At 64.0% G+C, this 56074-nt stretch carries 54 protein-coding genes and 2 tRNA genes (2 of these 56 running past the window's edge); 26 read left to right on the top strand and 30 right to left on the bottom strand.

Annotated features, from left to right (window positions below; translation table 11 throughout):
* The 7 genes from BLQ92_RS11640 to BLQ92_RS11610 form a co-directional block, all read right to left on the bottom strand.
* Positions 1-1268: the 5' portion of a DNA-binding protein gene (locus BLQ92_RS11640; RefSeq protein ID WP_090684851.1), read on the bottom strand. It extends 172 nt beyond the left edge of the window; 1268 of the gene's 1440 nt are visible here — the first part of the coding sequence; its start codon is at positions 1266-1268; the stop codon falls past the left edge of the window.
* Positions 1269-1374: 106 nt separating this feature from the next.
* Entirely contained in the window at positions 1375-2193 is an 819-nt protein-coding gene (locus tag BLQ92_RS11635) for a peptidase C39 (RefSeq protein ID WP_090684477.1), read from the bottom strand.
* A gap of 6 nt (positions 2194-2199) precedes the next feature.
* Positions 2200-2910: a C39 family peptidase gene (locus BLQ92_RS11630; protein ID WP_090684475.1), complete on the bottom strand. Its 711-nt coding sequence runs from the start codon at positions 2908-2910 to the stop codon at positions 2200-2202.
* A 66-nt stretch (positions 2911-2976) separates the two neighbouring features.
* Entirely contained in the window at positions 2977-4377 is a 1401-nt protein-coding gene (locus tag BLQ92_RS11625; RefSeq protein ID WP_090684473.1) for a hypothetical protein, read from the bottom strand.
* Between the two features lie 29 nt (positions 4378-4406).
* Complete coding sequence (locus tag BLQ92_RS11620; protein ID WP_244106182.1) at positions 4407-5006, bottom strand: hypothetical protein; 600 nt, start codon at positions 5004-5006, stop codon at positions 4407-4409.
* Between the two features lie 59 nt (positions 5007-5065).
* Positions 5066-5584, bottom strand: a complete 519-nt coding sequence (locus tag BLQ92_RS11615; protein ID WP_090684471.1) for a hypothetical protein — start codon at positions 5582-5584, stop codon at positions 5066-5068.
* Between the two features lie 94 nt (positions 5585-5678).
* The gene (locus tag BLQ92_RS11610; RefSeq protein WP_090684469.1) at positions 5679-6194 is read right to left on the bottom strand and encodes a hypothetical protein; all 516 of its coding nucleotides are present in this window, start codon (positions 6192-6194) and stop codon (positions 5679-5681) included.
* A gap of 536 nt (positions 6195-6730) precedes the next feature.
* Between BLQ92_RS11610 and BLQ92_RS11605 the strand changes: the two genes are divergently transcribed.
* Together BLQ92_RS11605 and BLQ92_RS11600 are read left to right on the top strand one after the other, a co-directional pair.
* Positions 6731-8122 (top strand): sigma-54 dependent transcriptional regulator, encoded by a 1392-nt coding sequence (locus BLQ92_RS11605; protein WP_090684467.1) that lies wholly within the window; start codon positions 6731-6733, stop codon positions 8120-8122.
* 182 nt (positions 8123-8304) lie between these two features.
* Positions 8305-9276 carry a thymidylate synthase gene (locus tag BLQ92_RS11600; RefSeq protein ID WP_090684465.1) on the top strand — a complete coding sequence of 324 codons (972 nt, stop codon included), beginning with the start codon at positions 8305-8307 and terminating at the stop codon, positions 9274-9276.
* Positions 9277-9496: 220 nt separating this feature from the next.
* Here BLQ92_RS11600 and BLQ92_RS11595 read toward each other — a convergent pair whose 3' ends face one another.
* Both BLQ92_RS11595 and BLQ92_RS11590 read right to left on the bottom strand, forming a co-directional pair.
* The gene (locus BLQ92_RS11595) at positions 9497-12094 is read right to left on the bottom strand and encodes a DUF6600 domain-containing protein (protein ID WP_090684463.1); all 2598 of its coding nucleotides are present in this window, start codon (positions 12092-12094) and stop codon (positions 9497-9499) included.
* A 169-nt stretch (positions 12095-12263) separates the two neighbouring features.
* On the bottom strand, positions 12264-12977 hold the full coding sequence (locus BLQ92_RS11590; RefSeq protein WP_090684849.1) for an ArsR/SmtB family transcription factor: 714 nt from the start codon (positions 12975-12977) through the stop codon (positions 12264-12266).
* 218 nt (positions 12978-13195) lie between these two features.
* On the opposite strand from BLQ92_RS11590, the gene BLQ92_RS39935 reads away from it, so the two are divergent.
* Complete coding sequence (locus BLQ92_RS39935; RefSeq protein ID WP_175772278.1) at positions 13196-13336, top strand: hypothetical protein; 141 nt, start codon at positions 13196-13198, stop codon at positions 13334-13336.
* 123 nt (positions 13337-13459) lie between these two features.
* Positions 13460-13966, top strand: a complete 507-nt coding sequence (locus tag BLQ92_RS11585) for an acyl-CoA thioesterase (RefSeq protein WP_090684461.1) — start codon at positions 13460-13462, stop codon at positions 13964-13966.
* Between the two features lie 57 nt (positions 13967-14023).
* Here BLQ92_RS11585 and fumC read toward each other — a convergent pair whose 3' ends face one another.
* From fumC to BLQ92_RS11560, 5 genes are all read right to left on the bottom strand, one after another.
* Positions 14024-15424 carry a class II fumarate hydratase gene (gene fumC / locus BLQ92_RS11580; protein ID WP_090684459.1) on the bottom strand — a complete coding sequence of 467 codons (1401 nt, stop codon included), beginning with the start codon at positions 15422-15424 and terminating at the stop codon, positions 14024-14026.
* Positions 15425-15521: 97 nt separating this feature from the next.
* A complete protein-coding gene (locus tag BLQ92_RS11575) occupies positions 15522-17114 on the bottom strand; it encodes a phospholipase D family protein (protein ID WP_425194919.1) in 1593 nt (530 codons plus the stop codon).
* Between the two features lie 447 nt (positions 17115-17561).
* Positions 17562-18521 (bottom strand): ketopantoate/pantoate/pantothenate transporter PanS, encoded by a 960-nt coding sequence (gene panS / locus BLQ92_RS11570; protein WP_090684455.1) that lies wholly within the window; start codon positions 18519-18521, stop codon positions 17562-17564.
* 460 nt (positions 18522-18981) lie between these two features.
* On the bottom strand, positions 18982-20382 hold the full coding sequence (locus BLQ92_RS11565) for an MATE family efflux transporter (RefSeq protein ID WP_090684453.1): 1401 nt from the start codon (positions 20380-20382) through the stop codon (positions 18982-18984).
* A gap of 194 nt (positions 20383-20576) precedes the next feature.
* Complete coding sequence (locus BLQ92_RS11560) at positions 20577-20795, bottom strand: RNA-binding S4 domain-containing protein (protein ID WP_074265967.1); 219 nt, start codon at positions 20793-20795, stop codon at positions 20577-20579.
* A 339-nt stretch (positions 20796-21134) separates the two neighbouring features.
* On the opposite strand from BLQ92_RS11560, the gene BLQ92_RS11555 reads away from it, so the two are divergent.
* Both BLQ92_RS11555 and BLQ92_RS11550 read left to right on the top strand, forming a co-directional pair.
* The gene (locus BLQ92_RS11555; RefSeq protein WP_090684451.1) at positions 21135-21587 is read left to right on the top strand and encodes a hypothetical protein; all 453 of its coding nucleotides are present in this window, start codon (positions 21135-21137) and stop codon (positions 21585-21587) included.
* A gap of 283 nt (positions 21588-21870) precedes the next feature.
* Entirely contained in the window at positions 21871-24003 is a 2133-nt protein-coding gene (locus tag BLQ92_RS11550; RefSeq protein WP_090684448.1) for an ATP-dependent helicase, read from the top strand.
* A 91-nt stretch (positions 24004-24094) separates the two neighbouring features.
* Here the strand turns inward: BLQ92_RS11550 and BLQ92_RS11545 are convergent, their stop codons facing one another.
* From BLQ92_RS11545 to fdxA, 8 genes are all read right to left on the bottom strand, one after another.
* On the bottom strand, positions 24095-24868 hold the full coding sequence (locus BLQ92_RS11545) for a DUF4088 family protein (RefSeq protein WP_090684446.1): 774 nt from the start codon (positions 24866-24868) through the stop codon (positions 24095-24097).
* 265 nt (positions 24869-25133) lie between these two features.
* On the bottom strand, positions 25134-25457 hold the full coding sequence (locus tag BLQ92_RS11540) for an AzlD domain-containing protein (RefSeq protein WP_090684445.1): 324 nt from the start codon (positions 25455-25457) through the stop codon (positions 25134-25136).
* On the bottom strand, positions 25454-26122 hold the full coding sequence (locus BLQ92_RS11535; protein WP_175772290.1) for an AzlC family ABC transporter permease: 669 nt from the start codon (positions 26120-26122) through the stop codon (positions 25454-25456). Before BLQ92_RS11535 ends, BLQ92_RS11540 begins: the two co-directional genes overlap by 4 nt.
* A 162-nt stretch (positions 26123-26284) precedes the next feature.
* Entirely contained in the window at positions 26285-27112 is an 828-nt protein-coding gene (locus BLQ92_RS11530; protein ID WP_090684440.1) for a helix-turn-helix transcriptional regulator, read from the bottom strand.
* Positions 27113-27204: 92 nt separating this feature from the next.
* Positions 27205-27684: a CreA family protein gene (locus BLQ92_RS11525; protein ID WP_090684438.1), complete on the bottom strand. Its 480-nt coding sequence runs from the start codon at positions 27682-27684 to the stop codon at positions 27205-27207.
* 174 nt (positions 27685-27858) lie between these two features.
* Positions 27859-27934: transfer RNA gene (locus tag BLQ92_RS11520), tRNA-Asn, on the bottom strand.
* 59 nt (positions 27935-27993) lie between these two features.
* Positions 27994-28069: transfer RNA gene (locus BLQ92_RS11515), tRNA-Asn, on the bottom strand.
* Between the two features lie 167 nt (positions 28070-28236).
* Positions 28237-28560 carry a ferredoxin FdxA gene (gene fdxA / locus BLQ92_RS11510; RefSeq protein WP_090684436.1) on the bottom strand — a complete coding sequence of 108 codons (324 nt, stop codon included), beginning with the start codon at positions 28558-28560 and terminating at the stop codon, positions 28237-28239.
* A gap of 262 nt (positions 28561-28822) precedes the next feature.
* On the opposite strand from fdxA, the gene pncB reads away from it, so the two are divergent.
* The 5 genes from pncB to BLQ92_RS11485 all read left to right on the top strand — a co-directional run bounded on the left by pncB (position 28823) and on the right by BLQ92_RS11485 (position 34760).
* Entirely contained in the window at positions 28823-30019 is a 1197-nt protein-coding gene (pncB, locus tag BLQ92_RS11505) for a nicotinate phosphoribosyltransferase (protein WP_090684434.1), read from the top strand.
* 151 nt (positions 30020-30170) lie between these two features.
* Positions 30171-30833, top strand: coding sequence for a LutC/YkgG family protein (locus BLQ92_RS11500; RefSeq protein WP_090684431.1), 663 nt, complete (start codon positions 30171-30173; stop codon positions 30831-30833).
* Between the two features lie 104 nt (positions 30834-30937).
* Positions 30938-32362 (top strand): sodium:proton antiporter, encoded by a 1425-nt coding sequence (locus BLQ92_RS11495; protein ID WP_090684429.1) that lies wholly within the window; start codon positions 30938-30940, stop codon positions 32360-32362.
* 62 nt (positions 32363-32424) lie between these two features.
* A complete protein-coding gene (locus tag BLQ92_RS11490; protein WP_090684427.1) occupies positions 32425-33414 on the top strand; it encodes a 2-hydroxyacid dehydrogenase in 990 nt (329 codons plus the stop codon).
* A complete protein-coding gene (locus BLQ92_RS11485; protein WP_090684848.1) occupies positions 33414-34760 on the top strand; it encodes a DNA recombination protein RmuC in 1347 nt (448 codons plus the stop codon). The genes BLQ92_RS11490 and BLQ92_RS11485 overlap by 1 nt, the downstream gene beginning before the upstream one ends.
* Positions 34761-34858: 98 nt before the next feature.
* Here BLQ92_RS11485 and BLQ92_RS11480 read toward each other — a convergent pair whose 3' ends face one another.
* The 6 genes from BLQ92_RS11480 to BLQ92_RS11455 form a co-directional block, all read right to left on the bottom strand.
* Positions 34859-35359, bottom strand: coding sequence for a GNAT family N-acetyltransferase (locus BLQ92_RS11480; RefSeq protein WP_090684425.1), 501 nt, complete (start codon positions 35357-35359; stop codon positions 34859-34861).
* Entirely contained in the window at positions 35359-35634 is a 276-nt protein-coding gene (locus BLQ92_RS11475; RefSeq protein ID WP_090684423.1) for a hypothetical protein, read from the bottom strand. Before BLQ92_RS11475 ends, BLQ92_RS11480 begins: the two co-directional genes overlap by 1 nt.
* 69 nt (positions 35635-35703) lie before the next feature.
* Positions 35704-37005: a molybdopterin molybdotransferase MoeA gene (gene moeA / locus BLQ92_RS11470; RefSeq protein WP_090684421.1), complete on the bottom strand. Its 1302-nt coding sequence runs from the start codon at positions 37003-37005 to the stop codon at positions 35704-35706.
* A gap of 114 nt (positions 37006-37119) precedes the next feature.
* The gene (gene mobA / locus BLQ92_RS11465; RefSeq protein WP_244106194.1) at positions 37120-37674 is read right to left on the bottom strand and encodes a molybdenum cofactor guanylyltransferase MobA; all 555 of its coding nucleotides are present in this window, start codon (positions 37672-37674) and stop codon (positions 37120-37122) included.
* A gap of 79 nt (positions 37675-37753) precedes the next feature.
* Positions 37754-38863, bottom strand: a complete 1110-nt coding sequence (gene moaA, locus BLQ92_RS11460) for a GTP 3',8-cyclase MoaA (protein ID WP_090684417.1) — start codon at positions 38861-38863, stop codon at positions 37754-37756.
* Between the two features lie 151 nt (positions 38864-39014).
* Positions 39015-42338, bottom strand: a complete 3324-nt coding sequence (locus tag BLQ92_RS11455) for an Rne/Rng family ribonuclease (protein ID WP_090684415.1) — start codon at positions 42336-42338, stop codon at positions 39015-39017.
* Positions 42339-43068: 730 nt separating this feature from the next.
* Between BLQ92_RS11455 and BLQ92_RS11450 the strand changes: the two genes are divergently transcribed.
* The 4 genes from BLQ92_RS11450 to BLQ92_RS11435 are packed head-to-tail and all read left to right on the top strand — an operon-like array spanning position 43069 to position 46158.
* On the top strand, positions 43069-44094 hold the full coding sequence (locus BLQ92_RS11450) for an RluA family pseudouridine synthase (RefSeq protein WP_090684847.1): 1026 nt from the start codon (positions 43069-43071) through the stop codon (positions 44092-44094).
* Complete coding sequence (locus tag BLQ92_RS11445) at positions 44087-44746, top strand: HAD-IA family hydrolase (protein ID WP_090684413.1); 660 nt, start codon at positions 44087-44089, stop codon at positions 44744-44746. The genes BLQ92_RS11450 and BLQ92_RS11445 overlap by 8 nt, the downstream gene beginning before the upstream one ends.
* Complete coding sequence (locus tag BLQ92_RS11440) at positions 44743-45135, top strand: Rieske (2Fe-2S) protein (protein ID WP_090684411.1); 393 nt, start codon at positions 44743-44745, stop codon at positions 45133-45135. Before BLQ92_RS11445 ends, BLQ92_RS11440 begins: the two co-directional genes overlap by 4 nt.
* Positions 45136-45153: 18 nt before the next feature.
* Positions 45154-46158 carry a S49 family peptidase gene (locus tag BLQ92_RS11435; RefSeq protein ID WP_090684409.1) on the top strand — a complete coding sequence of 335 codons (1005 nt, stop codon included), beginning with the start codon at positions 45154-45156 and terminating at the stop codon, positions 46156-46158.
* A 39-nt stretch (positions 46159-46197) separates the two neighbouring features.
* Here BLQ92_RS11435 and BLQ92_RS11430 read toward each other — a convergent pair whose 3' ends face one another.
* Together BLQ92_RS11430 and BLQ92_RS11425 are read right to left on the bottom strand one after the other, a co-directional pair.
* Entirely contained in the window at positions 46198-46917 is a 720-nt protein-coding gene (locus BLQ92_RS11430) for an SAM-dependent methyltransferase (protein WP_090684407.1), read from the bottom strand.
* Positions 46914-47531 (bottom strand): Maf-like protein, encoded by a 618-nt coding sequence (locus tag BLQ92_RS11425; protein WP_090684404.1) that lies wholly within the window; start codon positions 47529-47531, stop codon positions 46914-46916. The genes BLQ92_RS11430 and BLQ92_RS11425 overlap by 4 nt, the downstream gene beginning before the upstream one ends.
* A gap of 268 nt (positions 47532-47799) precedes the next feature.
* On the opposite strand from BLQ92_RS11425, the gene BLQ92_RS11420 reads away from it, so the two are divergent.
* The 11 genes from BLQ92_RS11420 to BLQ92_RS11365 all read left to right on the top strand — a co-directional run.
* Positions 47800-48444 (top strand): DUF177 domain-containing protein, encoded by a 645-nt coding sequence (locus tag BLQ92_RS11420; RefSeq protein ID WP_090684403.1) that lies wholly within the window; start codon positions 47800-47802, stop codon positions 48442-48444.
* Between the two features lie 99 nt (positions 48445-48543).
* On the top strand, positions 48544-48723 hold the full coding sequence (gene rpmF / locus BLQ92_RS11415) for a 50S ribosomal protein L32 (protein ID WP_074263835.1): 180 nt from the start codon (positions 48544-48546) through the stop codon (positions 48721-48723).
* A 172-nt stretch (positions 48724-48895) separates the two neighbouring features.
* Positions 48896-50011: a phosphate acyltransferase PlsX gene (gene plsX, locus BLQ92_RS11410; protein WP_090684401.1), complete on the top strand. Its 1116-nt coding sequence runs from the start codon at positions 48896-48898 to the stop codon at positions 50009-50011.
* Complete coding sequence (locus tag BLQ92_RS11405) at positions 50011-51000, top strand: beta-ketoacyl-ACP synthase III (protein ID WP_090684399.1); 990 nt, start codon at positions 50011-50013, stop codon at positions 50998-51000. Before plsX ends, BLQ92_RS11405 begins: the two co-directional genes overlap by 1 nt.
* Before the next feature lie 101 nt (positions 51001-51101).
* On the top strand, positions 51102-52034 hold the full coding sequence (gene fabD / locus BLQ92_RS11400; protein WP_090684397.1) for an ACP S-malonyltransferase: 933 nt from the start codon (positions 51102-51104) through the stop codon (positions 52032-52034).
* Positions 52035-52110: 76 nt separating this feature from the next.
* Positions 52111-52860, top strand: a complete 750-nt coding sequence (fabG, locus tag BLQ92_RS11395) for a 3-oxoacyl-ACP reductase FabG (RefSeq protein ID WP_090684395.1) — start codon at positions 52111-52113, stop codon at positions 52858-52860.
* Between the two features lie 151 nt (positions 52861-53011).
* Positions 53012-53251 (top strand): acyl carrier protein, encoded by a 240-nt coding sequence (gene acpP, locus BLQ92_RS11390; RefSeq protein ID WP_004197638.1) that lies wholly within the window; start codon positions 53012-53014, stop codon positions 53249-53251.
* 255 nt (positions 53252-53506) lie between these two features.
* Positions 53507-54745 carry a beta-ketoacyl-ACP synthase II gene (fabF, locus tag BLQ92_RS11380; RefSeq protein ID WP_090684390.1) on the top strand — a complete coding sequence of 413 codons (1239 nt, stop codon included), beginning with the start codon at positions 53507-53509 and terminating at the stop codon, positions 54743-54745.
* A 29-nt stretch (positions 54746-54774) separates the two neighbouring features.
* Positions 54775-55239 (top strand): hypothetical protein, encoded by a 465-nt coding sequence (locus BLQ92_RS11375; protein ID WP_244106195.1) that lies wholly within the window; start codon positions 54775-54777, stop codon positions 55237-55239.
* A gap of 101 nt (positions 55240-55340) precedes the next feature.
* A complete protein-coding gene (gene rpoE / locus BLQ92_RS11370; RefSeq protein WP_006051939.1) occupies positions 55341-55940 on the top strand; it encodes an RNA polymerase sigma factor RpoE in 600 nt (199 codons plus the stop codon).
* Positions 55941-56023: 83 nt separating this feature from the next.
* On the top strand, positions 56024-56074 hold the 5' portion of the coding sequence (locus BLQ92_RS11365; protein ID WP_090684388.1) for a sigma-E factor negative regulatory protein. 564 nt of this gene lie beyond the right edge of the window; only the first 51 of its 615 coding nucleotides appear in the window; its start codon is at positions 56024-56026; its stop codon lies off the right edge, out of view.

Raw genomic sequence — 56074 nt, 5'->3', positions numbered from 1 at the left:
GGCGCCTTCGTCTGGGACTCCGGCTCCAGTGCCATCGTGTAGGACACGCTGGCCGAGTCCTTGTCCGAGAACGCCAGCGCCGCGCCGCCGCCGAACTGCACGACGTCGCCGATCTTGACCGTCGCCGGTTCGGTCTGGCCGATAACCGACGAGATATCCGAGAACGAACGTGCAATGTTGTAGGTGTAGGACAGGCTGCCGAACAGCACGACCGGATCGTAGGTCTTCAGGACCGACAGGCCCGCCGTGACGTTCCAGAAGCCGGTGCCGGTGGGCAGCTTGTTGGGGGCGACGAGGTTGGTGTTGTCTGCGTCGACCTGCTGCAGCTTGATGCCGAACGGCGACGAACCGGTCGGTGTCTTGATGCGCAGACTGCCGACCAGGTCCGGCAGGCTATTGGTTTCCTTCAGGATTTCGTAGTACAGCCCGAAGTTGACGTCGCCGATATCGCTCGAATTCGCCGACGCGTCAGAGAGTGTGCTCGCTGCGCCGCCGGCGCCGCCAACGATGAAGTTGCTGTGGCGGTAGATATACGGCACGTCGACATCGACGCTCAGCCGGTCGCTGATGCCGTAGCGCGTGTCGAGGTCCGCCATCACCTGGTGCGACTTGGTCTCGCCCAGGTTGATGTTGCCGAGGAAAATCGCGTCGAGCGCGAGGAAGCCGGACAGTTGCAACTGGCGGCGATCGTAATACGTATCGCTGATGCCCCAGTCGAAGGTCAGCTTGTGGTCGAACAGCGGCGTGTGCTGCTGGCTCTGTACCACGGCATCCTCCGATTGCGTGCGCACCGGCTGCGCCGCTTTCTGGGTTTGCCCAACGGCGCCCGAACCATCGGTAGCCCCCGGCAGGCCGCCGGAGGTGCCGTTATCCGGCACCGGCGGGTTGACCGGCACGCCGGTCGCGGTGCCCGTGCCGCTCCCCGGTGCGGGCGTCCCAGGGTTGACCTGGGCGAGCGGCGGCAGCGGCACCGGCAGGCCGTCGGCGCCGGGCTGTTCGGCAACCGCGCCGTTGTCGGCCGGCGCGCCGTAGCCCGGCGCCCCCTTGCCGCGCTGCGACATTTCGAGGTTGGTGACTTGTTGTTCGAGCGAGTTGATCTGCTTCTGCTGCTCGTCGACCACGCGCATCAGCGTGTTCAGCCGGTCTTCGAGCGATTGATCCGCGAGCGCCTGTGCGGCAGCCCCCTGTGAAAGTGCAAACAGCATCACTGCAAGAGGGATGGCCGCTAACATCACGCGCGGTGTCCCGGTCGTTGAGAATCTGCTCATTTTGTGTTCCCCCGGCATTCTGACCGCGCTTCGCATGTCTCCTTATGCATTGCGCGGACGCTTCGATACTTCGTTTTCCTTCATTTTCAGCGAGTGGCGGCCCGCATCATCTCCTCACGGTGTTTTGCAGAGCTTGTAATACGCCTAGTTGGCGGAGCATCGAGGACGACATCTGTTGCGTCTGCAAATGCAGTTGCAACGCGTTGGCCACTTGCTGGTTGTTGCCTGCAATCTGTAATAGTTGGGCGATCGTGCCGGCTTGTTGTGAAGTACCCGGCATGATGGTTTGTGTAGCGAGGCCTGCGGGCGTTTGCAGCGAGATCGAAATGCCGCCGCTGCCGAAGCTGACTGCGGCCTTCACGGAACCATTCGCGTTGCTGGCGTTGGCGCTCGTCTGGTTGTTGTAGGCGCCGCCCGAGAGGCTGCTCGTCGGCGCATTGAAATCGATCACCGCCTCGTTGGTGCCGGCGTTGCCGTTACCGGCCACCTGGGTGATCTGGGACACGCCGTTGACGCTGGCGTTCTGGCCGCCTGTGGCGCTGGCGTTCGGGTTGGCGCCGCTGCCCCCCGAGGTGTTCGGGCCGACCACGGCGGCCGACGAACTGACTTGTACGCTCGCCTGGTTGAGCGTGTTGGTGACGATGGAAAGCGCGCCCTGGGCGACGGCGGTGGTGCCGTTGGGCAGGTTCCATTGCGACAGCAAATTCACGACCACGCCGGAAATGATGTCGCCGCCGACACCCTTGCCGCTTTGCGATGCGAGGACGCTGTCGTCAACCGGTTGCAGGTCGGCGGCGGCGTCTTCGAAGACGGATGCGGAGGCGCTCGGCATAGACGCGGTCGGCTCGGCAGCGCGCGCGACCGTGGCAAGGCTGCACGTTGCGAAACATAACGCGCAGCCGACGGTGAGAAAGTTTCGATCCATAATGAGTCAGAACAACTCTGCCTTGATCAAACCGTATTCAACAAAGGGAGTCGCTGCCGTACCGTTTTCCAGCGCACGTTCACGCAGCTTTAGCGCGAGCGACTCGTTGCCTTGCAAAAGCGGAGAATCCTCCAAGAATGGCTTGCCGACGACCGCGAACACGAGACCGTTCCACTTCTCGTCGAAGTCCTTTTCCATGATGATGCGATTGCCCAGCGCGGGGTCGGCCACGAAGATGCGGCCGTTTTCCGCATGCTTGACGATCACGAAGTGTTCGTAGCCGTCGCTGTTCATCAGCACGAGCACGGGAATCTGCAGGTGGTAGAGCGCTTCGGGCGCGACCCGGAAGCCGCGGCCGCGCAGGCCGAGCGTTTCGACGAACTTCTTCATGTCGAGCATCGAGAAGCCGTTTTTCACCACCACTTCCGGTGTCGAGAACACCATCATGCGGCGGATCATTTCGGTTTCGGGAATGTCGATGCCGTAGCCGTACTTCAGCAACGTGGCGAGTGCCGCGGACCCGCAGCTATAGTCGTAGCGTTGGGAAACGATGTGGTTGTAGCGAAGATCGCGGATCGAGTGCACTTGCATGTCGAAAGGCACACCCGCCGCGGCATTCATGTTGAGCGCACTCTGGGCATGCCCCGTCTGCGACAGGAAGAGCCCCGCCCCTAGCGCCAGCAAAAATCCAAGCGTTACCCTGCTCACCCCGAACATGGTATTCCCCCTGCGGAGACAGCCGGCCAGCCCGAGGGCTGGCCGGTGCCTTCCTGCGATGAAGCTTTACTTGCCGACCGACACGCTGGCGACTGCGAGGCCGTTGTGTTGGAGATTGCCTACCCCCGACGCGATGTTCACGCCGATGTTGCCGCTGGCGTTCGCGAGAGCGCCGGCGCCGAGCGATGACGACCCGGTGAATTCACCATTGACCCCTGCCGCTGCGGTCTGGCAGTTTTGGTCGCTGGCGATGACTTCGCCGCCGCTATTCGAGCCGCCGCGCATCCAGCCCGAATCGCCGCTGCTGCTTGTGGTCGTAGCCGAGGCAGCGAGGCTGTTGTTTTGCGCGTTGCCGACACCCGATGCGACGTTCACACCGATGTTGCCGGTAGCGCCTGCCAGTGCACCGTTACCGACGGCCGAGACGAAGTTGAAGTCACCCACTTTCGCAGAGCCGATGGAGGCCTGGGTCGAGTAGATCTGCGCCGAGCCGAATACCGGGCCCGCATCCATGTTCGACAGTGCTGCGTCGTTGGACTGTGCGTTGTCCACGCCGGTGGCGATGTTGACGCCGATGTTGCCGTTCGCGAGACCCAGTGCACCGTCGCCGATGGTGGCCGACATCGTCGTCGGCGTTTCGGTGTTGATGTGCTGCGTCACGCTGCCGGAGACGTTGACATAGCCTGCGCTGAGGTCGTTATGCGCGCTCCATCCCCATGCGTTGGCATCGCCGGAGACCTTGCTGCCCTCGTAGTAGCCCGAAGCGCTTTGTTCCCCTGCCTGTGCGAAGTAGCCGGACGAATGTTCTTGTCCCCATGCCGACTGGTGACCGGAAGACTGCTCGGCGAAGTAGCCGCCGTAGTTGTCCGAGGAGTGCGTGTTCAGCGCAGCGGCGAAGCCCGCGGCCACACCACCGAAGATCACGCCATGGCCGCCGCCGATGCCGGCGATGAAGCCGGCTGCCAGATAGCCGTTGGCGCTATTGTGGGTGTTGGAGTAGCCGCCGCCGGCGACCGACCCTTCAAAGCCTTGCTTGAATCCGCTGCTTTCGCCGAAGCTCTGGCCTTGTGCGTAAGCTGCAGCCGATTGCTCTTGCGAGCCTTCAGCAAACTGGCCCGCGGCGAACGACGAGTGAAGCGAGTAGTTCGAACCGCTGCCGCTGCCGTTGAACCAGCTGTTGGTGGCGTTGGTGGTGGTGGTTACCTTGCCGGAGACGTAGCTCTGCGGAGGCGTCTTCATGTCAACGCCGCTGATGTCCACGTTCTGTGTGTTGTTGACAGTGGCGCCCGAGCTGCTCGACACGTCGACTTTGCCGCGCAGCGTGATGAAGCCGAATTCGCCGATGTCGGTATAGACGTTGGTTGCCGTAAAGAGCTCAGCTGGGTCGCAACCGGCTGTGCATTCGGCGTAGGCCGAGCTGACTGCCATCGTCGAAAGAACAGCCGCTGCAATGATAGTGCGCTTCATGATGACGCTCCGATAAAGAGTGTGGCTCGTTAGAAAAAGGTGCCCGCCGGGGGACGGAGCACAAAACTGTTTGAACTGACATTGCCCGTGCCAGCGGTCTGGTTGATCTGGACGATCCCACTGACGTTCTTGAGCGCGTCCGGACCGATGGACACCTCGCGTGCGTCGTGGTTTTGACCAGAACCGCCTGGGCCGCTGTTTTTGGCGGTCGTAGCGGATAGCACCCCATCCGCTACGATCTCCCCTTCAACCGGAGCAGAACCGACCACGGCACTGTTCCGCTGAAGATTCCCTACACCCGCCGACTGATTCACTTCGATAAGGCCAGAGGTGTTTGAAAATGCGTTGCTATCGATGTCGCTGCGCGCAGCACTCGTCTTCGCGTTTGTCGACGCGCTTTGCGAAGTGCCGATCAGGTCGAGCGGCACTTGCCCGTTGGTAATCACGCCTTGATTGGCTTGTGCGTTGTCGAGGCCTGCCGCCTCGTTGATCGCGACGACCCCAACCGCGCCGTTGGCCACGCCGCTGCCGATCAGCGCCTGCACGTCGACTTGTGCAGGCGGCGTTTGAACCTGCGCCTGAGCCTGAACCGCGAGGCACGAGCAGCTGAGCAGGGCGAGCGCGATCAAGGGACGGCGAAGTTGCAGACGTGATGGCATGGTGTGAGTGGCCTGTGCGTTTGAGGTTGTCATTTGATCGCTCCCATCGCCGCGCCGAGCGGAGCGAGTGCGCCGTTTACCGATTGGGCGATCGAGCCGCCGATGCCGCCGGCGCCGCCGAGACCGGCGCCCGCGCCGACCGGGGCGCCGCTGCCGTTACCTGCCAGCAGATGCTCCAGGCCGCCCACCCCGTTGGAGCCCGTCAGCCCCGGCAGTGCGCCGCTGCCGGCGACACCGGCGGTGCCATGCGCGCCGTTCAGGTCGAGGTCGCTCGCCATCGCGCCGAGTGCCGTATCGAACGTCGCAGCGGGGAAGGTCTCGACCTGCACGGCGATCGGGTCCGCGCTTTTCGGCACCGGCACAAAGGCGTCACGCGGCGTGATGTCGGTCTCGATGATCAGGTTGCCCGGCTGGCTGACCTGCTGTGCTGCGGCCGGGAGAGCGGCGCCGGCGGCAAGCACGCTCAGCAGCGCACCGATCGCTACGGTGCGAGGACGGCGGGTGCCACAGGTGAGCTTGCGGCGCAGCATCTGGGTTGAGGCGTTCATGTCGGTTCCTTGATGGCGGACGGTCGGTGCGGCCCTTGGTTATCGCTAGTGATCGCTAGCGATCGTCAGCGGGCAGCGAGTGCGCGTCGTTCATCTAATTTCTCTGGTAGCTCGTCACGTTGCCCTGTGCTGAGCGGGCCACGTCGACCGGGACCGGCAGCGGCGACGGCGGGGCGATTTCGTCCCACAGCGTCACGCCGTTGCCACCGTTGCCGACCCCACGCATCAGTTGCGGCGTCGCGGCTACCATCAACATGCCGCTGAAGCCGCCGCGCTGCTGCGAGAGCACCTGGTCGTCGAGCGTCAGATCGCTGGCCGCCACCGTGTCGACCGCCGCGGCGTCGGCGGGAATGCTCAGCGCGTCGCCGGCGAGATCGCTGCGGGTGGCAGCGGGATTCGACGTGTCGGCTGCATCGCTGACCGCGGTATCCGGGGCCGTCACCGCTGCGGGCGTTGGGCTCGCGAGGGTGACGGATCCGGTATCGGGGGAAGGGGTGGTGACCGATTCCTGTGCGTTGACGCCAGGGGGCAGCGCAACCAGCAGCAACGCGGCGCATAGTGCGGCGAGCGGCTGGCAGTGGCGCGGATCGATGCGGAAAGCGAGTCGCATGGTGTGTCTCCTTGGTGCGAGACATTTAGCGAAACGTGTGCCATGAGGCGCAATCCGTTGATGCGACTGGGTGGGGGGAAGGCGGCGAAGAGCCGATATGTGAAAATGAGGGAAAAACGTTTCAGCCCTGAAACGAGTGGCAGGAAATACCGATAATTCGCAATTAGCGCCGGTACGCTAAACGTCAGGGTAGATACGTAGCCCACCACCCTGGAAACGTTTTATTCAGATTGCGCAGACTTGTGTAACGCCCGCCCAGCCTTGCTGGACGGCGAGGGGGCGATTAAATTCGCATATTTGTTTTCGAAGCGGCGCGCGTATAGTAAGCTCTCGAAAACAGAGTCACATTTAAAAAAAGCCCGACGTTGGGCCGTCTCAATCACACACGCCGCTTTTCGGGGATCAGCTGTCCGCACGGAATGGAATGGCCGTTCGGTTATTTGCTATGCGCGAATCCCGAACTGGGTCAACGTGTCTGAAACATGTTCAGGTGCGTGCCGTCATCCTTAACGTTCGTTGACGAGAGGATCTGAATAATGGAACCCGCAACGCGGCAACTGATTTACGTTTCGCGTGACCCTAGCGCGGAGCTGAACACCAGGTTCAACCAGCGTGGCTGGCACGTCGAAGTGGTCGGTTCGGCGCGCGACGTACGCCGTGCCGTTCGCGCCGGGATGGCAGCGGGCGGCTTGCTCGATCTTTCGAGCCATTTCCAGCAGCACGAAATCGCTGCGTTCGAGTCGTGCCTGACGATGCCGAACGTCGGCTGGGTGGCTGCCACCATGCCCGGCCAACTGCAGGACGCGGCTTTGCGCCGGCTCGTGCGCGACTATTGTTTCGACTACGTGACGGTGCCTTACTCGGGCGACAGGATCGTCGACTCGGTAGGACACGCCTACGGCATGATCTCGCTCGGCGAGCCCGCTTCCAACGACAACGCACCGAACGGCACCGAAGGCGAAATGGTCGGTTCGTGCGACGCCATGCTCGCGCTGTTCCGCTCGATCCGCAAAGTGGCGATGACCGACGCACCGGTGTTCATCTCGGGCGAGTCGGGCACCGGCAAGGAACTCACCGCCGTGGCGATCCACGAGCGTTCGTCGCGGCGCAGCGCGCCGTTCGTGCCGATCAACTGTGGCGCGATTCCGCCGCACCTGCTGCAATCGGAGTTGTTCGGCTATGAGCGTGGCGCCTTTACGGGGGCTAACCAGCGCAAGATCGGCCGGGTCGAAGCGGCCAATGGCGGCACGCTGTTTCTCGATGAAATCGGCGACCTGCCGCTCGAAAGCCAGGCGAGCCTGCTGCGTTTCCTGCAGGAGCGCAAGGTGGAGCGCCTCGGCGGCCACGGCGCGGTAGATGTGGACGTGCGGATCATCTCGGCCACCCACGTCGATATGAATGCAGCGATGATCGAAGGACGTTTCCGTTCCGATCTATATCACCGCCTGTGCGTGCTGCAAATCGACGAACCGCCGTTGCGTGCGCGTGGTAAGGATATCGAACTACTTGCGCGGCACATGCTGGAACGTTTCAGAAAAGATGCAAGCCGCCGTCTGCGCGGGTTTGCGCCCGATGCGATCGCCGCACTGCACAACTATAGTTGGCCCGGCAACGTGCGCGAACTGATCAACCGGGTGCGTCGCGCCATCGTGATGTCGGAAGGTCGCGCGATCACCGCCCGCGATCTCGAGCTGGCGGAATACGTGGAGATCGTGCCGGTGTCGCTTGCCCAGGCGCGCGAAGCGGCGGAACGCCAGGCTATCGAACTGGCGCTGCTGCGCCATCGCGGCCGCCTCGGCGACGCGGCGCAGGAACTGGGTATCTCGCGGGTTACGCTGTACCGCTTGCTGTGCGCGCACGGCATGCGTCACATGGAAGGCGAGCCGATTGGCGCACATGCCGAGCCGGCCACCATGCCGCATATCTGAAGGTCTGCGGTACGTGTAAGTAGCGTGGTTGGGCGGTTTGAGCGGACGCGCCTGGCGGCGCTCGCAGGCAGGCGGTCGCGCAGCAGAAAAGGCGTGTCGGCGCGTCGGTCGTCCGCGCTTGTTAGAATCGGGTTTTGTCGCAAAAAGTCCTGGGCGCCCGGCGCCGGGCCGAAGGAACCCGAATGAAACAATACCTCGACCTCGTCCGCTCGATTCTCGACACCGGGACGTGGCAGGAGAACCGCACTGGCATCCGCACCATCAGCATGCCGGGCGCGATGCTCCGCTTCGATCTCCAGCAGGGTTTCCCCGCCGTGACCACCAAGAAGCTCGCCTTTAAATCGGCGATTGGCGAACTGGTGGGATTCCTGCGCGCCTCGCGCAGTGCGGCGGATTTCCGCGAGCTCGGCTGCAAGGTGTGGGACGCGAACGCCAATCAGAATCCGCAGTGGCTGGCCAATCCGTATCGCGAAGGCCCGGACGACCTGGGCGATGTGTATGGCGTGCAATGGCGCAAATGGCCGGCCTATAAGGTGCTGGACGCCTCAGCGAACGCGCAGATCGCGGATGCGACCGGTCGCGGCTATCGGGTCGTCACCGAATTCGTGGAAGACGGTGCCCGCAAGGTGCTGCTGTACAAGGCGATCGACCAGCTGCGCCAGTGCCTCGATACGATCATGCAGAACCCCGCCGACCGGCGCATTCTGTTTCATGCGTGGAATCCTGCGGTGCTGGAGGAGATCGCCTTGCCGGCGTGCCACCTGCTGTACCAGTTCCTGCCGAACGCTGCCCGCCGGGAAATCTCGCTGTGTCTGTACATTCGCAGCAATGACGTGGGCCTCGGCACGCCGTTCAACCTGACCGAAGGTGCGGCTCTGCTGCATCTGGTCGGACGCTTGACGGGCTATACGCCGCGCTGGTTCACGTACTTCATCGGCGACGCCCATATCTACGAGAACCAGCTCGACATGCTGCAACGGCAGATCGGCCGCGAGCCGTACGAGAGCCCGCAACTGGCGATCGCCGAGCGGGTGCCGGAATACGCGAAGACGGGCGTGTACGAGCCCGAGTGGCTCGAGAAAATCGAGCCGGTGGACTTTTCGCTGGTCGGCTACCGGCATCACGAGCCGCTGACCGCGCCGATGGCGGTTTGATTCGTTTCTGCGCGCAGCCTCTGCCGCGCGCGCCGCAGTGAAAAAGCCCACGCAGAAAAAATGCGTGGGCTTTTTGTTGCCCGGATCACGGGCTGGGCAGAGGCCGGCTGCGAGGCCGGAAGGGGCGGGTGGCGGGTGAGCCGTTAATGCGGTGAGTGGTACCAGTCCCAACGTCCTGGACCGCCTTCAAGTGCCCTCGTTTTGGTAACTTCTCGTCCTCTTAGCTCCTGCGATGCTCGTCGTGGCCGCCGCTGTTCGAGTGCTGCTCCGGATGCGGCTGCGGATGCGGCTGTTGAGCCTGCTGCGCCGGACGCGGCTCAGGGCGCGGCTGCTGGGCCTGCTGCGGCGGATGGTATTCCTGACGCGGTTGCGCCTGGGGCTGCGGGTGGAACTGTTCACGCGGCGCCTGCTGGGCCTGTTGCGGGTGATATTCCTGATGCGGCTGAGCTTGCGGCTGCGGGTGGAATTCCTGACGCGGCGCCTGCTGGGCCTCCTGCGGGTGGTATTCCTGGTGCGGTTGGGCCTGTGGCTGCGGGTGGAATTCCTGACGCGGCGCCTGCTGGGCCTCCTGCGGGTGATATTCCTGGTGCGGTTGGGCCTGTGGCTGCGGGTGAAACTCTGCACGCGGCGCCTGTTGAGCCTCTTGCGGATGATTTTCCGCTGTCCGCGCCTCGGCTGGCTGCGGCTGCGCCGGTGCGTGTGGCTCCCGCTGGGCCTGCAGCGCCATCGGCGTATGCGGTTGGGTCCATGCGGGTTCGTGGCGTGCTTCGGCTGCGGCCTGCTGCGCATTCACCGGCTCTCCACCATGCTGCGCGAAGCCGTTCGGCGCGGCGCCCCCAGCTTGCGGCGGACGCGGCACGTCATTGTTTTGCGGGCGTTCCTGCGCTCGTTCGTTGGCCATCTGAGCCTGTGTACCCGGCGCCGCCGGCGTACCCGGCCGGCCCTGTTCGGGCATCGCATGCGGCGCTTGTGCAACTTGCCGCGTTTGCGCCGCGTTCGGACCGCCGAAACCCGGACGAGCAGCATCTGCTGCAGGTTCACCCGGCCGCACGCCACCCTGTGCGATATGCGGCACCGCGCCCGGGGCCATGCGCGGCGAATTCGCCTGGACCACCTTCACGTTCTGCAGCGCGGCTGCAGCCGGACCGCCATGCGACTCGGCACCCGTGAAATGCGCCGGCATCGAAGTGCGCACGATCGGCTCGCCCGCGCCCGGCACACGACCGCCGCCTTGCGCAAAACGTTGTGCGAGCGTGTCGTGATAGGCCGGCGGCACGACCGGGCTGCGCGTCGCCACCACCGAGCGCGCCATCACTGCAGCGGGCGGCCGGTAATTCGCATTGCGCATGCCGGACTCGAAGCTCTGACGCACTGGCGCAATGCCGGGGCCGCCCGGGTTGATCTGCGCGTTGTGCCATTGCGCCGGGTTGACCTTCTGCGCGAACCGGCCGACCGGCTGGCCATGCACGAAGGCGGTCGCCGGCACGGCAGTCACAGCACCCGGCGCGCGATAGTTGATGTACGTGTTGTGAATGTTGTTGATGTTGGTGATATTCGTCACGTTGTTGACGTTCGTGATGTTCACCCGGTTGTAGTTGTTCACGCGGTTGTAGTACCCGGGGCTCCAGTCGCCCCAGCGCGGGTGCCACGGTTCGCCCGGGCCAAGCGGGAACCAGGCCACGCCTGCCGCGGCCACGCCGCCAATTGCAAGACTCACGCCCCAGTTGAACGAGCCGCCTCCGCCTCCGCCTCCGCCTCCGCCTCCGCCGCCGACAAAGGCGACCAGCGCCGGGGCATACACCGGCGGCGCATCGACGATCACCGGACCGGGCGCCCACGCCCACGTGTCGTCGACGTACGCCCAGCGGCCGTAGTGGTACGGCGCGAAGCCCCACGGTGCGTCGTCGACCCAGGTCCAGCCCCAAGGCGCTTGCCAGACCCAGTGACCGTCGTGATACGGCGCCCAGCCCGCCGGCACCGCGTTAGGCACCCACACTTCGCCGTACTGCGGGCTGCTGCGCCACGTGCCGTTGGCATCGAGGTCTTGATAACCGGGCACGTCGCGCGAGACATAGCGGGCCGACACCGAACGATCTTCCTCGGCATCGCGGCCGGCGGCCCATTGATCGAAACCGTCGAGGCCCGGTGCGGCGTTGTCCGCGACCTGCTGCAGGGCCGTACCGGCAAAGCGGATCTGCTGGCCGGCGGCAATCGGCACCTGGCCGTTGTCGCCATACACGGTGGCGTTGCCGCTGCGCACGGTGACGGTCGTGCTGCTGCCGTCCGGCGCGACGTCGACGCGGTAGTCGCCGGGGGCGCTGATGCCGAGCGCCAGATTCGGCGTGTCGATCTCATAGGTCGAGCCCGGTGCGAGTTCGCGCACGCGCGTCGACAGCGTGCCTTGCGCGACCTTCAACTGGGCGTTGGTGTCGTTGAGATTGAGAATGTCGAGACTGGTCGATTCGCCGAGACGTACTGCAGTAGAACCGATGTGTAGTTCCGAGCGCGCGTTCTGGTCGTTCCACAACTGGTCGCCGGTCGTGAGCGGCCGGTTGATCTGCGCGTAGGCCCAGTCGGTGGCGCCAGCGGGTTCGGTCGTCACGGCGCCCGAGCTGTAGTTAAGCCGCGCGACGCGTCCCGGCGGATCGGTCGGAACGCTGTTCTGGGTCGCGGCAGGCGCGTTATCCGGAGGTGCTTCCTGGGCGAGGGACGCCTGGGTGGCAAGCGTGAAGGCTGCTGCGGCGATGAGTGTATAGCCCACCAGGGTAGAACCCGTTAGGCGGCGCATTGAGCGGCTTGGTGCGGTGAGTGTTTTCATGTTGTCTCTCTTGCGGACGCGTGGTTGTGTTGCATCCGTGAAAGCACTCTACCGTTGGGGCCTGTTTCAAGGCCCCCACATTTGTAAGCCTCCTTACCTCGCGTGTAACAAAAAGTGTTAAGTGGCCGATTCTTAATGAAATTGAATGCTTGATGTAGCCGCTTTGCGATCAGTTCTTCAAAAAATCGTTGAAATGCTGATGACCGGCCGGGGTGATTCTAAGGATGCGTGGGCGGTCGGTGCGCTCCACCCAGCCGTGCGACGACCACGCATCGAGCAGGGCCGCGCCGAGCGCGCCGCCCAGGTGCGGGCGCCGTTCGCTCCAGTCCGGGCAGGTGCAGGCGAAGCGGCGCCGGCGGCTTTGCTGGCCGGCCACGTCGATGCCCCAGGTGGCGAGCCGCGAGGCGCCTTCCGAGGTGGCTTCGAGCGTGCTGCCGTGCAAGGTCAGCAGCTTGTGGCTCAGCATCCGCTCGAAGAGCTGCACCGAGAGTTCGCCTGCCATGTGGTCGTAGCAGGTGCGCGCGTAGCGCATCTCGAGCGGCACGGTGCGCGCCGGCCGCAGCGGCGTGCGCTGCGGCGCGCTTGCCTCGGCGACATTGGCGAGCGCCTCGATGGAGGCGGCGATGTCGGCCGACGCAATGCGGAAGTAGCGGTGCCGGCCGCGCACTTCGACGGCCAGCAGGCCGCCTTCGGTGAGGCGCGCCAGATGCGCGCTGGCGGCCGAGGGCGACAGGCCCGCGACGATCGTCAGTTCGCCGGCCGGGCGCGCGCTGCCGTCCATCAGCGCCCACAGCATGGCGGCCCGGCCGGGGTCGGCGAGCAGCGCGCCGATCCGGCTCAAGCCGGGGAAGTGGTTGTGTGTGTCGGAAAGCGAGGCGGGCATATGGAGCTCCCATGTAAAGCTGTTGCGGCGCGCGCGAGTGCTCGCCATGGTGTTCACTGTATCGCGCCGCTGCATTCGATGTTTCAGGTTAGCGTGAATTGTCGAATGCAGCCACGACCTCCACGAGGCAAGGCGGGGTAACAGGTAAGGGTGCGGCTTATGCGCGGCCTGGCATCGCCAGGCTAGAATCAAAACCTGTCTTCCGGAAAAACGCCGTCATGAAACGCCTGCTTGTTATCGCCGCTACCGTGCTGTTGTGCGCTGCCTGCGCACAGGGTGGCTCGGCCCCGCCGAGCGCCGATTCGAGCGGTTTTACAATGTACGGCACGATCGACGAAGGCATTTCCTATCACAAATAAAATGCCGCCCCGGCTCTGTTTCGGTGGCGGTAAAACAGAATTACCGGCCTTCATCGCACAGCGCAGTCAAAATTGCACTCGTATAATCGGCTCCTTTCGACACATAGTTTGATCGGAGTCAAGATGAGCACCCCTTCCGCTGCGCCGCTGGACCGTTCCGAAACCACTTTCCGCTTTCTCGCCGAACCCACCTCGGTCAATTTCGGCGGCAAGGTGCACGGGGGCGCGTTGATGAAGTGGATCGACGAGACCGCCTACGCCTGTGCCGCGGTCTGGTCGGGGCGCTACTGCGTGACGGTGAGCGTCGGCAATATCCGCTTCCGTCGGCCCATCCTGGTCGGCAATCTGGTCGAACTGCGCGCCCGGGTCGTCCATACCGGCCGCACCAGCATGCACATTCACGTGTCGGTGCAGGCGGGCGATCCGAAGGGCGGCGAGCTGATGCAGACCACCGACTGTCTGGTCGTGATGGTGGCCGTCAACGAGAACGGCCATCCGGTGCCGGTGCCGGCCTACGTGCCGGAGACCGACGAACAGAGCCGTCTCGCCAAGTACGCGCTGGATGTGAAGGAAGCGCTCGACGCGATCGTCGAACTCAAGCCGGAAGAAGTGGCTAAGGGCAAGATTTAAGCGGGTAACGCCCGAGGTCCGGTAGCGCGGCCGGACCCCGGTGGGATTCGCGCAGCCTCAGCCCGTCTTGTTGCCCACCATGTCGTGCGGCCGCACCCACTCGTCGAACTGCTGCTCGGTGACAAAGCCGAGCGCGAGCGCCGCTGCCTTCAGCGTGGTGCCTTCCTTGTGCGCCTGCTTGGCGATCTTGGCGGCCTTGTCGTAGCCGATGTGCGGATTGAGCGCTGTCACCAGCATCAGCGACTCGTTGAGCAGCGTGTCGATGCGTTCTCGATTCGGCTCGATGCCCACCGCGCAGTTGTCGTTGAAGCTGTGTGCGCCGTCGGCAAGCAGGCGAATCGATTGCAGCACGTTGTGCGCAATCATCGGACGGAACACATTCAGTTCGAAGTTGCCGCTCGCGCCGCCCATGTTCACCGCGACGTCGTTGCCGAACACCTGGCAGCACAGCATCGTCATGGCTTCGGACTGGGTCGGATTGACCTTACCCGGCATGATCGAGCTGCCCGGTTCGTTTTCCGGAATCGACAGTTCACCGAGCCCGCAGCGGGGGCCACTCGAAAGCCAGCGGATGTCGTTGGCGATTTTCATCAGGCTGGCGGCCACAGTCTTTAGTGCGCCGTGCGCGAACACCAGCGCGTCGGCTGCGGCCATCACTTCGAACTTGTTGGGCGCCGACACGAACGGCAGGCCGGTCAGCTTGCCGATCGCCGCCGCGACCTTGTCCGCGAATTGCGGATGCGCGTTGAGCCCCGTGCCGACCGCGGTGCCGCCCTGCGCGAGCTCGTACAGATGCGGTAGCGTCGCTTCGACGTGGCGAATGCCGTGGTCGAGCTGCGCGACATAACCCGAGAACTCCTGGCCGAGCGTGAGCGGCGTCGCATCCTGCAAGTGCGTGCGCCCGATCTTGACTATCCCGGCAAAGGCCTTGGCCTTGCTGTCGAGCGTGTCGCGCAGCGTCTTCAACGCCGGCACCAGATGCTTGACGATGGCGAACGCGGCGGCCACGTGCATGGCGGTCGGGAACACGTCGTTGGACGACTGGCCACGGTTCACGTCGTCGTTCGGATGCACCTTGCGCGCTTCGCCGCGCTCGCCGCCGAGCAGTTCGCTCGCGCGGTTCGCAATCACCTCGTTGAGGTTCATGTTGGTCTGCGTGCCGGAACCGGTTTGCCAGACCGCCAGCGGAAACTCGCCGGGGTGCTTGCCGTCGATGATCTCGTCGGCAGCCTGCATGACGGCCTTCGCCTTGCTCTCGTCGAGTACGCCGAGGCCCAGATTGACTTCGGCCGCCGCGCGCTTGATGACGGCAAGAGCCGTGATCAGCTCCGGCGATTGCTTCTCCGTCGAGATACGGAAATTCTGCAGCGAACGCTGCGTTTGCGCCCCCCACAACTGGGCATTCGGCACGGCAATCGCGCCGAATGTGTCGCGCTCCATTCGTACGTCTTCGGTCATGGTCGGCTCCGCTCCTAACTTGATTAAAGGATTACGTGGATCACTGCATGGTTCGGCTAGCGCACGCGGCCGCACCGCTGGCGCTCGATCAGGCGCATCAAAGCTGTCCTTGGACCGGCAATAGCAAGAATAGACCCGTCAGCAGATTTCGGTACAAACCGGCTTGTGGATCGGAGTTGTAGGTGCGCCAGGTGTTGTCCTCTTTGTCGGTCCATTCGAGTTGCGACTGGGGCGCGCCGATATAGCTGAGGCCGGCAAGTTGCGCCGGTGTGGCGAGGGTCACGCGGTAGCTCGTCTCGGGTGCGGTGGCGCGGTCGAACAGGGTGGCGACCTCGGCGGCGAGCGCAGGACTATGGATCACCAGCGCCAGTTCGGTGTTCAGGTTCGCCGAACGCGGATCGAGGTTCATCGAACCGATGACGAGAATCTTGCGATCGATCACGTAGGTTTTCGCGTGCAGGCTGACACGGGAGCTCGAGCCTGTTACCGAGACGCGCGCGCTGCGTTGTTCCGGCTTGAACTCGTAGAGCTCCACACCGTGTTGCAACAATGGCACCCGGTACGGGCTGTAGCCGGCCTGCACGGCGAGCGCATCGGTGGCGGCGAGCGAATTGGTCAGAACCGCCACCCGCACGCCGCGCCCGGTGAGTTGCGCGAGCACTTGCACGCCGGCATCGTGCGGCACGAAGTAGGGCGATATCACGAGGAATTCTTTCTGGGCGTCCTTCGTCAATTCGACGAGCCGCTGCATCGGCGGGCTCACGTAATCGGGCGAGGGCTGATCGATCTTGCCTGGCGTGTCGGCCTTGAATTCCGCCGGCGCCCAGGTGAGGCCGAGCGAGTCGTTGGCGATCTGCGCGGCTAGCGGGGTCGCATTGAGCGGCTTTGCGTTGTACGGATCGGCGTTAGTGCGCCAGTGCGCGCGCAAGGCGTCACGCGTGGCGTCCAGTTCCTGCGGCGAGAAGGTCTGCTGGTTCAGCGCACGCAGCGGATACGCACCGCTACTGTTCCAGTACTCGTCGAAGCTCGCCGAGACATCCGCGGTGATCGGGCCGGCAGCCAGCACATCGAGATCGCGGAACTGCAGCGTCGGGCTCGCGCTGAAGTATTCGTCGCCGAGATTGCGGCCGCCGACGATCGCCACCTGGTTGTCCGTGATCATCGCCTTGTTGTGCATGCGGCGGGTGAACTGGTCGATCTTCGTGAACAGATTGCTGGTGCGCTCGAACACGCTGCGATGGGTGCTGCCGAACGGATTGAAGACGCGGATCTCGATGTTCGGGTGCGAGTTGAGGCCGGCCATGACGTCGTCGATGTCCTTGAAATTCAGGTCGTCGACCAGCATGCGCACCCGCACGCCGTGATCGGCCGCGTACAGCGCGGCGCCGAGCAGCAGTTTGCCGGTGGTGTCCTCGTTGGCGATGTAGTACTGCATGTCGAGCGTTTTCGTAGCGGCGCGGGCGAGGGCGATGCGCATCTGCAGCGCTTGCGTACCGTTGGACAGCACGCGAAAGCCCGATTCGCCTGGGTGCGCCTGCTCGAAGGGAGCGAGCGCGGTACCAAGGGCAGTTGTGGTGGAGGTGGGCAACGCGTGAGTGACGGGCCGATCGAACGCGGCCGCGGGCGGTCGGCTCGCACAGGCGGTCAAAACTGCCGCTAATGCGCATAGAACCAGGCAACGCTTGCCGATGTTGGTAAGCGTGCGCGCGGCATGGCGCGTGCTGGTTGCCGTGCCTGCGATTCCCTGATGATCCTGCGACGCGATCTTGTTGTTGCTGTCGTACGCCGGCACGCTATTTCTCCGCTGGATTCGGTTCGCACACGCCCGAATGCTAAAGGCGTATACCCGATGCACCTGTGGTCCGTCGAGGAAAGCATTCTAAGGGGAATTGTTCGAACAGGTTCGCGGCGAGCGCAGGTTGCGTCGATACGGGTGAGGGCGCCATCGGGGCGAGGTGGATGGCGCAGTTCGTGCGCTTTGGTGGCGGAGGTTCGATAATTCGTTATACGAACGAGTTACCCGTTGGAAATGTGTGTTGAGAATTTGGGGTTGGTGCGTTGCGTTGCGTTGCGGCTTGGCGCGCGCTCGTCGCTGACGAGCGCGCTACCAGCGTATCAACCTCGGATCAACAGCGCATCAGCCGCGCTCGGCCGTGAACGAGGCTGCGCCATCCGGATGGGTAGAGCCCTTGGCGGGGCGGCCGGCCCAGTAGCCGGCCAGCAGCGATCCCGAGAGGTTGTGCCACACCGAGAACAAGGCGCCCGGCAGGGCCGCGAGCGGCGAGAAATACAGCTTGCCCAGCGTGGCGGCAAGACCAGAGTTCTGCATGCCGACTTCGATGGCGAGCGTGCGGCACACGGCTTCGTCGAAACCGAGCAGCCGGCCGCCCCAGTATCCGCCGAGCAAGCCGATGCCGTTGTGCAGGATGACACCCAGCATCACCACGAGGCCGACCGAGGCAATGCTCTTCTGCGTGCCGCCCACGACCGCGGAGATGATCAGCAAGATCGCGACCATCGAGACGAGCGGCAAAACAGGCTCGACCACCCGCACCAGCTTGCCGAACAGATGATTGATCACGAGGCCCACGACGATCGGCAGCGCGACGATCTGCAGAATGCTCATCAGCATGCCGTGCACATCGACCGCGATCGACGCGTCGACATAAAGGCGTGTGAGCAAGGGTGTGGCGAACACGCCGACCAGCGTCGACAGTGCGCTGATCGTCACCGACAGCGCCACGTCGCCGCGCGCCAGATAAATCATCACGTTCGACGCGGTGCCGCTCGCGACGCTGCCCACCAGCACCATGCCGGCCGTCAGGTCGGGCGGCATATGCAGCACCTTGGCGATGGCCCATGCGGCAAGCGGCATCACGAGGTAGTGCAGCACGATGCCGGCGACAACCGGCGCGGGCCGGGTGAAGACGCGTTTGAAATCGGCGATGGACAGGGTCACGCCCATCGCCAGCATGATGATTGTCAGCAGCGTGGTGACGTGCGGCGCGATCGGGCTGAACGAAGCCGGCGAGAAGTAGGCGGCGAGAGAGACCAGTACGGCCCACAGCGGAAAGAGACGGGTAACCCGGGCAAGCATGTCAGGAGGTCCTTGGTTCTGTTTTTGAATGACGATTCGCGCGTGTGCGTGCTGGCGAGGCCAAGGCGTTGGCCTTGCGCCGACGCATCAGCGCGTGGTCCGGCGTGCGGTGCGACGAACGATGGGCAGCGGATCACTGACCGTGAGGCGGTGCGCCCTTGTGGGACGCGGCGGGCGGTTGTGGCAATCGGGACGACCGGGGGTAGGTCTGTGAGGCAACCGGCGCGTATTTTACCGTTCGCGCGAACGCGTTGCCCGGACCCCAAGCGAAGCTGGAAAAAAGAACCCGCGCAGTGCACGGGTTCAAACCCAGTTTCTTTCCCTGTCAGAGGAAGGAGTGTCAAGAAGACGGTTTAATCCTATCGCGCGCTGTGGCTCGCACCAACTAACGATACCTGCTTTGCTTAGCTCGCCGGGTTGGACTGTCCGGCACCAGCGCAGCCGCGTGCTTCGGCATGTGTTATGCCGACGGCCGTGACGCCAGCGGGACGCGGCGCAGGCTGAGCTTGTGAAAACGCAGCGTCATCAGCAGCGCAACGCTCGCGAGGCCGGCCGCGAGACCCCACCACAAACCGCTGGTGCCGAGTCCGAAGTGAAACGCCAGCGTGTAACCGGTCGGAAAACCGATGCCCCAGTAGCCGAGCGCTGCGGCCAGCATCGGCACGCGGGTGTCCTTCAGGCCGCGCAGGCAACCGGAGCCGACGGTCTGCATGCCGTCGACGATCTGGAAGATGGCGGCCACACCGAGCAGCGAACTGGCGAGCTTGACCGTGGCCGCGTTGGCGGGGTCGTCCAGATGCAGGTAGAGGCCGACGATCCAGTGCGGCGCGAGGATCAGCACAAGCCCCGAGAGCGACATGAAGGCTACGCCGAGCGCGATCGCCACGAAACCGGCGTGGCGTGCCGCGAGTGGCTGCCCGGCGCCCGACCAGTAGCCCACCCGCACATTGGCCGCCTGGCCAATCGCGAGCGGCACCATGAAGGCGACCGAGGCGACGTTCAGCGCGATCTGGTGCGCCGCGAGCTGCGCTTCGCCGAGCAGGCCGACCATCAGGCCGGTGGCCAGAAACAGCGTGGATTCGACGCCATAGGTGATCGCGACCGGCCAGCCGATGCTGAACAGCTCGCCCATCAACGGCAATTTCGGCCGCGTCGCCGTGACGAAATGGCGATAGCGCGGCCGCAGATGCAGCCATGCCATCAGCACCAGCGCTGTCATCCAGACCGTGATCGTGGTGGCGGTTGCCGAGCCGAGAAAACCGAGGTGCGGCAGGCCATAGGCGCCGTGGATCAGGCCGTAGTTCAGGAATCCGTTGACGAAGACCCCTGCCAGCGACACCCACAGCAGCCGCTTCGCCGCACCGATGGCCGGCAGGAACGAGCGCATCAGGCCGATCCCGATCAGGCTGCCGAGCGCGCCCCAGCGCAGCACGGCGGCGTACTCGCCGACGTTGTGCGCGAGCAGCGGCGGTTCGCCGAAGGCGAGCAAGACCGGCGTTGCAAACGACAGCAGCGCGAAGGCGGGAATCGACAACAGCACCGACATCACGAAGCCGGTCCAGTAGATGTGCGGCACGCGGTCCTCGGCCTGGGCGCCGCGGGCGTGCGAGACGCTCACGCTCACCGAGGTCAGCACGCCCTGCAGCAGCGTGACGACCACGAAGAACAGATTGGCGCCGAGGCCGCCGGCGGCTAGCGCGTCGGGACCGAGCGAGCCGAGCAGGATCGTGTCGGTGACGCCCATCGCCATCTGCGACAACTGGGCAATGGCGAGCGGGGCGGCGAGGCGGGCGGTGTCGGCAGCGTGACGGGAAAGGGTAGGCGGCGGGGCGGCCACCCGGGAGAGGCCGGATTGGGTCATGAACGGGACACGATGCGGGCAGCGCACGCACCGTTTTTTCTGTCAAAACTGACAGCTTATTGTGTAGGCGTGCTGTTGTCGATCTGTAAGCACATTTTTGGTGCGGATTTTTGGCGCGTCAGCGGGACCGGCAGGACTGCGAGGACGGCCGCGTGACGCCGAGGGCGGCGGCCCTAGCGGGCACCACGGTGGTGCTAGGCCTCGTGAACGGCGATTCGCGTGTCGCCGAGCAAAACGACCTGGCCTGCGCGAATTTTGCAGGTTTTACGCAGTTCAACCTGGCCATCCACGGTCACGGCGCCCGAGGCGACCATCAGCTTGGCGGAGCCGCCGCTGTCGGCTAGCCCCGTTATCTTCAGGAGATTGTGCAGTTCGACGTAGTCGCCGGTCAGCGTGAAATCGAGATTAGGCATGGCGATTGCGGCATGGGTAATGGGGTTCGCATGATAAGCCAGAAGCCTGCCGGCAGACCCCTCCAGGATCAGGTGAGGTAACTGAAAGCAGGTGTTATATTTTTGTCAGAAAATGAAACGTTCCGTAACAGTGGTCGTTTCTCATGAACTTCACTCGTAAAGTGAAGCTCTGTAGAAGAGCCTGCTGCACATACAGTGGCTGGCAACAACAGACTGGGCGCAAGGCACTTGATGCATTGCTGACGACGGCTCGCCGCCTTAGCACTGCAAAGCACCGCAGCAGCAGTGCAGTCGTACCTAGGCGCCCGTGTCCTGACAACAATTTTAGAGAGGATAGCTATGACCCAGATTCGTTCGCTCCTGATCGGTACCGCCCTGAGCGCGGCCTTGACCACTTTTACCGCCGCCGGCGCGTTTGCGCAGACCACCGCGCAACCGGATGCCGCCGCGGCCGGCCAGCAGATGACCGCGCCCGCCGCCGACACCGCAGCCCCGGCTGCGCAAGGCGTTGCGCCGGCGCCGCAGCGCCTGACGGCAACGGGTTCGACCGATCCGCTGGTGCAAAAGCGCGATGCCGACGCGAAGGCTAACGCGGAATATAGCGCGTCGAAGAAGGCGTCGAAGCAGCAGTTGAAGGAACAGCAGGCTGCCGCCAAGTCGCAATACAAGGAACAGGTCCGTGACGCCAAGCTGAACAAGAAGGCTGACAAGCAGACCGCCAACAACGAGATGAAGATGAACATGCAAGGCCAGACGCCAGCCCAGGACGACGGTTCGGACGTCAAGCACTAAGCATGGCATGCAGGGACGACGGGTTTGCCCGTTGTCCGCGGCAAGCCCGCAGCGGCCCGGAGCGCGAGAGCGCCCGGGCCGCTTCGTTTTATGCTGGGCCACGGTTTGCGCGCGGCTCGCGAGTCCGGTCGCAGCATGCCGAAAAAAGGGCGCTTGTCGGCGCAGGTTGTATGGATATACAGTATGCGGCGCTGACTCCTTTTGCCGAATTTCGTCCCCGGATTTCGCCGCAATTCGCGGCTCGATTTTCGCCCCTTTCCTCGACCTGTTGCCCCGGACTCCTGTGCTCTCCGTCGCCGATCCCGCGCCGTCCGATACCGCCGCCTGGCTGGCCAGGCTCAATGACGCCCAGCGCGAAGCCGTCGAATACGGCGCCGATAACGTCACACAGCCGTCCGGCGCCTTGCTGGTGATTGCCGGCGCGGGTTCGGGCAAGACCAATACGCTGGCGCACCGGGTCGCGCATCTGGTGGTCAAGGGCGTCGATCCGCGCCGCATCCTGCTGCTGACGTTCTCGCGCCGGGCCGCGCTCGAAATGACCCGGCGCGTCACGCGCATTGCCACCCAGGCACTGGGCGCGCGGGCTGCGCTCGCGCAGGGGTTGAGCTGGTCCGGCACGTTTCACGGCATCGGCGCGCGTCTGCTGCGCGAATACGCGGATCTGATTGGCCTGACACCCAGCTTCACCATCAACGACCGCGAGGATTCCGCCGACCTGATGAACCTGGTGCGGTACGAACTCGGCCTCTCGGCGAAAGAGCGGCGTTTTCCGTCGAAGAACACCTGCTTTGCGATCTACTCGCGCGTCGTCAATACCGGCGCGGCGCTGGCGGACGTGCTGGCGAGCGCGTTTCCGTGGTGCCGCGAATGGGAGGCGGACTTGCGCATGCTGTTCGCCACTTATGTCGAGGCCAAGCAGAAGCAGAGCGTGCTCGATTACGACGACCTGCTGCTGTACTGGTCGCTGATGGCCGGGCAACCGGCGATCGCCGCCGACCTCGCGGGCCGCTTCGACCACGTGCTGGTCGACGAGTATCAGGACACCAACCGCCTGCAGGCGTCGATCCTGCTCGCTTTGAAGCCCGACGGGCGCGGTCTGACCGTAGTGGGCGACGACGCCCAGTCGATCTACTCGTTTCGCGGCGCGACCGTGCGCAATATCCTCGATTTTCCGGGGCACTTCAATCCGCCCGCGAAGCAGGTCACGCTCGAGCGCAATTACCGCTCCACGCAGCCGATTCTGGCCGCCTCGAATGCGGTGATCGAGCTCGCCAGCGAGCGCTTCACCAAGAACCTGTGGACCGACAAGGCTTCGGCACAGCGCCCGCGCCTCGTGAGCGTGGCAGACGAGGCCGATCAGGCGCGTTACGTCGTCGAGCAGGTGCTCGAAGCGCGCGAAGCCGGCATGAAGCTGAAGGCGCAAGCGGTGCTGTTCCGCGCGGCGCACCACAGCGCCGCGCTCGAAATCGAGCTGACCCGGCGCAACATTCCGTTCGTGAAGTTCGGTGGCCTCAAGTTTCTCGATTCGGTGCATGTGAAAGACATGCTCGCGGTGCTGCGCTTTGCCGAGAATCCCCGCGACCGGGTGGCCGGGTTCCGGGTCATGCAGTTGCTGCCCGGGGTGGGCCCGGCGACGGCGGCGCGGGCACTCGATGCGGCCGCGGTGGCAGGGGCGGCCAGCGGCACCTCCACACCCAACGCCACTGCCGGCGCCCTCGCTGCCTTCGCGCCGCCGCCGCGCGCACTCGAAGACTGGCAGCCCTTTGTTGTGCTGATATCGAGCCTGTGCAACCGGAGCACGCCATGGCCGGCCGAATTCGAGCTGATCCGGCGCTGGTACGAACCGCACCTCGAGCGCAATCACGAAGACGCCGCCGTCCGTCATGCGGATCTGATGCAAATGGAGAGCATCGCCGGCACCTACGCGTCGCGCGAGCGCTTCCTGACGGAACTGACACTCGATCCGCCCGACGCGACCAGCGGCGAATCCGGCGTGCCGCTACTTGACGAGGACTATCTGATCCTCTCGACGATTCACTCCGCGAAAGGACAGGAGTGGCGCAACGTATTCGTTCTGAACGGCGTCGACGGCTGCATTCCTTCGGACCTCGGTACTGGCAGCGACGAGGAGATCGACGAAGAGCGCCGCCTGCTTTACGTGGCGATGACGCGCGCGAAGGAGGACCTGCATATTGTCGTGCCGCAGCGCTTCTACGTGCATAACCAGACGCATCTCGGCGACCGCCATGTCTGGGCGTCGCGTACGCGCTTCATTCCGGCGCACCTGCTGCCGCTTTTCGATGCCTATGCCTGGCCGCGTGTGGCCGAGCCAGTGCCGCCGAGCGCAGCCGGACTTGCCGCCGCTGCGCGGGCGAAGCTCGAGATCGCGGCAAAGCTCAGGAACATGTGGGACTGAGAACGGCAGTGGACGGCCGCGGTAGAACTCAGCGCGGTCTGCTACTCCGCGCCGCTTAATGCGCTTAATGCGCTTAACGCGCTTGACGGACCTACCGCGACTGGCGCGGCTGTTGCTGCGGCGCCTGCTGCCGCGGGGGCGGCGTAAAGAAATTGCGCAGCCACGCGGCGAGCCGCGAGAAGATATCGTAGGGTTCTTCGACGAAAATTTCCGGCTTCAGCAGGCGCAGATATTCCATGATCTGCTGCGCTTCCTGTTTCTGGAACGAGCCGTGCGAGATGCCGAGGCGCAGCAGGCCGCGCAGTTCGCCGAGCTTTTCACGCGCCGTGCTGCCGATGCTGGTCTCGCAGGCCACTTTCGCTTCGTAGACACGCTGGCGCAACGACTCGACGAGCCGCCAAGCCGGGGTCTGCATCGCTTCTTCGAGTGCCTGGATGTCCTGGGCCGCCCCCTTGATCTGGGCCGCGAGCGGATCCACCAGCGACGCATCGCCCTCCGATTCCTTGACGATCGCGGCCGCCCAGTCGTGGCACTGCTTCGCGAGTTCCTCGGGCGTCCATTCGGAGCGCGAGGCGAAGCCAAAACCGAACTCGGTCGCCTGCTGCATCAGGATCGCGACTACATCCGGGAATTCCTTGTCCAGCGTGCGCTTGGCCCATGCGTATTGGCCACCCTGCAACATCCGCTTCACCGCGTGTTCCGTGAGCGGCACCATGTTGTCGAGCAGCTTGGCGCGCAGAAAGTCCTCAAACGACGGCGTCGCGAATTGCGGGTCGAGCTTGAGCGAGACGCGCAAAAAAGCGTCGAAATCCTTGCGCAAATTAGCGACGGTTTCGTCTTTGAGTGAAAGGGTGATCTGACCCATGTCTTATCCCGTTTGGTCCTCCCGCGTTGCACCGCAAAAGTGCCGCCTTCTGCGAACAGCCCCGTGACAGGGCGACGTCGATGCTCGACGCGGTTGATCCTGCTTGTTGCCGCGTAACCAGCGGGAGTCACTTCCCGGCGAGCGGACCTCGACTGCTTAACGGCGAACCAGGGTAAAACTTGAGGGCGCGGCGTGTTTTTGCCGCAGGGTGCAGCGCCGCGTGCGGCGCTGCACAAGGCTGGCGGTGCAAGGCAGGTAGCATGCTCTATTTGAGCACGACCCCTTGCCAGACAAAAAAGACCGCGAGGCCGACGGCGATCGTGAGCAGCGGCCGGCGCGTCAGGGCGCTGACGGCAACCGCGGCGAGCGCGCCAACCAGTTGCGGGTTGCGCCAGGTCAGCTCGGCGCCGCCGCCGTGGGGCGAGACGGCCATCGGCACGATCAGGGCGGTCAGCACCGTCACCGGCACGAACCCGAGGGCGGTGCGCACGAGCGGTGGAAACACCAGCCGGTCGCCCAGCACGAACACCGCCGCGCGGATCATCCACGTGATCAGCGCCATGCCGAGGATCAGAACGACGTAGTTCATTGCGCCACCTCCGCCGTGCGTCGTTGCGGGCTGGGGCGCGACAGCAGCACGCCGACCACGACCCCCGCCAGCACCGCGGCGAGCAGGCCCAGCTTGTAAGGCCACGCTTGCCAGAAGAACGCCAGCGCACCGGCCGTGACGGCGGCGGCGAAATAGCGCAGCGCGACGAGCTGCGGCACGACGATCGCGATAAAGGTGGCCACCATGGCGAAATCGAGTCCGAGCGATTGCAGCCCGGGGAAGGTGGCGCCGAACAGCAGGCCAGCCAGCGTCCAGATCTGCCAGTTGAGATACATGGCGAGGCCCGCGCCGAGGAAGTAGTACGGGCTCACGGAGCCGGGCGGGTGGTGCCGGTAGTGCGCCCAGGCGACTGCGAAGACTTCGTCGGTGAGCACGCCGCCGAGCGCAAGGCGCCAGCGCAGCGGCAGATGTGAGACGTACGGGGCGAGTGTGGCGCTGTACAGCACGTGGCGCAGGTTGACGACGAGCGTGGTGGCCCACACCACGGCAAAGCTCGCGTGGCCGGCAATCAGGCCCAGGGCGATGAACTGCGCCGAGCCGGCGAACACGACGAGCGACATCAATTGTCCGTGCCACAGGTGCAATGGGCCGGATGTGACCAGAGTGCCGAAGATTACGCCGAACGGCGCCGCGCCGACCATCATGGGGATGATGTCGCGCGCGCCGGCGGTGAATTCCTTGGATCGGGCTGGGTGCTTGGGATGGGTCAATCTAGTCTCCTTGGTCCACGGAGCATAACGGCGGTGGGGGGCGGAGGGCTTGTACGTTCTTGCGGTGGGGTGAGCGGGCGGCTCGGTCCTCGCGGCTCAGGCCGACTGCCAGCGCCCCGGCGGCACTCCGAACATGCGCCGGAAGTGGCGGGTGAAATGGCTCTGGTCGGTGAAGCCGCTGGCCGCGGCCACTTCGGTGACGGAGACGCCCGCACGCAAAGGCGCGAGCGCGCGTTGCAGCCGGACCTGGTTGCGCCACGCGTGCGGCGGCAAACCGGTCGTCTGGGCGAAGAGCCGTGCTGCATGAAACGGTGACAAGCCGACGGCGTTGGCCAGTTCGGCCAGTTGCAACGGGGTGGCGAGCTCGCCGGTCAGGTGTTCCTTCATGGTGGCCACGCGTGCATCGTCGGCGGCGAGCCGGGCGGGTTTCGTCTGGCTGCCCGAATAGCGCACGAGCAGGGTCGACAGGGCGTCGAGCATGGCGGCTTCGGCTGCCAGCGGATCGGCTTGCGCCTCGAGCAGACGGTGCGCCCGCGCGAGCCGCTGGGCGAGATCGCGATCGCGGATCACGCCAGGTTCGAACCACGGCAGCGCTTGCGGCTGGCCGGCGACATCGGTGGCGAGCTGCTGGATGAAATCCACTGGCGCATACAGGACGCGATAGCGCCAGCCTTCCTCGATTGCCCGCGCGCCCGTGTGCAGCTCGCCCGGGTTGATGATCGGCACGCTGCCCGCTTCGGCGACGTAGTCGGTGCCCAGATAGCGATAGCCCTCGGCGCCCGCCACGATCACGGGGATGGTGTACGCGTCGTGCCAGTGCGGCGAGAACTGGTGGTCGTGATATTCAGCCGTGAGCAGATCCGCGCCGGGCAACAGCGGCGTGCGCCAGTAGCGGGCGGAATCGCGGAAACGGGTCACGGTCATGATGGAAATCCTGCTCGGTCTGCCAGTGTAGCGCGGGCCGGGCTTCCCCATGCATTCCGGGCGTTCGCCGAGTGTTACCGGACCAGCGGCTGTTACTTGAGCGGGATCGTGGTGCCGGCCGGCATTCCGACGACGCTCACGCTGTTCTTCGCGCTGCCGCTCGCGACCCGATCGCTGTAGGTCAGATAAATCAGTGAATTGCGCTTCGGATCGACAATGCGCACCACATGCAGGGTCTTGAAGATCAGCGACATGCTCACGGAGAACACGTCGGATTGCTGCTTGATGGGCCCGGTGAATTTGAGCGCGCCGACCTGGCGGCAGGCGATCGCCGCCTCGGTCGGATCTTCCGCGATGCCGAGCGTGCCCTTGATGCCGCCGGTGCGGGCGCGCGACACATAGCAGGTGACGCCCTGGACGAGCGGGTCGTCGTAGGCTTCGACCACCACGCGGTCCGAGCCCGTGACGTGGAAATTGGTGTTGACGCTGCCCACTTCCTCGCTGCGCGCGAGCGGATTGAAGAGGGCCGTGGCGACAAGGGCGAACGTGACACGCAACAAGATGGAGTTCATCGGGAGGCCGGATTGATGGCGAAGGGAAAGCACCATCGTATAACGGCAAGCGTGACGCGGGTGGGTGCGGCAGGGATAGCCTGGGAGGCAGCCGGCTGAAGAGAGGACGTGCCCTCGCCGCACGGGCGGCACAAAAACAAAAAGGCCCGCACGGATGCGGGCCTTCGAATTTTTTGGCTCCTCGACCTGGGCTCGAACCAGGGACCTACGGATTAACAGTCCGGCGCTCTACCGACTGAGCTATCGAGGAACAGCAGTACAACCTTTACATAAAAAAGCCCGTTTTGGTTAACGGGCCTTTGCAATTCTTGGCTCCCCGACCTGGGCTCGAACCAGGGACCTACGGATTAACAGTCCGGCGCTCTACCGACTGAGCTATCGGGGAACAACAACAGCAGAGAAGCGAAATTGTAGGGGGTGCTCCAGGACCTGTCAATACCCTGGGCTCATCTCGATTTCATTCGAACCGGTTGAGCCGCAGCGGGCCATCACTGGGCCGGGGCGCAGCGCGCAGGGTGCGCCCCGCAGGCCGTCAGCACCGCCTATGGCCGCTCAGCGGGCCAGCAGGGCCAGCTTTTCCTTCACGTCCTTGAACTCGTCTGCCTCGGGCAGCGGAGCCTTGGTCTTCGTGATGCTCGGCCAGTTTTTGGCCAGATCGGCGTTCAGCGCGATGAAGTCCTGCTGGTCACCCGGCACATCTTCTTCAGCGTAGATGGCGTTCACCGGACATTCGGCGACGCACACAGCACAGTCGATGCACTCATCGGGGTCGATCGCGAGGAAGTTGGGACCTTCGCGAAAGCAGTCCACCGGGCACACATCGACGCAGTCGGTATAGCGGCACTTGATGCAGCTTTCGGTCACAACGTGAGTCATTCAGGCAGCTCCTGCATGCGGTATCGGGGGAGGCGAAACGCCAAAAGCGCTATTGTAACGTAACGTCAAGTGGCATATGCAGCGGCGGCCCGCTGGGTTTAGACGTTTTTGTGATTAGTTTATGGCCCCGCGGGCGGCTCGTCCGCGCCATCCGGCCGTGCGCATTCGGGTAACATGCGTACGGTCGGCGCGCAGGGGCGTGCCGCAGGCGCATGGGCCCTGTCAGGCCTTCCGTTTTTCCTGCAGTCCGGTTCGCACCATCATGATTATTACTTCGCTGCTCGATACTGATCTGTACAAGTTCACGATGATGCAGGTCGTTCTGCATCATTTCCCTGCCGCGAGCGTGGAATACCGCTTTCGCTGCCGGACCCAGAATGTCGATCTCGTGCCGTATATCGAGGAGATTCGCGACGAAGTGCGCAAGCTCTGCGACCTGCGCTTTACCGACGACGAGCTCGACTATCTGCGGCGCATGCGCTTCATCAAGGGCGATTTCATCGAGTTTCTCGCGCTGTTTCATCTGAACGAGAAATACATTTCGATCACGCCGTCGCCGAAGGGCAATGGCGAAATCGAGATCGACATCAAGGGCCCCTGGCTGCATACGATCCTGTTCGAGATCCCGGTGCTGGCGATCGTCAACGAGGTCTACTTCCGCAACACGCAGCGCGAGCCGGCCTACGGCGAAGGCCGCGAGCGTCTGTCCGAAAAGATCAAACTGCTCGGCGCGCGCCCCGAATTCGCAGATTGCAAGATCGCCGACTACGGCACGCGCCGCCGCTTCTCGAAGCGCTGGCACGAAGAGGTGATCCTGACGCTCAAAGACGACCTCGGCGAACAGTTCACTGGCACGAGCAACGTCTTTTACGCCATGAAGCATGGCCTCACGCCGCTCGGCACGATGGCGCATGAATACCTGCAGGCCTGCCAGGCGCTCGGGCCGCGCCTGCGCGATTCGCAGATCTACGGGTTCGAGATGTGGGCGAAGGAGTATCGCGGCGACCTCGGCATTGCGCTTTCCGACGTGTACGGCATGGAAGCGTTCCTGCGCGATTTCGACATGTACTTCTGCAAGCTGTTCGACGGCGCCCGACACGATTCGGGCGATCCGTTCGACTGGGGCGAGCGGCTTCTCAAGCACTACGAGGCGAACCGCTGCGACCCGCGCACCAAGATCCTGGTGTTCTCCGACGCGCTCGACATTCCGAAGGTCCTGCAACTGTACGAACGCTTCCGCGGCCGCTGCAAGCTCGCCTTTGGCGTCGGCACCAACCTGACCAACGACCTCGGCTACAACCCGTTGCAGATCGTCATCAAGATGGTTCGCTGCAACGGCCAGCCGGTCGCCAAACTGTCCGACTCGCCGGGTAAGAACATGTGCGAGGACAAGGCTTATCTCGCCTATCTGCGTCAGGTGTTCGGCATCAAGCAGCCGGACGAGGAAGTCTCGAAGTAAGCTGAAGAGCGGGCGCCGTCCAGGCACATTCAGGCGCCCGTTCTGGCCATCTGGTCGAGTGTTCGCGCGCGGGGTGGCCGGTGAGTTGGCCGTTATAATCCTTGCGATGCCGCACGGCTATCGTAACGAGACACTCGCGAGGATTTGGCCCATGGATACATCGATCGCCCGCCGCAATATTCTGGCGCGCATCCGCGCAGCCCAGGGCCGCGAAGCTGAGCCGACGGCCCCCGAGCGCGAGGCCGCAGAAGACTATCTCGCCCGTCATCCGCAAGGCCCACGCCCGCCCATGCCGGAGGATCTCGCCGCACGCTTTGTCGAAGAAGCGCAGAAGCTGGCCACCACGGTCGAAACCGTCGAAGCCTTGAGCGAGGTGCCGGCCGCCGCGCAGCGCTATCTCGTGCAGCATGGCTTGCCGGTTCGCGCGATTGCGTGGCAAACCCTGCAGGATCTCAACTGGGCCGAAGCGGGCCTCGCCGTGGAATTCCGCAAGCCTGAAGACAGCGACGTGGTCGGCATTACCGGCTGCTTTTGCGCGACCGCGGAGACCGGCACCCTGGTGCTGTTGTCCGGGCCCGAAACCTATGCGTCCGCGGGTCTCCTGCCCGAAACGCATATTGCGATCGTGCCGGCCTCGCGTATCGTCGCCGGCCATGAAGAGGCCTTCAACCTGATTCGCGCCGAGCGGGGTGAACTGCCGCGCGCGGTCAACTTCATCTCGGGACCATCGCGTACCGGCGATATCGAGCAGACCATCGTGCTCGGCGCACACGGGCCCTACCGGGTCCACGTAATTATTGTGCGTGGCGCGTGAACCAGGCGCGGCTGCCGTTATCTACCTTCTGTGTCTCCAGCACGCCGTCCGGGGCGGGCCTCGCTTAGCGCATTACTAGCACGTACAACAAAAGGATTTCGAATATGAAGCGACATGCCGTGTGGACGAGCATGGGGCTCGTCGCCGCAATGGCGCTATGGCCCGAACTGGCGTCGGCTGCGACGCTCGACGGTGCGACGCTGTCGGCGTGGTGGGGCGTGCCGTTTGCCGGCGTGTTGTTGTCCATCGCAGTGTTTCCGCTCGTCGCGCCGACCTTCTGGCATCACCATTTCGGCAAGATCGCGGCGGCCTGGGCGATCGTGTTCCTTGTGCCGTTCGCAGTGACGTTCGGCGCCGGTATCGCATTCGGCTCGTTCGTTCACGCGATGCTCGAAGAGTATGTGCCGTTCATCGTGCTACTGACCGCGCTCTATACTGTGGCCGGCGGTATCTGCGTGCGTGGCAATCTGCACGGTACGCCGCGCACCAATACGCTGATCATTGCACTCGGCACGGCGCTCGCGAGCATCATGGGCACGACGGGCGCGGCCATGCTGCTGATCCGCCCGCTGCTGCGCGCCAACGACAATCGCAAGCATGTCGTGCACGTGGTGGTGTTCTTCATCTTTCTGGTCGCCAATGCCGGTGGCTCGCTGTCGCCGCTCGGCGACCCGCCGCTCTTTCTCGGTTTTCTCAACGGCGTCGGCTTCTTCTGGACCACCACCCATCTGGCGTTGCCGATGCTGTTCGTCTGCGGCGTGCTGCTGGTGACGTTCTACGCGCTCGACTCGTACTATTTCCATCGCCGCGAAGAAGAGCGTGCGCCGTTTCTCGACCCTACGCCGGATTCGCCGCTGCTCGGTATCGACGGCAAGATCAATTTCGTGCTGCTCGGCATGGTGATTGCGCTCGTGCTGATGAGCGGCCTGTGGAAGCCGGGCATCGAATTCGACGTCTTTGGCACGCACGTCGCGTTGCAAAACGCCTTGCGCGATGTCGCGCTGATCGGCGTCACGCTGCTGTCGCTGGCGGTGACGCCGCGGGCGGCGCGCGCGGGCAACGCCTTCAACTGGGCGCCGATCGAAGAGGTGGCGAAACTGTTCGCCGGCATTTTCGTGACGATCGCGCCGGTCATCACGATTCTGCGCGCGGGCGACGCGGGCGCGTTCGCCGGCATCGTGCATCTGGTCAACGACGCGTCCGGCCAGCCGCGCGACGCCATGTACTTCTGGGCGACGGGCTTGCTGTCGTCGTTCCTCGATAATGCGCCGACCTATCTGGTGTTCTTCAATCTGGCCGGCGGCGATGCGCAGACCTTGATGACCAAGGGCGCCACCACGCTGGCGGCGATCTCGGCCGGGGCAGTCTTCATGGGTGCGAACAGCTATATCGGCAATGCGCCAAACTTCATGGTGAAGGCGATTGCGGAGTCGCGCGGCGTGCGCATGCCGAGTTTCTTTGCCTATCTGGCGTGGTCGATTGCCATCCTGGTGCCGGTGTTTCTGCTCACCGCCTGGCTGTTCTTTTAGTTTTTCGCGCTTGATGACGGCGGGACTGCGAAGGGTCTCGCTGCGCTATTAGGAGAAATGCAATGCAAAAGATCCTTGTTGCCCGTCCGATCTTTCCGGATGTGATCGAACGCCTCAAACAGTATTTCGAGGTCGACTGGAACAACGGTGAGGTGCTGAGCGCCGACGAACTGACGCGGCGCCTCGCCGACAAGGACGGTGCGCTGACCGCGGGCGACCCGGTCGGTGCGGGCGTGCTGGCGGCGGCGCCGCGCCTGCGGGTGGTGTCGAACATGGCGGTCGGCTACAACAATTTCGACATGACCGCGTTCAATGCGGCGAACGTGCTCGGCACCAATACGCCGGACGTGCTCAACGAATCCACTGCCGACTTCGGCTGGGCGCTGATGATGGCGGCCGCCAGGCGGATCACCGAATCCGAACACTGGCTGCGCGCCGGGCAGTGGCAGAAGTGGGCGTATGACGGCTTTCTCGGCACCGACGTGTACGGCTCGACGCTCGGCGTGATCGGCATGGGCCGCATTGGCCAGGCGCTGGCGCGCCGCGCCCGCGGCTTCAACATGCAGGTGATCTATCACAACCGCTCGCGGGTTGCGCCTGAGATCGAAGCCGAGTTGAACGCGGAATATGTGTCGAAAGCGGATCTCTTGCGGCGGGCCGATCACGTCGTGTTGGTGTTGCCCTATACGAAGGATAACCATCACACGATCGGCGCAGCGGAATTCGCGCTGATGAAGCCGACGGCCACGCTGACCAACATCGCCCGCGGGGGCATCGTCGACGATGCGGCGCTTGCCGAGGCGTTGCGCACGAAGCGCATTGCTGCGGCGGGTCTCGATGTCTACGAGGGCGAGCCGAAGCTGAACCCGGCGCTGCTCACCGTGCCGAACGTCGTACTGACGCCGCATATCGCGAGCGCGACGGAGGCGACCCGGCGCGCCATGGCCAATCTCGCCGCCGACAACCTGATTGCTGCCTTGGGCGAGGGCCCGAATGCCGGCCGTCCGGCGAACCCGATCAATCCTGACGTCATCGGTAAGGCGCGTTCATGATGATGATGGGTTTGCTCGCGACGCTCGGGGTGCTGGCCGTCGCGCTGGTGATTGCTTTGCTCGTTTTGATGCGCGGCGGGCGCCACGGCGATCTGGAGGCGCACCTCGACGATCTGGGCGATCACATCGGCTCGACTGCACAAGCGCAAGAGCGCGCGTTTGAGCGTCTCGAACGCGAACTGCGCAGTGAGATCAAGGAAACCGCCCGCGTCTCGCGAACCGAATTGAACGGCGGCTTCTCGCAGTTTCAGCAGACGCTCGCCACGCAGTTCACCAGCATGACGACGCTGCAGAACGGCAAAATCGACGGCTTCGCGCAGCAACTCGGCCAACTGATGGAGACGAACGACCGGCGCTTCGCCGAAGTGCGCGCGACGATCGAACAGCGCCTGAAAGACATCGAGGCGAACAACTCGGCCAAACTCGAAGAGATGCGCCGCACCGTCGACGAGAAGCTGCACGCCACGCTCGAACAGCGCCTGGGCGAATCGTTCAAGCAGGTTTCGGACCGTCTTGAACAGGTGCATCGAGGGCTGGGGGAAATGCAGACGCTGGCCGCGGGTGTCGGCGATCTGAAGAAGGTGCTGACCAACGTCAAGACGCGCGGCACGTGGGGCGAGGTGCAGCTCGAAGCCCTGCTGGAACAGTTGCTGACCGCGGATCAATACGCGAAGAACGTCGCGACGGTGCCGAAAAGCGCCGACCGGGTCGAGTTTGCGATCAAGCTGCCGGGACGCCAGGAAGCGGGCAGCGAGGCGGTGCCGGTGTGGCTGCCGATCGACGCCAAATTCCCACGTGAGGACTACGAGCGTTTGATCGATGCCCAGGAGCGCGCCGATCCGCTGGCGGTCGAAGAGGCATCGCGGGCGCTGGAGGCGCGGATTCGCGCCGAGGCCCGCACGATTGCGGAGAAGTATGTCGCGCCACCGCATACCACAGACTTCGCGCTGCTGTTCCTGCCCACCGAAGGCCTGTACGCCGAAGTCCTGCGCCGGCCAGGGCTCACCGACATGCTGCAACGCGAGTGCCGCGTGACGATTGCCGGGCCGACCACGCTGACTGCCTTGCTCAACAGCTTGCAGATGGGCTTTCGCACGCTCGCCATCGAGAAGCGCTCGAGCGAAGTGTGGCAGGTGCTCGGCGCGGTGAAGACGGAGTTCGGCAAGTTCGGCGACGTGCTGGCGAAGACCAAGTCACAACTAGAAACGGTGACGCGTTCGATCGAAGCCGCGGAAACGCGCACGCGGGTGATGAACCGCAAGTTGCGCGATGTCGAGGCGTTACCGGGAGACCAGGCGAGCGGCCTGCTTGGCGACGCGCTGCTTGGCGCGGACGCGGACGAGTAGGGTGGCTATAAACTGCCGGTAGGACCCAATGACGGCCGAGTGGCCGGCGTATAGGCCGGCTGCGCCAGATCGCGGCTAGCGATCCTCGCAGCCCGCTCTCACTCCGCCTTCAGCGCCGCCGCTCCGGCCAGCTCTTCCAGCGCGTCACCGGTGATGCGCACCACACGCCAGTCGGGCAATACCGTCGCTCCCATCTTTTCATAGAAGTCGATCGCCGGCTGGTTCCAGTCGAGCACGGTCCATTCGAAGCGGCCGCATTGCCGCTCGACCGCCAGTGCCGCCAGTCGCCGCAACATCTGCGTGCCGAGACCGGTGCCGCGCTGTGTCGGCTGCACATACAGGTCTTCCAGATACAGCCCGCGCCGGCCGAGGAAGGTCGAGAAGTTATGGAAGTACAGCGCATAAGCGACGATGCGGCCGTCTTCTTCCTCGGCGACCATCGCTTCCGACGCCGGCCGCGCGCCGAACAGCGCATCGTGCACACCGGCTTCGGTGGCGACGAACATGTGCATCAGTTTTTCGAACTCGGCCAGCTCGAGCATCAACGAGAAAATTGCGCCGACGTCGGCGGGCGTGGCGGCACGGATCGTAGCGGTCATCACGCTTCCTCGGGCACGTCGCTCAACTGGATCTCGATGCCGCCGAAGCGCGACGCCACCCAGTTATACGCATGGCAGGCAATCCACAACAGCACGAAACCGAGAATTGCATTCAGCAGCAACGCGCTGAACACGGTGCTCAGTTCGACCGAGCGATAGCGGATAAACGCGACCAGTACGCCGAGCAGCACGATCGGCACGCTGAAGGTCAGATACACCAGGATCAGCGCTTTGGCGGTCTGTCCCGGCGCGATGAAAGAGATCTGTTTTTTCATGTAGTTCAAACCCGTTGGTCGTAGTGAGGGTAGAAGGTAAGGGTAGAGGTTGGGCAGTCGGCGCGCGCGTCAGATCAGTCCGTCGAACAGCATGATATCGACGCTTTCACCAGCGCTTACGTCAGCGCGCTCGTGCTCGAGCACGATAAAGCAGTTGGCCTCGCTCATCGAACTGAGGACGCCCGAGCTTTGCGAACCGGTCGGCGCGACATGCCATTGGCCGCCGGCATCGCGCTCGGCTATGCCGCGTTGATACTCGGTGCGGCCCGGGCGCTTGCGAATCAGCTCGCGGCTTTCGGCCCGCAGGAGCGGCGCCGCTTGCGGCGTTGCGCCCGACATGAGCAGCAGCGCTTGGCGCACGATCTGGTAGAACGTCACCATTACGGCGACGGGATTGCCCGGCAGTCCGAAGAATAGCGCAGGCAGGCCGAGACCGGGGCGCTCGCCCGACCAGACGCGGCCGAATGCGAGCGGACGTCCCGGGCGCATCGCCAGACTCCAGAAGGCGACGTCACCAAAGGTTCGCAGCAACTTCTGGGTGAAATCCGCTTCGCCGACCGATACGCCGCCCGAAGTCAGCACCACGTCGGCGCTGGCCGCTGCGCTGCGCAGCGCGGCTTCGAGTGCGTCGGGCTGATCGCGCACCACACCCAGGTCGAGCGTATCGATGTTCATTCGCCGCAGCATGGCAAACAGCGTGTGACGGTTGCTGTCGTACACGCAGCCTGGATCGAGCGGTTCGCCGAGCGAGCGCAGTTCGTCGCCGGTCGAAAAGAACGCGACCCGCAGACGCCGCCGCACCGGCACTTCGCCGATGCCAAGCGATGCGATCAAGCCGAGGTCCGAGGCGCGCAGGATACGGCCGGCGCGCAGCGCCGCGCTGCCGAGCGCCAGATCCTCGCCCGCGAGGCGCCGGTTGGCCCCGCCGCGCACGGCCGAGGCGGCAAAACGGATGGTCTCGCCGCCGCGCGTGACCAGCTCTTGCGGCACAACGGTGTCGCAACCGGCCGGCATCGAGGCCCCCGTCATGACCCGCACACATTCCGTTGCCGCGACGGCGCCGCCAAACGGATGGCCGGCCAGCGCCTTGCCGGCGACCGTCAGCTCAACAGTTTCGGCCTCGGCCTGACTGGTGAGCGCGGCGCTCTGGAATGCGTAGCCGTCCATGGCCGAGTTGTCGTGTGCGGGTACATTGCTCGGCGACACGATGTCGGCGGCCAGCACGCGGTCGAGCGCGTCGTGCAGTGACACGCGTTCGATGGCGGTGACGGGCGTGGCCCACTGCCGCACGATCGCCTGAGCGGCCGAGACCGGCAGCGCATGAGGATCGTACTGGGCGACGCAACTGGAAAATTCGTTAAGCGTGGTCATGAGTGGAGGCGCGTCGCGGCCGGATGCGGTCGGCCGGATATGGTCGGCGCGGAGGCGAATCCGGTGGCCGCCGTGCGGCCAGAGCAGGACAACGGCTACGATCTCAGGGACGTCTCAATGACGTTCGAGGTCGGCGAGTTCTTGCAAAGAATTGATATTGTAAAACGCGCGCTCATCAGGAAAGGCGACTTCGACCGTCTTGTGGCGTGCGTACCACGCGCGGACCTTGCGTTCACCCGCCTCCAGAAAGGCTGAGAGGTCGTCGGCGAGGCTCGTGCGCAGCAACGCGAAGACGGGGTGGATAGAGGTTTTTCCGTTGGCGTCGACGGTGGTGACGGTGGCGATATCGGCCTGTTGCGCGTCGAGCGCCTGCATGAGGCGGGCGGCCAGGTCGCCGGGCAATCCGGGTGAGTCGCACGGTGCGCTCAGCACGAATGCCGTGCGGGCGGCGCGCAAGCCAGCCAGCAGACCCGCCAGCGGTCCCGGAAAGTCCGCGAGGGTATCCGCCACCACCGTCGCGCCGAATGGCGCGCCGAGCGCAGCATAGACCTCGGGGTGGCGATTGGCGCTGATGAGCAGCGCCTCGGTCTGCGCCGCGAGGCGCTTGATGACATGCAACGCCAGCGGCTCGCCGTGCAGGGTTTGCAGACCTTTGTCGACGCCGCCCATGCGCGTGCCGCGGCCACCGGCGAGGACGAGGCCGGTGAGTTTTGCGGGTGTGGGATCGAGGGTGGCGGGCAAGACGGCCTCAGCCGCCGATATAGGACATTTCGACGCGGCGCTCGTCCGGCGCATGGGAGGCGGCGTCGCCGCTGCCGCGCAACTGCGAGTAACGGTCGCCGCGACCCTGCCAGATGTGGGCGACTGCGGAGGCGATCCCGGCGTCGCTCGAGCCGTTGCGCACCAGCGCACGCAGGTCGTGTCCCGCCGATGCGAACAGGCATAGGTACAGCTTGCCTTCGGTGGACAGCCGGGCCCGCGTGCAGGTGCCGCAGAACGCGCGCGTCACGCTGGAGATCACACCGATTTCGCCGCTGCCGTCCGTATAGCCCCAGCGCTGCGCCGTTTCGGCCGCGCTGTGCGCCTCGAGCGGCGCCAGCGGGAAATGCTCGGCGATCCGTTCCACGACCTCGGCGGAAGGCAACACCTCGGCCATGTTCCAGCCGTTCGAAGTGCCAACATCCATATATTCGATGAAGCGCAGCACGCAGCCGGAGCCTTTGAAGTGGCGCGCCATCGGCACGATTTCCGTGTCGTTGGTGCCGCGCTTGACCACCATGTTGACCTTCACCGGCGCCAAGCCGACCGCCTGTGCGGTGGCGATGCCCTCGAGCACGTCGCTCACTGCGAAATCGGCGTCGTTCATGTGGCGAAACAGCGAATCGTCGAGGGCGTCGAGACTCACGGTGACGCGGGTCAGCCCGGCATCCTTCAGGCTGCGCGCCTTGCGTGCGAGCAGCGAACCGTTGGTGGTGAGGGTGAGATCGAGTGGCCGGCCTTCCGGTGTCCTGAGCTGTGCGAGCCGCTCGATCAGGAACTCCAGATTCTTGCGCAACAGCGGCTCTCCGCCGGTCAGGCGGATCTTTTCCACGCCATGCGCGACGAATAAGCCGGCGAGCCGTTCGATTTCCTCGAAGCTCAAGAGCGCGCTGTGCGGCAGGAAGGCGTAATCCTTGTCGAACACCGCGCGCGGCATGCAGTAGACGCAGCGGAAGTTGCAGCGGTCAGTCACCGAGATGCGCAGATCCCGCAGCGGGCGCGACAAGGTGTCGCGCAGCACGCCGCCCGGCGTCTGCAAGGGGCCGGAGATGACCGGCACCGCGCTGACGTCGGCAACAGGGATGATGCGTCGGGACATGGATTGCTTCAAGTGAGTGCAGACTTCCATTTTAGCGGAAGGCCCGACCGCCCACATGGGACGAATACCCGAATTCAGGCAAACAAAAAGCCCGCCGGTGAGGGCGGGCTTTCCGTTCTGCATGACGCCTTGCGGCGCCAGGTGTGGCGGCTTACTGCTGGTGCTTCGCCGTTTCGACCTGTTGCATCGGCGTGCTATCCACCGGCGGCAGCGGCTTGCGCTCGCGCGGTGCGCGGGCAGGCTTTACGGCCTGCGCAGCGGCTTCCTGGGCGGCCCGCAGCTTGGCGGAGTCGGTGTTGACCCACACAAGGCCAGCGCTTTCCAGCACCGGTTGCAGGGCTTCCGCCGACAGGCCGTTGCGCGCAGCCACTTCCGGGGCGGCGGCGAGCGGCGCCGGCTCAGCAGCCTGGAGCGGCGCTTGCACAGGTGCAATTGCCGGTTGCGGTGCGGCCGGGGCGATGGCTTCGGCTGCGGCTTGCGGCGCGGCTTCGACCACCGGTTGTGCTTCCACCGGTGCTACAACCTCGAGCGCCGCAGCGGCCGGTGCTGCTGGCTCGACCGGCGCCGGAGCGGCGACCGGTTCGGCTGCAACCGTCGCGGCGACTGCCGGTTCGACGGCTGCCGGGGCGTACACAGGCGTTTCAACTGCCGGTGCTTCGACCGCCGGGGCTGCCGGCGCCGCGCTCGTCGTCTCGACGGGTGCGGCTTCGGTGACGACCGGAGCCACCGGAGCGGCCGGTGCGAATGCAGCGTAGGTCGGCTCGGCTTGCGTCACAACCGGCGCTTCGGACACGGCTGCTTGCGCGGCCGGCACGAAGGCTTCGGTCTTGGCAGCCTGTTCGGCGGCCAGAACCGGCGTTTCGGTTGCAGCATGCAGTTCCGTGACGACGGTGGTTTCCGTTGCCACGGCTGCGACGACCGCTTCAACCGGTGCGGCAGCCGGCGCTTCCTGACGCGGCTGCTGGGCCGGCGTCTCGACTGCTGCGCTGGCCGTTTCGCCTTCTGCTTCGGCACCTTCGGCAGACTCAGCACCTTCGGCGCCGAGATTGCCGTTCACGCCTTCTTCTTCACGCTCGCGACGACCGCCACGGCGGCCGCGACGGCGGCGACGGCGCTCTTCGCCTTCACGGGCTACGGCTTCCTGATCGACGGGGGCGCCGCCTTCAAGGTTGCCAGCCTGGTTTTGGGTCAGAAGATCCGTCTGGTTTTCGTCCTGGTTCAGTGCTTCTGCGGCTTCCGGCTGCGGCTTGCGACGTTCGCCGCGTTCCGGACGCTCGCCACGATCGCGACGTTCACCGCGTTCCTGGCGCTCGCCACGCTCGGCGCGCGGCGCGTTTTCCACGGCCTCGCCACGGTCTGCGCGCTCGCCACGGTTGTCGCGGCCTTCACGACCTTCGCGCGGCTCACGGCCAGTACGCGGTTCACGAGCTTCACGGCCCTCACGCGGTTCGCGCGACTCGCGTGCTTCACGCGGCTCACGGCCCTCGCGGGCTTCGCGGGCTTCGCGGCCCTCGCGTCCTTCACGTTCGTCGCGACGTTGCGACGGCTGGCCTTGACGGCCGCCGACTGCGGCACCTTCGCCGCGTGCCGCGCCATCGCGGCCGCTCGCGCCGCCACGGCGGTTGCGGTTACGGTCGCCGCCGCGTTCGCCGCTGCGCTCACCGCGCTCCGGACGATCGCCGCGTGCCGGACGCGCCGTCTGCTCGACGGGCGCCGGTGCTGCAGGTGCCGGAGCCGCCGGCGCTGCGCCGAACAGCTTCTTCAGCCAGCCGATGAAGCCGCCGCTAGCCGGCGTGACTGCGACAGGCGCAGGCGTAGCCGTTGCAGCCGGGCGAACCGGTGCGCTCGGCGCCGGCTTTTCAGGCGTGATGCCCTTGACCGCCGCTTCCTGCTTCGGCTTCACTTCTTCAGTGCGCTTGCTGTAACCGGTTTCCGATTCCAGTTCGCGGGCCGCTTCTTCGGCCATCTTCCACGAAGCGCGCGGATCGTCGAGGCGCGCGTCGTCGTGACGCAGGCGCTCGAGCTTGTAGTGCGGCGTGTCGAGGTGCTTGTTCGGGATCAGGACGACATTGACCTTGAAACGCGACTCGATCTTGTTGATTTCGGCACGCTTCTCGTTCAGCAGGAAGGCGGTCACTTCGACCGGCACCTGGCAATGAATTGCCGCGGTGTTTTCCTTCATCGCTTCTTCCTGAATGATCCGCAGCACTTGCAGCGCGGACGATTCGGTATCGCGGATGTGGCCCGTGCCGTTACAACGCGGGCAGGTCACGTGGCTGCCTTCCGACAAAGCCGGGCGCAGACGCTGACGCGACAGTTCCATCAGGCCGAAGCGCGAGATCTTGCCCATCTGGACGCGCGCACGGTCGTGCTTCAACGCATCTTTCAGGCGCTGTTCGACTTCGCGCTGGCTCTTGGCCGATTCCATGTCGATGAAGTCGATCACGATCAGGCCGCCCAGGTCGCGCAGGCGCAACTGGCGGGCCACTTCGTCGGCGGCTTCGAGGTTGGTGCGTGCAGCGGTTTCCTCGATGTCGGCGCCCTTGGTGGCGCGTGCCGAGTTCACGTCGATCGCGACCAGTGCTTCGGTGTGGTCGATCACGATCGCGCCGCCCGAGGGCAGCGGCACCGTGCGCGAGTACGCCGTTTCGATCTGGTGTTCGATCTGGAAGCGCGAGAAAAGCGGCACATCGTCGTGATACCGCTTCACCTTGCCGACATTGTCCGGCATCACGATGTCCATGAAGGCGCGGGCCTGGTCATGGATTTCCGTGGTGTCGATGAGGATTTCGCCGATATCCGGCTGGAAATAGTCGCGAATCGCGCGGATCACCAGGCTCGATTCGAGATAAATCAGCATCGGCTGACCGGTCGAGCCGCTTTGCGACGCGGCTTCGATGGCGCGCCACAGTTGCATCAGGTAATTCAGGTCCCACTGCAGCTCTTCGGCGGAGCGGCCAATGCCGGCCGTACGCGCGATGATGCTCATGCCTTCCGGCAATTGCAGCTGCGCCATGGTTTCGCGCAGTTCCTGACGGTCGTCGCCCTCGATCCGGCGCGATACGCCGCCGCCGCGCGGGTTGTTCGGCATCAGGACCAGATAACGGCCTGCCAGCGAGATGAAGGTGGTGAGGGCGGCGCCCTTGTTGCCGCGTTCTTCCTTTTCGACCTGAACGATCAGTTCCTGACCTTCTTTCAGGGCGTCCTGGATACGGGCGGAGCGCATGTCGACGCCGTCACGGAAATACTGACGGGCGACTTCCTTGAACGGCAGAAAACCGTGGCGGTCTTCGCCGTAGTTGACGAAACAGGCTTCGAGCGACGGCTCGATGCGGGTAATGATGCCCTTGTAAATATTGCCTTTGCGCTGTTCGCGCCCGGCGGTTTCGATGTCGATATCGATGAGTTTTTGCCCATCGACGATGGCTACGCGCAGTTCTTCCTGCTGCGTCGCGTTAAACAACATTCGTTTCATTGAACGGCTCCAGAGCGGCAAAGCCTGCCCACGCCTTGCGTTTGTCAGACGCAAAGGACGTTTCAGGGCAGCGGCATGCCGCGCTTTATTGTGTTTTCACAAGCACGCTGGAGCGGGAAAAATGGCGGGGAGAATTGCCTGAGAGGGCCCGGTCCGTACAAAAGGACACGGTGCCGCAGGGCACATGCGAACACGGCTTCAAATAATGACCCGACACGCCGCGGGTACTGCCGGCTGACCTTCACACGCCTTCGTCCACTCGCGCCGGTGCGCCAACTGGGCGCGTGACCGGAGGGTCGAAGGTTGCGGTCGAGCCGCAGCGGGAAGTTCGCGCAATAGGCGCGTCTTTTCTCGCCGGGGGTGTCTCGCCTCATTTTGACGTCGCCATGTCTTGTACTTTCTACAAGACGCCACGGGCGCACGCCGTATTTTCGCAACCGGAAGCCTCGTCCTGCAGGGCGTCAAACCGCCCGATACCAAGGCTCGCAGTTAAATTCTTTTTTACCAAAATTCCGTTACCGCGGAGCCGACCATGACCGAACGCGCCTGTGGGCGCCGTCCCTGCCGGGTGCTGACTCCGTGCGTACAACTTGTTGCATCTCGTTATGCGGGTGAGCAACCAGACCCGGGCGCAAGTAAAATGACTGTTTATCGCTTGCACCTGCGCAGACTGCCGGAATACCGGACAATGCGCCGGCCGCCGCAGACTGCTGGGCAAATTATATTCAGAATGAAAGAGTTAGGCAAAATATCCCAGAAATCGGTCGCAAGTGACCAGGTCTCGATGATCGAGATCGACGACGGCGCGGCCGGACAGCGCATCGACAACTTCCTCCTGCGCGTCTGTAAAGGCGTGCCGAAAAGCCACATTTACCGCATCCTGCGCAGCGGGGAAGTGCGTGTAAATAAGGGTCGGGTCGATGCCCAGTACCGCCTCGAGCATGGCGATCTGGTGCGCGTCCCGCCGATTCGCATTGCCCAGGGAACCGAAGCGAGTACTCACAATCCGGTACCGGCCGCCCATTTCGATATTCTTTTTGAAGATGACCACATGCTGGTCATCGACAAACCGGCCGGTGTCGCGGTGCACGGCGGCAGCGGCGTGGCGTTCGGGGTGATCGAGCAGATGCGCGAGGCGCGTCCGCAGGCAAAATTCCTCGAACTGGTGCACCGGCTGGACCGCGAGACCTCGGGCGTGCTAATGCTGGCCAAGAAGCGCGCGGCGCTGGTCAACCTGCACGAGCAGATCCGCGAGAACAAGATGGACAAGCGCTACTATGCGGCCGTCCACGGCGAGTGGGCGAGCGACTGGGGCCGCCGCCGGGCGGTCAAGGAACCGCTGCACAAGTATCTGACCGCGGATGGCGAGCGCCGCGTGCGGGTGCAGGCGGACGGCCTCGCGTCGCACACGGTTTTCAACCTGGTGAACCGCTGGCCAGACTACGCGTTGCTCGAAGCGGAACTGAAGACAGGCCGCACGCATCAGATCCGGGTTCACCTCGCGCATCTGGAGTTGCCGATCGTCGGGGACGCCAAATATGGCGATTTCGCACTGAATAAAGAGCTGGCGCGAAGTAATGCGCGCCCAGGACTGAAGCGGATGTTCCTGCACGCGTACCGGCTCAAGCTGACGCACCCCGCCACCGGCGCGGTGCTGCAGTTCGAAGCGCCGCTGCCGGCCGAATGCCGCCGCTTTATCGACCAGCTCAATGAGATCAACCAAGGGTCAAACCCGGAGACGGATACGCATGGCTAGAGAGCAATTTGATCTGATCGTCTTCGATTGGGACGGCACCTTGATGGATTCGACCGCGCATATCACGCGCAGCATCCAGTCGGCCTGCCGCGACCTCGGCTTGCCGGTGCCGGCGGATGAGGCAGCGAGTTACGTGATCGGTCTTGGCCTGCGCGATGCGTTGCAGATCGCCGCGCCCACGCTCGATCCGTCGGATTATCCGCGTCTGGCCGAGCGCTACCGCTTCCATTACCTGGTGAAAGATCAGACCACCGAGCTCTTTGCCGGCGTGCGCGAGATGCTGCAGGAGTTGCGCGATCAGGGCTATCTGCTGGGCGTCGCCACCGGCAAGAGCCGCGTGGGCCTGAACCGCGCGCTCGACCAGTCGCGCCTCACCAGCCTGTTCGACGGTACACGCTGTGCCGACGAAACCTTTTCGAAACCCCATCCGGCGATGCTGCACGAACTGACCCGCGAACTGGGCCAGGATGTGGCGCGCACGGTGATGGTCGGCGATACGACGCATGACCTGCAAATGGCGATCAACGCCGGCGTGGCGGGGATTGGCGTCACTTACGGCGCGCATCCGGCCGCTTCGTTGTCGGCGCTCGAACCGAAGTTCGTTGCGCCGAGCGTCGCCGCGCTGTCCGCCTGGTTGCGCGAAAACGCATGAGCGAGGCTGCCATGGAGCCGGTCCGGATTTGTGCCTCCGAAGAGCTGATCGACGGCGGGGCGGGGCTGCGCCACGCAGCGAAATATGCCGGCGGCGATGCCATTGTCTTTTTTGTCCGCTATGGTGGCCAAGCTTACGGTTATCTGAACCGCTGTGCGCACGTGCCGATGGAGCTTGACTGGGTAGAGGGTCAGTTCTTCGAGTCTTCGGGTTTATACTTGATGTGCGCCACGCACGGCGCAATTTACGCGCCGGACACAGGGAAGTGTGTCGGCGGTCCGTGCCGTGGCGGCAGGCTGCGTCCCGTTCAGGTCGACGAACGGGATACGCCGGATGGCCGCGCGGTATTCTGGCTGCCGGACGACGACCTGCGTCCGGTCACCCCCTGACTCTTCGATCTGCGACGCATGGCCGACAATCTCACTCCCGATCCGAATCAACCGTCCTCAGCGGGCCGCAAGCCGACCCCCACCGATGAACCGGGCTGGGAGCGCGCGGCGCTCGAACGTATTGCGCTGGCTGCGATCAGCGAGCAGCGTGCGGCGCGCCGCTGGAAAATCTTCTTCCGTTTCGTGTTCATTGCCCTGTTGCTGCTGGTCGTCTGGGGCGTCTTCGACTTTTCCGGCGAGAAGGTTGCCACCACCGGCCGCCATACGGCGCTGATCTCGCTCGACGGTGAAATCGCTGCGGACACCAATGCCAATGCCGATGACGTCGACTCCGCACTGGAAAGCGCCTTCGACGACGCCGGCACCGCGGGCGTGATCCTGAGCTGCAACAGTCCGGGCGGCAGTCCGGTGCAGGCCGGCATCATCAATCGCGATATTCGACGTTTGCGCGCTAAATATCCGTCTATTCCGCTCTACGTGGTGGTCGGCGACATGTGCGCATCGGGCGGCTACTATGCTGCAGCGGCGGCGGACAAGATCTACGTGGACAAGGCGAGCATCGTCGGTTCGATCGGCGTGCTGATGGACGGCTTCGGCTTTACCGGTCTGATGGACAAGCTCGGGGTCGAGCGGCGTCTGCATACTTCGGGTGAGAACAAGGGCTTTTTCGACCCGTTCTCGCCGGAAACGCCGAAGATGGACGCACATGCACAGGAAATGCTCGATCAGATCCACCAGCAGTTCATCGACGCGGTCCGTGAAGGTCGCGGCAAGCGGCTGCATGAGACGCCGGATATCTTCTCGGGCCTGTTCTGGACCGGTCAGCAGAGCGTCGACCTGGGGCTGGCGGATGGCTTTGGCGATGCCGATTACGTGGCGCGCGAGATCATCAAGGCGCCGGATATCGTCGATTACACCGTGAAGGAAAGCATCACCGACCGCGTGGCGCGCAAGTTCGGCGCGGCAGTCGGCAGCGCCGCGGTTCACGCGATGGTGCTGGGTGGGAAGATGAGCTTGCGGTGAGGGCTGGCCGCTGAGCGCCGCGTGCAGCGGGCGCCCCTGTCAGACAGCCAGCAGCAGGAAAATCGCCGGACGCTTGTGCAGCTCGAGTGCCGGCGCTTTCTTCCAGTCCGCCACCGTGCGGCTCGCAATCACCTCCGTTTCCAGCGTCAGATCCACTGCCACACAAACCAGCGTCGAGGGCGCGCAGGTTGCCAGTAGCGTATCGAGCAGCGCCTTGTTGCGATACGGCGTCTCGATAAAAATCTGGGTCTGCTTCCCCTTGCGCGAGTGCTGCTCCAGGTCGCGCAGCCGCTTGGCCCGTTCGGCCGCATCCACCGGCAAGTAGCCGTGAAACGCAAAACTCTGGCCGTTCAGGCCGGAAGCCATCAACGCCAGCAAGATCGAACTCGGGCCCACAAACGGCACGACCTTGACGCCGCGTTCGTGCGCCCGCCGCACCAGCAGGGCGCCCGGATCAGCCACGGCCGGGCAGCCGGCCTCGGAGACGAGACCCGCGTCAGTACCGGCCAGAAGCGGTGCCAGCAGCTTGTCGATCTCACCCGCTGGCGTATTCACATTCAGTTCGCGAATCTCGATTTCCTGGATCGGGCGCTCGGTGCCGACCTTCTTCAGGAATGCGCGGGTGGTTTTCGCGTTTTCGCCGATGTAGTAGTGCAGCGCCGCGGCGCGAGCCCTTACCGGCGCGGGCAGAACGGCGTCGAGCGCCTCTGCGTCGCCTTCGCCGAGGGTGTTCGGGATCAAATACAGTGTGCCGCTCATTGCGCCCCCAACAAAGGAAAACCGGCCGCCAGCAGCATGCGCGACAGCGCAATCAGCGGCAATCCGACGAGTGCCGTCGGATCGTCCGACTCGATCGCATCCAGCAACGCAATCCCGAGCCCTTCGGATTTGGCGCTGCCGGCCACGTCGTAGGGCGTTTCCGCGTGTAGATAGGCGTCCAGTTCGGCGTCGGAAAGATTCCTGAAGCGCACAGTCGTAATGACATCCAGCGTCTGGGCGCTGTTGTCGCGGCTATCGAACAGGCACAGCGCGCTGTGAAACAGCACTTCGCGGCCGCGCATGGCCTGCAACTGGGCGAGCGCCTTGTCGTGCGAACCCGGCTTGCCGATTTGCAGGCCGTCGTAAGTGGCGACCTGGTCCGAGCCGATCACGAGGGCGGGTTCGCCGGCGGACAGTTTGGCGGCGACGGCCCGCGCTTTGGCCTCGGAGAGCCGCAGTGCGGTCGCTTCAGGCGTTTCGCCCGGCTGGGGTGTTTCGTCGACGGCAGGCACGACGACCTCGAAAGGAACGCGCAGGCGTTCCAGAAGCTCGCGGCGATAGCGTGAACTCGACGCCAGAATCAGGCGCGGCGGGCGGGAAGGGGTATCCGGCATGGTGAACCAACGGCTAGAGAGGGCAGGTCGCACGGGCCTTGGCGCGTGCGGGCTTAAGTGTTTGACTCGAAAAGACAAAACGGATATGATTTTGGGCTTTTCATCGGTATGTGTATGTCGCAGCGGTGTTGCAACTGAGTTCAATCTCTCGTCGCAGCCTTGTTGCAACTAGGGTTTGTCTCGTAGTGGAAGCAGCGCCTTAACGGGCAACATACGAGGCACCATGCCGATTTACCCCGGCTAAATCCGTGCCGACGCAGGAGCGCACATGACTCAACATCTTGGCAAACCTGCAGGTCTCGCCGACCCGCATGATCTCGATCTGTTCGAATTCGCGCGTAGTGGGCGCCAGGCCGCGGGTCTTGTGCGCGTCTCGCAACTGCCGCGCATGTTAAACGAAGTTCCGGCGGAAGCGCCAGAGCGCGAAAGCGCCTTCACCTGGCAAGCCGAAGGTACGACGCAGCCGGAATTGCAGGACGACGGCACCGAGGGTCCGCAGCCTTATCTGAGGCTCGCGATTCATGGGGCCGCATGGCTCGAATGTCAGCGGTGTCTCGCGCCGTATAAGCAGGCGTTCAATGTCGATGCGACTTACCGGATCGTCAACACCGAGGCGGAAGCCGAAGAGTTTCCGCTCGACGAGGATGAAGTCGATGTGATCGTGGGCTCTGCCCATTTCGATCTTATCGACTTGATCGAAGAAGAGTTGCTGCTGAGTTTGCCGTTGGTGCCCAAACACGAAGTTTGCCCCGAAGTGCACGAGTCTCTCGTGTCAGGGGTGGCAGGTGAAGAGGGCGAGGGTGACGAAGCCGTGCAGGACGAAGCTGAAACGGGCGGTGAGCCCGAGCGGCCCAATCCATTTGCGGCGCTCGAAGCTCTCAAGAAGGGCGGTCCCAGCGGCGAAAAGCACTGAACAGTTGCATAGGAGCGCGATGCGGCGCGTTGGCCATCCGGCCAGTCGCGATGGCAGTATCGGGCTGTGTTAGAATTCGGAAAATTTTTAGGAGTTATCATGGCAGTCCAACAAAACAAGAAGTCGCCGTCGAAGCGCGGCATGCACCGCTCGCACGATTTCCTCAGCGCAGCGCCGCTGGCTGTGGAGCCGAGCACGGGTGAAGTGCATCTGCGTCACCACGTTAGCCCGAACGGCTACTACCGCGGCAAGAAAGTCGTCAAGACGAAGAACGACTAATCGTTCCACTGCGTTGCGCCCCTTGGCGTTTCGCGTGGCGATCGGCTCGCTTGACATTTTCCCGGCTCAGCAAAAAAGCGGCATTTTACTGCCGCTTTTTTATGTCGATCGCAGTTGGCGCTCTAGTGCTTACTGCGATCCCATGCAGAGCGCCTGAAATTCGTCGCACTCCATGACAGTAAAGCTCACAATAGATTGCATGGGGGGCGACCACGGCCCGTCCGTGACCGTTCCCGCGGCTGTCAATTTCGTTCGTTCGCATCCCGACGCGCAGTTGATGCTCGTTGGCATCGAAAGCGCCATTCGCGCCCAGCTCAAGAAGCTCAAAGCTGAGGGCGAGCCTGCTCTGGTCGTAGTGCCCGCTTCCGAGGTCGTCGCCATGGACGATCCGGTTGAGGTCGCGCTGCGCAAGAAAAAAGACTCGTCGATGCGCGTGGCGCTGAACCGCGTCAAGGAAGGCGAGGCCCAGGCCTGCATCTCCGCCGGCAACACCGGCGCGCTGATGGCCGTGTCCCGCTATGTTCTGAAAACGCTCCCGGGCATCGAACGCCCGGCGATTGCGTTCGCGCTGCCCAATCCCACTGGCTATACGATGATGCTCGACCTGGGCGCCAACGTCGATTGCGAGCCGCAGCATCTGCTGCAGTTCGCGGAGATGGGGCATGCGCTCGTGTCTGCGCTCGAGGGCAAAGACCGTCCCACGATCGGCCTGCTCAACATCGGCGAAGAGGTCATCAAGGGCAACGAGACCATCAAGCGTGCCGGTGAGCTGCTGCGAGCGAGTACACTGAATTTTCGCGGTAACGTCGAAGGCGACGACATCTATAAGGGCACGACCGACGTGATTGTCTGCGACGGTTTTGTCGGCAATGTCGCGCTGAAGACGTCGGAAGGGCTCGCACAGATGCTGAACAACATCATCAAGGAAGAGTTCGGCCGTTCGTGGCTGACCAAGGTGATGGCGGTGCTCGCGTTGCCGGTGTTAATGCGCTTCAAGAAGCGTGTGGACCATCGGCAATACAATGGTGCTGCACTGCTCGGCCTGCGTAGTCTCGTGATTAAAAGCCACGGCTCGGCAGATGCCTACGCGTTTGAGTGGGCAATCAAACGCGGGTATGATGCCGTCAAAAACGGCGTGCTGGAACGCCTTGCGCGGGCGATGGAAGACAACGCGGGTTCTCTGGAACAGGCAACGCGCGACGCAAGCGACACAAGCGGTGCGGGTTACGCAAGCCCGGCCGCAGGCCAGCCAGCCGAGCCCTACGCTGCGCTATCCTCGAAGGCATAATGGCTCAATCGACAATTTATTCCCGCGTGCTGGGTACCGGCAGCTATCTGCCGCCCGGGCGCGTCACCAATCAGGATCTGGCTGAACGTCTCGCCAAGCAGGGCGTCGAGACGAGTGACGAGTGGATCGTTGCCCGCACGGGCATCCATGCGCGCCACTTCGCAGAACCTGATGTCGCCACCAGCGATCTCGCGCTCATCGCCGCCCAGCGCGCGATCGAAGCGGCCGATATCGACCCGCAATCGATCGATCTGATCATTGTCGCCACTTCCACGCCGGACTTTGTGTTCCCTAGCACGGCGTGCCTGCTGCAAGCCAAGCTCGGCATCAAGAACAACGGCGCGGCGTTCGACGTGCAGGCGGTGTGTTCCGGCTTCGCCTACGCAGTGGCAACCGCCGACAGCTTCATCCGCAGTGGCCAGCATCGCACTGCGCTGGTGATCGGCGCGGAGACCTTCTCGCGTCTGCTCGACTTCAACGACCGCACCACCTGTGTGCTGTTCGGCGACGGCGCCGGTGCGATCATCCTGTCGGCCTCCGATCAGCCGGGTGTGCTCTCGAGCGCCCTGCATGCCGACGGCAGCCACTCCAACATTCTCTGCACGCCGGGTAACGTGAATGGCGGCATCATTGCCGGCAGCGCGTTCCTGCATATGGACGGCCCGGCGGTGTTCAAGCTCGCCGTCAACGTGCTGGAGAAGGTCGCGATCGAAGCGCTTAACAGAGCTGGGCTCGCGCCGGAACAGGTCGATTGGCTGATTCCGCATCAGGCCAATATCCGTATCATGCAAAGCACCTGCCGCAAGCTCGGCCTGCCGCAGGAACGGATGGTCGTTACCGTGCACGAACACGGCAATACGTCGGCTGCGTCCATCCCCCTCGCATTTGACGTCGCCGTGCGCGACGGCCGTATCAAGCGCGGCCAGAACGTCCTGATCGAGGGCGTGGGCGGCGGCTTCACGTGGGGCGCGTCGGTTATCCGCTATTGATCAGTTGTGTGACGTGGCGCATCGGTGCCGCCCGCAGCGATCAATCGCGTCGATAAGACCGCGTGCCGTACGTATCTGAAACATCGAATTTTGAGGATCCCATGAAATTTGCGTTCGTTTTTCCTGGTCAGGGCTCGCAATCGGTCGGCATGCTCAACGCATTTGCCGATCACGCCATCGTGCGCGAGACGGTTCAGGAAGCCTCCGACGCGCTCGGCCAGGATCTGGGCAAGCTGATCGCCGAAGGTCCGGCCGACGATCTGAACCTCACCACCAATACCCAGCCCGTCATGCTGACTGCCGCGTACGCGATCTACCGCGCGTGGCAAGCTGCGGGCGGACCGGCCCCGGCGATCGTCGCCGGTCACAGCCTCGGCGAATACACGGCGCTGGTCGCCGCTGGCGTGCTGGCGTTCCGTGACGCGGTGCCGCTGGTGCGCTTTCGCGCGCAAGCCATGCAAACGGCCGTGCCGGTAGGCGTGGGCGGCATGGCGGCCATCCTCGGTCTCGACGACGACACGGTGCGCAAGGTGTGCGCAGACGCGGCGTCGGCGGGTGTCGTGGAAGCGGTGAATTTCAACGCGCCGGCGCAAGTCGTGATCGCCGGCCATAAGGCTGCGGTCGAAAAGGCCTGCGAACTTGCCAAGGCCGCAGGCGCGAAGCGCGCGCTGCCGCTGCCGGTGTCGGCGCCGTTTCACTCGTCGCTGCTCAAGCCCGCTTCGGACCAGTTGCGCGAGTATCTGGCGAGCGTCGAAGTGCAGGTGCCGAAGATTCCTGTCGTCAATAACGTCGACGTGGCCATCGTCAACGAGCCGGCCGCGATTAAAGATGCGCTGGTGCGCCAGGCAGCCGGTGCCGTGCGCTGGGTCGAATGCGTGCAGGCGATCGCAGCTCAGGGCGCGACGCACGTGATCGAATGCGGCCCGGGTAAGGTGCTGGCAGGTTTGACCAAGCGCATCGACGGCAATCTGGTCGGCGCTTCGGTTTTCGATCCGGCTTCGCTCGAAGAAACGCTTAAGCTCGTGACGGCCTGAGCGCTGCCCCAGCACTAGCCAATACCGGCCAGCCTAAAGATTGCAATTCGCCCGCAAGGGCACTCCGGACTGACAGATGGAAAAGACTCTCGATAAGCAGATCGCGATCGTGACGGGCGCCTCGCGCGGCATTGGCCGCGCCATTGCGCTCGAACTGGCGCGCCAGGGCGCAACCGTGATCGGCACCGCGACTAGCGAAAGCGGCGCAAACGCCATCACCGAAGCCTTCAAGGCCGAAGGCATGAACGGCCGTGGCGCCGTGCTGAACGTGAACGATGCGGCTGCGGCGGAAGCGCTGATCGACGGCACCGTGAAGGAATTCGGCGCGTTGCACGTGCTGGTGAACAACGCGGGCATCACCCAGGATCAACTGGCGATGCGCATGAAGGACGACGACTGGGATGCGGTGGTCGACACCAATCTCAAGTCCGTGTTCCGCTTGTCGCGCGCCGTGCTGCGCCCGATGATGAAGGCGCGTGGTGGCCGCATTATCAACATCACGTCGGTGGTCGGCTCGGCCGGCAACCCGGGGCAGGTCAACTACGCAGCGGCGAAGGCCGGCGTAGCGGGCATGACGCGGGCGTTGGCGCGTGAGATCGGCAGCCGCGGCATCACCGTGAACTGCGTGGCGCCAGGCTTCATCGACACCGACATGACGAAGACCTTGCCGGAAGAGCAGCAAACCGCGCTGAAGACCCAGATTCCGCTGGGTCGTCTGGGCAGCCCGGAGGACATCGCGCATGCCGTCGCGTTTCTTGCTTCGCCGCAGGCCGGGTATATCACTGGCACGACGCTGCATGTGAACGGCGGCATGTACATGTCGTAACAGAATTCGGTTACCATCCGCGCCGTGACGCGTTTCTCGACGCGTGGGGCGGATGCCTTGACAGGAACCGTGCGCGCCGCTTTTTTGAGGGGCAAACCTGATAAAATGCGCGCACCTGTATTTTTGAACTTCTTTTCCCTTGGAGGGGTTAATGGACAATATCGAACAGCGCGTCAAGAAGATCGTCGCAGAACAACTGGGCGTTGCCGAAGCAGAGATCAAGAACGAAGCATCGTTCGTGAACGACCTCGGCGCTGACTCGCTCGACACCGTCGAACTCGTGATGGCCCTCGAAGACGAATTCGGCATGGAAATTCCGGATGAAGAAGCTGAAAAGATCACGACCGTTCAGCAAGCGATCGACTACGCTCGCGCAAACGTCAAGGCCTAAGGTCATTCGCGCCCGCGTTGCTGGGCTGGTGGCGTGTGACGCCCTGTCGGGCCGGTTTCCGGCATCCGCAGGGCGGGCGCTATTGTCAGCGCCGTCGCCAGTGCGGTTTGCAGCTCGGTTGCCAGCGCAGCTTCCAAACCGGTTTGCAGCGCAGTTTCCAGCGCCGTTCCCAGGTTAACAGCCACAGGGCTCACAGGTCCGATTCCTGTGTCCACTGTGGCTTTTGCTTTTGTCACCCATGAAAAAGAGGTTACCGTGAGCCGTCGTCGTGTTGTTGTTACAGGCCTGGGGCTGATTTCGCCTGTTGGCAATAATGTTGCCGACGGCTGGGCCAATCTGGTCGCCGGCAAGTCAGGTATTGCCAACATCACGAAGTTCGACGCGTCGAACTTCTCGACCCGCTTCGCCGGCGAGGTGAAGGGCTTCAACATCGAGGACTACATCCCCGGTAAGGAAGCGCGCCATATGGATACGTTTATCCATTACGGCGTCGCGGCCGGCATCCAGGCGATGCAGGATAGTGGTCTCGAAGTCACCGAAGAAAACGCCGAGCGCGTCGGTGTCGTGGTCGGCTCGGGCATCGGCGGTCTGCCGATGATCGAAGTCACGCAGACGGAACTGCTCAATCGCGGCCCGCGCCGGATTTCGCCGTTCTTCGTGCCGGCCTCCATCATCAACATGATCTCCGGCCATCTGTCGATCAAGTTCGGCATCAAGGGCCCGAACCTCGCCATCGTCACGGCGTGTACCACCGGCCTGCACTGCATCGGCGAGGCTTCGCGCCTGATCGAATACGGCGATGCGGACGTGATGATCGCAGGCGGTGCGGAATCGACCGTGTCGCCGCTCGGTATCGGCGGCTTTGCGGCGGCGCGTGCGCTGTCGCAACGCAACGACGACCCCGCCACGGCGAGCCGTCCCTGGGACAAGGACCGCGACGGTTTCGTGCTGGGCGAGGGTGCCGGCGTGATGGTGCTCGAAGAGTACGAACACGCGAAGGCGCGCGGCGCGAAGATTTATGCCGAAGTGAGCGGCTATGGGATGAGCGGCGATGCTTATCACATGACTGCTCCACTGGAAAACGGCGACGGCGCGCGCCGCTGCATGCTGGCGGCACTGAAGAACGCCGGCGTGAACCCGGACGAGGTGAACTACCTGAACGCACACGGCACTTCCACGCCGCTGGGCGACCTGGCGGAAACCACCGGCATCAAGCGCGCCTTCGGCGATCACGCGAAGAACATGGTGGTGAATTCGACCAAGTCGATGACGGGCCACCTGTTGGGCGGCGCGGGCGGCCTCGAATCCGTGTTCACCGTACTGGCGGTGCATCATCAGATCTCGCCGCCGACGATCAACATCTTCAACCAGGATCCGGAATGTGACCTGGATTACTGCGCCAACACGGCGCGGGAGATGAAGATCGATGTCGCGCTGAAGAACTCGTTTGGGTTCGGCGGCACGAACGGCACGCTGGTCTTCAAGCGCGCCTGATCCGGGCTGAGCGTTTGACCTCACAGCCCATGCAAGCCGGTCCGGCGCTTCAGCCCGGACCGGCCTCGCCCAACGGAGCGCCGCAGATTGTTCTGCGGCGCTCCGTTGCGCTTCGTGGGGCGACAATCGCGTTTATTCTGATTGCCGTCGCGGCAGTGCAGGCAAGCCTCGCCGCGAGGCTTGGCGGCATGCAGGCCGCACCTGCAACGCTTGCGGTATTGGGCGCGCTGCTGCTGGGCGCGTCGCGGCATTGGCGCGCCGAACCGGCCGCTATCAAAATCGGGCCCGATGGGCTCATCGTCTGGAACCGCGCGGGGCAGACGCTCGCGCAGGGTCGTATTGCCGGCTGTTCGCAGTGGAGCGGGCGGCTGCTCATTCTGGCGCTCGCCGGCGCGGGTGGCGCTTCGCGGACTGTGCTGATCGCGGCCGACACGCTTGGCGCCGAGGCGTTCCGGGAGTTGGCCGTGCTGGGCCGGTGCGCATCGCGCGTCTGACTGTAACGACTGTAACCGCTGTTACCTTAGTAACGTGACGCGATGATGGGGACGCTACAATGGTGCCCCGCGATGCACCCTATAGTTAACGGATTTATCAGGTGAGCGAAAAAGAAATTGATCAGGTGCTGGTCGAACGCGTCCAGAAGGGCGACAAGGCCGCGTTCGAGCTTCTGGTCTCCAAATACCACCGCAAGATCCTCCGGCTGATCTCGCGCCTCGTGCGAGACCCTGCTGAAGTTGAGGACGTGGCTCAGGATGCCTTTATCAAGGCATACCGGGCGCTGCCCCAATTCCGCGGCGAATCGGCCTTTTATACGTGGTTGTACCGGATTGCGGTCAACACAGCGAAGAACTACCTTGCCACCCAGGGTCGGCGCGCACCCACTTCGACCGAAGCAGATGCTGAAGAAGCTGAAACTTTCTCGGATGCCGACCAACTAAGGGATATCAACACGCCTGAGTCGATGTTGATGAGCAAGCAGATCGCTGAGACGGTCAATGCTGCGATGGCGGTTTTACCGGAAGAGTTGCGCACCGCCATTACTCTTCGTGAAATTGAAGGTTTGAGCTACGAAGAAATCGCTGAGATGATGGGGTGCCCAATCGGCACGGTCAGATCACGAATTTTTCGCGCTCGCGAAGCCATTGCGGCAAAATTGCGTCCATTGCTTGACACACCCGAAGGCAAGCGCTGGTAAACAGCCAGTCAGCCCGGCGGGGCAATGGGGCAATATCTGGGTTAGGTGGTGTCACTAGGGGTGTCTGTAAGATGGGGAGCATCATGGGGTCGGTCTCGATGCAATCGCAAGCAAGCTCGCGAGGTGAGCGTCTG

This window comes from Paraburkholderia phenazinium (assembly GCF_900100735.1).
GTDB lineage: Bacteria > Pseudomonadota > Gammaproteobacteria > Burkholderiales > Burkholderiaceae > Paraburkholderia > Paraburkholderia phenazinia.
This window is presented reverse-complemented; position numbering and strand designations above follow the sequence as displayed.

What these genes read in the sequence shown, in the direction of transcription:
- BLQ92_RS11535 (WP_175772290.1), bottom strand. Translation starts at nt 26,122, where the DNA reads ATGATGGTCGGCGCGGCGCCGTTCGGCGTAATCTTCGGCACTCTGGTC.
- BLQ92_RS11590 (WP_090684849.1), bottom strand. Translation starts at nt 12,977, where the DNA reads ATGCCCGCCTCGCTTTCCGACACACACAACCACTTCCCCGGCTTGAGC.
- mobA (WP_244106194.1), bottom strand. Translation starts at nt 37,674, where the DNA reads ATGGGCGGCGTCGACAAAGGTCTGCAAACCCTGCACGGCGAGCCGCTG.
- BLQ92_RS11375 (WP_244106195.1), top strand. Translation starts at nt 54,775, where the DNA reads ATGCAAGCCGGTCCGGCGCTTCAGCCCGGACCGGCCTCGCCCAACGGA.
- panS (WP_090684455.1), bottom strand. Translation starts at nt 18,521, where the DNA reads ATGCTTGCCCGGGTTACCCGTCTCTTTCCGCTGTGGGCCGTACTGGTC.
- BLQ92_RS11625 (WP_090684473.1), bottom strand. Translation starts at nt 4,377, where the DNA reads ATGAAGCGCACTATCATTGCAGCGGCTGTTCTTTCGACGATGGCAGTC.
- BLQ92_RS11490 (WP_090684427.1), top strand. Translation starts at nt 32,425, where the DNA reads ATGCAAAAGATCCTTGTTGCCCGTCCGATCTTTCCGGATGTGATCGAA.
- fabG (WP_090684395.1), top strand. Translation starts at nt 52,111, where the DNA reads ATGGAAAAGACTCTCGATAAGCAGATCGCGATCGTGACGGGCGCCTCG.
- BLQ92_RS11540 (WP_090684445.1), bottom strand. Translation starts at nt 25,457, where the DNA reads ATGAACTACGTCGTTCTGATCCTCGGCATGGCGCTGATCACGTGGATG.
- BLQ92_RS11560 (WP_074265967.1), bottom strand. Translation starts at nt 20,795, where the DNA reads ATGCCTAATCTCGATTTCACGCTGACCGGCGACTACGTCGAACTGCAC.
- BLQ92_RS11545 (WP_090684446.1), bottom strand. Translation starts at nt 24,868, where the DNA reads ATGGGTCAGATCACCCTTTCACTCAAAGACGAAACCGTCGCTAATTTG.
- BLQ92_RS11610 (WP_090684469.1), bottom strand. Translation starts at nt 6,194, where the DNA reads ATGCGACTCGCTTTCCGCATCGATCCGCGCCACTGCCAGCCGCTCGCC.
- pncB (WP_090684434.1), top strand. Translation starts at nt 28,823, where the DNA reads ATGATTATTACTTCGCTGCTCGATACTGATCTGTACAAGTTCACGATG.
- BLQ92_RS11480 (WP_090684425.1), bottom strand. Translation starts at nt 35,359, where the DNA reads ATGACCGCTACGATCCGTGCCGCCACGCCCGCCGACGTCGGCGCAATT.
- BLQ92_RS11525 (WP_090684438.1), bottom strand. Translation starts at nt 27,684, where the DNA reads ATGAACTCCATCTTGTTGCGTGTCACGTTCGCCCTTGTCGCCACGGCC.
- BLQ92_RS11615 (WP_090684471.1), bottom strand. Translation starts at nt 5,584, where the DNA reads ATGAACGCCTCAACCCAGATGCTGCGCCGCAAGCTCACCTGTGGCACC.
- BLQ92_RS11440 (WP_090684411.1), top strand. Translation starts at nt 44,743, where the DNA reads ATGAGCGAGGCTGCCATGGAGCCGGTCCGGATTTGTGCCTCCGAAGAG.
- BLQ92_RS11600 (WP_090684465.1), top strand. Translation starts at nt 8,305, where the DNA reads ATGAAACAATACCTCGACCTCGTCCGCTCGATTCTCGACACCGGGACG.
- BLQ92_RS11455 (WP_090684415.1), bottom strand. Translation starts at nt 42,338, where the DNA reads ATGAAACGAATGTTGTTTAACGCGACGCAGCAGGAAGAACTGCGCGTA.
- BLQ92_RS11565 (WP_090684453.1), bottom strand. Translation starts at nt 20,382, where the DNA reads ATGACCCAATCCGGCCTCTCCCGGGTGGCCGCCCCGCCGCCTACCCTT.
- BLQ92_RS11500 (WP_090684431.1), top strand. Translation starts at nt 30,171, where the DNA reads ATGGATACATCGATCGCCCGCCGCAATATTCTGGCGCGCATCCGCGCA.
- BLQ92_RS39935 (WP_175772278.1), top strand. Translation starts at nt 13,196, where the DNA reads ATGAAACGCCTGCTTGTTATCGCCGCTACCGTGCTGTTGTGCGCTGCC.
- BLQ92_RS11630 (WP_090684475.1), bottom strand. Translation starts at nt 2,910, where the DNA reads ATGTTCGGGGTGAGCAGGGTAACGCTTGGATTTTTGCTGGCGCTAGGG.
- BLQ92_RS11435 (WP_090684409.1), top strand. Translation starts at nt 45,154, where the DNA reads ATGGCCGACAATCTCACTCCCGATCCGAATCAACCGTCCTCAGCGGGC.
- BLQ92_RS11605 (WP_090684467.1), top strand. Translation starts at nt 6,731, where the DNA reads ATGGAACCCGCAACGCGGCAACTGATTTACGTTTCGCGTGACCCTAGC.
- BLQ92_RS11475 (WP_090684423.1), bottom strand. Translation starts at nt 35,634, where the DNA reads ATGAAAAAACAGATCTCTTTCATCGCGCCGGGACAGACCGCCAAAGCG.
- BLQ92_RS11635 (WP_090684477.1), bottom strand. Translation starts at nt 2,193, where the DNA reads ATGGATCGAAACTTTCTCACCGTCGGCTGCGCGTTATGTTTCGCAACG.
- plsX (WP_090684401.1), top strand. Translation starts at nt 48,896, where the DNA reads ATGACAGTAAAGCTCACAATAGATTGCATGGGGGGCGACCACGGCCCG.
- BLQ92_RS11450 (WP_090684847.1), top strand. Translation starts at nt 43,069, where the DNA reads ATGAAAGAGTTAGGCAAAATATCCCAGAAATCGGTCGCAAGTGACCAG.
- moaA (WP_090684417.1), bottom strand. Translation starts at nt 38,863, where the DNA reads ATGTCCCGACGCATCATCCCTGTTGCCGACGTCAGCGCGGTGCCGGTC.
- BLQ92_RS11405 (WP_090684399.1), top strand. Translation starts at nt 50,011, where the DNA reads ATGGCTCAATCGACAATTTATTCCCGCGTGCTGGGTACCGGCAGCTAT.
- fumC (WP_090684459.1), bottom strand. Translation starts at nt 15,424, where the DNA reads ATGACCGAAGACGTACGAATGGAGCGCGACACATTCGGCGCGATTGCC.
- BLQ92_RS11555 (WP_090684451.1), top strand. Translation starts at nt 21,135, where the DNA reads ATGACCCAGATTCGTTCGCTCCTGATCGGTACCGCCCTGAGCGCGGCC.
- BLQ92_RS11430 (WP_090684407.1), bottom strand. Translation starts at nt 46,917, where the DNA reads ATGAGCGGCACACTGTATTTGATCCCGAACACCCTCGGCGAAGGCGAC.
- BLQ92_RS11420 (WP_090684403.1), top strand. Translation starts at nt 47,800, where the DNA reads ATGACTCAACATCTTGGCAAACCTGCAGGTCTCGCCGACCCGCATGAT.
- BLQ92_RS11585 (WP_090684461.1), top strand. Translation starts at nt 13,460, where the DNA reads ATGAGCACCCCTTCCGCTGCGCCGCTGGACCGTTCCGAAACCACTTTC.
- acpP (WP_004197638.1), top strand. Translation starts at nt 53,012, where the DNA reads ATGGACAATATCGAACAGCGCGTCAAGAAGATCGTCGCAGAACAACTG.
- fdxA (WP_090684436.1), bottom strand. Translation starts at nt 28,560, where the DNA reads ATGACTCACGTTGTGACCGAAAGCTGCATCAAGTGCCGCTATACCGAC.
- BLQ92_RS11425 (WP_090684404.1), bottom strand. Translation starts at nt 47,531, where the DNA reads ATGCCGGATACCCCTTCCCGCCCGCCGCGCCTGATTCTGGCGTCGAGT.
- BLQ92_RS11485 (WP_090684848.1), top strand. Translation starts at nt 33,414, where the DNA reads ATGATGATGGGTTTGCTCGCGACGCTCGGGGTGCTGGCCGTCGCGCTG.
- fabD (WP_090684397.1), top strand. Translation starts at nt 51,102, where the DNA reads ATGAAATTTGCGTTCGTTTTTCCTGGTCAGGGCTCGCAATCGGTCGGC.
- BLQ92_RS11595 (WP_090684463.1), bottom strand. Translation starts at nt 12,094, where the DNA reads ATGAAAACACTCACCGCACCAAGCCGCTCAATGCGCCGCCTAACGGGT.
- BLQ92_RS11495 (WP_090684429.1), top strand. Translation starts at nt 30,938, where the DNA reads ATGAAGCGACATGCCGTGTGGACGAGCATGGGGCTCGTCGCCGCAATG.
- BLQ92_RS11530 (WP_090684440.1), bottom strand. Translation starts at nt 27,112, where the DNA reads ATGACCGTGACCCGTTTCCGCGATTCCGCCCGCTACTGGCGCACGCCG.
- moeA (WP_090684421.1), bottom strand. Translation starts at nt 37,005, where the DNA reads ATGACCACGCTTAACGAATTTTCCAGTTGCGTCGCCCAGTACGATCCT.
- rpmF (WP_074263835.1), top strand. Translation starts at nt 48,544, where the DNA reads ATGGCAGTCCAACAAAACAAGAAGTCGCCGTCGAAGCGCGGCATGCAC.
- BLQ92_RS11445 (WP_090684413.1), top strand. Translation starts at nt 44,087, where the DNA reads ATGGCTAGAGAGCAATTTGATCTGATCGTCTTCGATTGGGACGGCACC.